The following is a 56468-nucleotide window of genomic DNA, read 5'->3' on the forward strand; positions in this document are numbered from 1 at the left end:
GGGCGGTTCGGTGGAGACGTCGGGTGATGGCGCCATCGGGCTGGTTGCCATCACGCAGACCACGCTGACCGCGGGCAACGTCGCCGTGACCACGCGTGGCGTGGGCAGCGAAGGCGCTACGGCGAGGAACGCCGCGCGACTTGTCATGAACGGTGGTTCCGTGACAACGACGGGCAATGACGCCGTGGGCCTCAGCACGGTGGGCTCGGGCGAACCTGACCAGGTGGGTGCCGTGAATGATCCGGATGCGGCGATCATTCCAGGCGCGTCCGTGGGCGGCGCCTCACTCGCGGCGACCGGGGTCACCGTCAACACAAGCGGTACGGGGTCGCATGGCGTTCGTGTGCGTGGCGACAGTGTGCTGTCGTTGGTCGACAGCACGGTCACGGCCAGCGGCGCCGGCGCCAACGCGGTGCAATACGAAGCGGCCGGCGGCGCGGGCACGCTGACCGCTGCGGGTTCGACCCTCGTCTCCCAGCAGGGCGCTGGCATTGCCATGAACGGGGGGACGATGAACGTGTCGATGACAACGTCATCATTGCATGGCAGCGGGGCGTTGTTCAACGTCACGGGTGGCGGCACGCTGAACCTGAATGCTGACGCCGGCTCCACGCTGACCGGTGCGGCGCTGACCGAGGCAGGCAGTACGTCGAATCTCGTCCTGCGGGACAGCACGTGGAACCTCACCGGCGACTCGCGGCTCACGACGCTCAACAACGACCCAAGCCAGATCCTGTTCTCCGCACCGGTGGGCGGGGTGTTCAAGACGCTGACCGTCGGCCAGTACAGCGGCGACGGCGTCATCGGGCTCAACACCTATCTGGGTGGCGATGGCTCGCCATCGGACAAGCTGGTGATCGACGGCGGGACCGCCTCCGGCACGTCCAGGCTACGGGTGACGAATGCGGGGGGGCCGGGGCTGGTCACGAGCGCGAGCGGCATCCAGCTCGTCGATACGATCAACGGCGGCACGACGCAGGCCGGTGCGTTCTCGATCGACGGCCGCGCGGTGGCCGGCCCTTATGAATACCGGTTGTTCCGGGGCAGCATCGACGGCACCGCGCCGCAAGCCTGGTACCTGCGCTCCGAGCAGGACCCGCCTCCGCCGCCGCCCGACCCCGCGCCGGGCCCCGCTCCGAGCCCGGCGCCGGACCCTGTGCCCGATGTGCCCAGGCCGGTACGTCCGCTGTATCGGCCAGAGGTGGGCGCGTATCTTGCCAATCAACGCCTGTCGGGCCAGATGTTCGTGCATAGCCTGCATGATCGCCGCGGCGAGCCGCAGTATGCGGAGGGGGTGGGCCTCGTGGGGCAAGGCAAGCCGGGTGCGGGCTGGCTGCGCATGGTGGGCAAGTGGGAAGGCGGGCGTAGCAAGGATGGCGTGTTCAAGACCAGCACCGATTCGTTCCTGCTGCAAGGCGGCGCGGAGTTGGCGACGTGGCAGGCGGGCGGCGTGGCGAGCCGCCTGCATGCGGGCGTGATGGGCAGCTACGGCTACGCCAGCAGCGATGCCGAGGCGCAAGCCAACAGTGCACACGCGAAAGGCAAGGTCGAGGGCTGGAGCCTCGGGATCTACGGCACCTGGTACCAGGACGACGAGAAGAAGCACGGCGCCTATGCCGACGCATGGTTCCAGTACGGCTGGTTCAGCAACCGCGTGGAAGGCGACCAGTTGCCCACGGTGAAGTACAGCGCGAACGGGCTGGCGGTGTCTGGCGAGGTCGGCTATGCCATGCCGCTGCGCGGCGGCTGGGTCGTCGAACCGCAGGCGCAGTTGATCTACGTCGACTACAACGAGAGCGACATCGACGAGCCGAACGGCACCCGCGTGCGTGGCGCCAGTGCGAGCGGCATCCTGACGCGGCTGGGCGTGCGAACGCACCGCACGTTCGTGCGCGAAGACGGTCGCAAGCTGCAACCCTATGTCACGCTCAACTGGTGGTACTCGGACACCGAGAGCCACATCGCCTTCAACCAGGTGCAACTGGGTTCGATGTACCCGCGCAACCGCTTCGAAGCCAAGGTGGGCATGAACCTGGCGCTGAACAAGTCGTGGTCGGGCTGGACCAGCGTGTCCGGCGCATGGGGCCAGCAGGATTACTACCAATACGCGGTGCGTGTGGGCGTGCGATACGCGTGGTGACCGGCACGGCCTGCCGGATGAGGGGTCAGCGCAACACCCGGACCGCAGACTTGCGTTTGCCGCGTCAGCACGGTACAAACGAACGCAACCATCACGACACGGGGTTGGACATGGCCACTCAGGAAAGCGCGCTGACGTTTGCGCTGCTCGCCGTGCCCGCGCGCGCGGCCATCTGCCGCGCCTTGCTCGAGGCCGGCGATGACGGCCTGCCGGCCGACCAGCTCGCCCAGCTTGCCGGGCTCACCCTCCATCGCGCGGCCCATCACTTCAGCGAGATGGTGCAGGCCGAGGTGCTCGTCCTCGTCATTCGCGACCGCCGGGTCGGCTATGTGCTCAAGGCGCGCCGCGAGGTGCGCGAGGCGCTGGGCTACCTCGACAGCAGCGGACTCGACTAAGCCGGGGGCCGGGCGGCCGCGATCCGGGCGATGTTGTTGCGCGCGGCTTGCTCGGCATCGGCAAAGGCGGGCGTCAGGAACAGCCGCTCGCGCTGCGCCAGCGTAGTGAGGAAGCCCACGCGGCGTGCCATGAAGGCCGCGTGCAGCGCCGCGCCGGCCAGCCCGGTGCGCCGGGCCAGCAGCGCGCGGTTCTCCTCGAACACGGCTTGCGTATAGGCGTCGAACGCCTCGGCGGGGGCCGCCAGCCGGTACAGGTCCAGATCGAGCACCGTGGCCGCGTCGGGCGCCGTCGGCGTGTGCGCGCGGGTGTCCAGCACGATCTGCATGGCCTGGCGCAGCACGTCGTCGTCCACCTCATCCACCATGGTTTCGATCAACGCCGCCGAGGCGGCCTCGTTGTGCTCGCAGCCGGGCACGTACACGGCGTCATGAAACAGCACCGCCAGCGCCTGCGCCGGGTTCAGCGCGAGGCCCCGGGCGTGCGCCACCTCGAACATCTCGAGCACATGGGTGCGGTCGTGGTAGCGGCGATAGGGCGCCTCATAGAGCGCCAGCGCCTGGAGCACGGTCTGGCGCGGCAGGAAGTCCAGGCGGGCCAGCGCGGCCGGCCAGTCCGGCGCGAAGCGGGGCATCTCGCCCGCGTCGGTCCGCACCGGCTCGGTGAAGACTTCCGCCGTGCGCACCCACAGGATCGAGCGGTCGCGCATGGACTCGTAGACCACCACGGGCGCCAGGTCGGCCTCGAAGCGGCCCAGGCCGGTCACACGGTAGGCGCCGCCCTTGTAGTGGCGGTAAGGCATGCCCGGCACGAGGTCCGGGTCGTTCGGCATCGGTATCGACTTCGGAATGGGATTCGCCAAGATATAGACTCCACGGTTGCGGCGGATCATAAGTCATAGGGTAAACCCTTGCGTAGGGAAACCCCGTATTCAGCGCCTGTCTTGAAAACGACAACCCTCGTCCCTATAATTAGCACTCCCCGGGGGTGAGTGCTAACAGAGCCCTTGCGGTACCCGAAAACCGTTGGCCGTCGCCTTCAGACGGCCATTTGTGAATCAAAACTCACTTTTTGTACCTAGGAGTCCGTATGAACCTGCGTCCTCTGCACGACCGTGTGATCGTGAAGCGTCTGGACAATGAAACCAAGACCGCATCCGGCATCGTGATTCCCGACAATGCTGCCGAGAAGCCCGATCAAGGCGAAGTCCTCGCCATCGGCCCCGGCAAGAAGGATGACAAGGGCAACAACATTGCCCTCGACGTCAAGGTGGGTGACCGCGTGCTGTTCGGCAAGTATGCCGGCCAAGGCGTGAAGGTGGATGGCCAGGAACTGCTGGTCATGCGCGAAGAAGACATCATGGCCGTGGTCAACAAGTAATCCACGCGTCACTCGTACAGATCAGGAGAAACAGAACATGGCAGCAAAAGACGTAGTGTTCGGCGACGCCGCCCGTGCCAAGATGGTCGAAGGCGTGAACATTCTCGCCAACGCAGTGAAGGTGACCCTGGGCCCGAAGGGTCGCAACGTGGTGCTGGAGCGCAGCTTCGGCGGCCCGACCGTGACCAAGGACGGCGTGTCCGTGGCCAAGGAAATCGAACTGAAGGACAAGCTCCAGAACATGGGCGCGCAGATGGTCAAGGAAGTGGCTTCCAAGACCAGCGACAACGCCGGTGACGGTACCACCACCGCTACCGTGCTGGCCCAGTCGATCGTCCGCGAAGGCATGAAGTTCGTTGCCGCCGGCATGAACCCGATGGACCTGAAGCGCGGCATCGACAAGGCTGTCGGCGCTGCCGTGGAAGAGCTGAAGAAGCTGTCCAAGCCCACCACCACCAGCAAGGAAATCGCCCAGGTTGGCGCGATCTCGGCCAACAGCGACGCCTCGATCGGCGAGCGCATTGCCGAAGCCATGGACAAGGTTGGCAAGGAAGGCGTGATCACCGTGGAAGACGGCAAGTCGCTGGCCGACGAGCTGGAAGTCGTGGAAGGCATGCAGTTCGACCGCGGCTACCTGTCGCCGTACTTCATCAACAACCCGGAAAAGCAGGTTGTTGCCCTGGACAGCCCGTTCGTCCTGCTGTTCGACAAGAAGGTGTCGAACATCCGTGACCTGCTGCCGGTGCTGGAGCAAGTGGCCAAGGCTGGCCGTCCGCTGCTGATCATCGCCGAAGACGTCGAGGGCGAAGCCCTGGCAACGCTGGTGGTGAACAACATCCGTGGCATCCTGAAGACCGCTGCCGTGAAGGCCCCGGGCTTCGGCGACCGCCGCAAGGCCATGCTGGAAGACATCGCCATCCTGACCGGCGGTACCGTGATCGCCGAGGAAATCGGCCTGACGCTGGAAAAGGCGACCCTGAACGACCTGGGCCAAGCCAAGCGCATCGAGATCGGCAAGGAAAACACGATCATCATCGACGGCGCCGGCGACGGCTCGGCCATCGAAGGCCGTGTGAAGCAGATCCGCGCCCAGATCGAAGAAGCCACTTCGGACTACGACCGTGAAAAGCTGCAAGAGCGCGTGGCCAAGCTGGCCGGCGGTGTTGCCGTGATCAAGGTTGGCGCTGCCACCGAAGTCGAAATGAAGGAAAAGAAGGCACGCGTGGAAGACGCGCTGCACGCCACCCGCGCTGCCGTGGAAGAAGGCATCGTCCCCGGCGGTGGTGTGGCCCTGCTGCGCGCCCGCGCTGCGATCTCGGGTCTGCAAGGCGAGAACGCCGACCAGAACGCCGGTATCAAGATCGTGCTGCGCGCCATGGAAGAACCGCTGCGCCAGATCGTGCTGAACGCTGGTGAAGAGGCTTCGGTCGTGGTGGCCAAGGTGATCGAAGGCAACGGTAACTACGGTTACAACGCTGCCTCGGGCGAGTACGGCGACCTGGTGCAAATGGGCGTGCTGGACCCGACCAAGGTGACCCGCACCGCGCTGCAAAACGCCGCTTCGGTTGCTTCGCTGATGCTGACCACGGACTGCGCCGTGGCTGAATCGCCGAAGGAAGAGTCGGCTCCGGCCATGCCGGGCGGCATGGGCGGCATGGGCGGCATGGACGGCATGATGTAAATCACGCCGGACCAGACGAGGCCTTCGGGTCTCGTCGACGTCTGACAAAAACCCCCGCGGGCGCAAGCTCGCGGGGGTTTTTGTTTGGGGGCGGAGGGGGCGGGGGTCTAGATCTCCACCACCCGCCCCCAATCAAACACCGGGTTCTCCGGGTTGCCCGTTCGTCTCGATATATACCCGCGCGGGTTGCAGACTACGCGGGACTGGTCGATCCAGTAGTCGAAGCTGGTGTGGGTGTGGCCGTGGATCCAGAGGTCGGCTTGGGCCACGAGGTCGGGGCGGCGGGAGAGGAAGCCGGCGGAGACGATGTCGTGGGCGTAGCGGGGGTCCAGGCTGCCGAGGTCGGGGCCGTGGTGGGTGACGACCACGGTCTTGCCGTCGAAGGGTTCGGCCAGGGTGTCCGTCAGCCAGGCGGTGGCGGCGCGGTGGCGGGCCAGGGCGTCGGCGGGGGTGTAGGGGCGATGCTGGCCGGCCTCGTCGGTGGTTTCGATCAGCCGGTGGTCCACCACCACGCGGGCGCAGGCCTGCATGGCGTCGTCGATGCGGTCGGTGCCGTAGAGGCAGTAGTCGGTCCACCAGGTGGTGCCGATCACGCGCACCGGGCGGCCGTCGCCATCGGCGTACTCGGCCACGGCGCCGTTGAGCAGCGCCACGTTGGGCGCCGCCTCCGCCGCTTCGGCCATCAGGCGGTCCACGGTGTCGAAGTTGTTCTCGTAGTACTCATGGTTGCCGGGCACGTAGACCACCGGCACATCGAAGGTGCGGGCGGCCCAGTCGATGCCGTCGCGGCCGTTGGCGATGTCGCCGGCCAGGATCACGAGGTCCGCCGCGCACGCGGGGATCGCGTCGGTCTGGTTGTGCTCCAGGTGGATGTCGCTGAGGATGCGCAACTTCATGGGGGCTCCCGGACTCGCCATGTTGGTGTGCGATCGATTCTTCAAAAAAAAGACAGCCTGGTCAAGACCAGGCTGCAAAAGAGGAGCCAGGGGGGCCTCGGCGCTGCTCATGGGGGGCAGCGCGAGGGGCTGGCCGTGCCCGGAGGCCCGGCCGTGCCACTGGCTCCTTTCCTGGCTAGTGGGCCAGGCGCGGGGGGACGTAGCCGCCGTAGTACGGCCCGACGCCGCCGCCGCTGTTCGTGACCTTGAAGTTGGGGATGAAGTAGCCCTCGATGTACTTGCCGCTGCCGCCCACCGAGGCGGTGATATGGAACGCCGCGAATGCGGTGATCGGGCCGAGCGAGCCCGGGTTGAGCGACGAGGTGACCGGCAGCAGGTAGTCCTGGTTGACCCCCACATAGTTGTAGTTCGAGGTCTTGGTACCGTCCTGCATCCAGATCTTGTCGCCGATGGCCACCGGCGACGGGTTGCCGCTCTGGAGCAGGTCGCGTGTGGCGGTGGCGCTGTTGTCGGTGGACTTGAACGTAGTCCACTGGCCCGATTCGCACGGCCCGTAGTGGTAGGCGGACCCGATGCGGAACAGGTAGGGCTTCTTGGTCGCCGGATCGAGCTTGGGCTGGTTGGTGGCGCTGTCCCAGAAGTTGTTGTACAGGCACTGGCTCAGGGCCACCGGGAACAGCCCGCCGTTGCCGATGATGCCCGGCGCTGCGATCACCGCCACCGCGGTGGCGGTGGTGCTTGCCGCGGCGCCATCGAAGACCTGCGCCAGCAGGGTCGGCACGGGCCCGCCGTTGCTGCCCGCCCCCCGGCTGATGGTCACCTGCACTGCGGGCACGTCATTGGACGTCGGCGTGATGTCCTGCGGCTGGAGCCCGGCCGGCGTGCCGGTCAGGTTCCAGTAGCCGGCCTGCACCGTGCCGCTGGTCAGCGTGACGCCGGCGGCCTTGTTCAGGCTGATGGCGTTCGTGCCCTTGGTGACGCCCGCGGTCCAGGCGGGCTTGGGATTGGCCGGGAACAGCCCGGCCGCCCCGGCCAGCGCGGCGGCATCGGCGGCGTTCTGCAACTCGTTGCGTACGATGGCCAGATGGGCGACATCCACCGCCAGCGCGCCCACTGACAGCACCGAGATCAGCATGAACGGCATCATGATGCCGATGGCGCCGCGCTGGCGGTGCCGACGGGTCAGTCGGGCTGGCGGGTCCTGCCGCAGGGTTTCCTGGCGCATGGCACACCTCCTGTCTCTAGATTTGGGCTACTCGCATAGCATGGTGGTGAGCGCGTTGATCGTCAGCGGCCCGGTGAAGGGCCGGATCAGCGGGCCGAGCAGCAGGCCGTTGAACGTGTACGACACCTGCACGGTCAGCGCGGTCCCGGTCGACGCGCACGGCGAGACGGTCAGCGGGAAGGTGCAGGTGGCGGCGGCGCCATAGGTGACCAGCTTGTTGGTGCAGTAGTTGAGCGCCACCTGCTTGATCTGGGTGTTGGTCATCGCCGGGGACTTCAGCACCACGCCGGCGCGGGCCGCCTCGCGGCTGGCGTTGGTGACCACGGACTTGTCATAAAGCGCGGTGCCGAACTCGATCACGCCGAACACGATGAACAGCAGCAGCGGAAAGATCAGCGCGAATTCCACGGCGGCGGCGCCGGCGTGGCGCGGGCCGCCCGGCTGGCGGTGCCGGGGGGGAAGGGGGCGAGGGGGACGAAGGGCGGGTCGACGCATGGCGGGCTCCGGCGGGGTCAGTTGTTGGTCACGCTGCGCAGGGCGGTGACCACCTGGATGGCGGCCGGCCCGAGCAGCACCACAAACAGCGACGGGAAGATGCAGAAGATCAGCGGGAACAGGATCTTGGTGCCGATCTTGGCCGCGCGTTCCTCGGCCAGCGAGTGGCGCTTGGTGCGCAGCATGTCCGAATGCACGCGCAGCGAATCCGCCACGCTGGTGCCGAAGCGGTCCGCCTGGATCAGCATCGCCACCAGCATGCTCACATCCTCCACGCCGGTACGTGCCGACAGGTTGCGCAGCGCCTTGTCGCGCGGCAGGCCGGCGCGCAGCTCCAGCGTCAGCAATTCGTATTCCTCGGCCATGGCGGGGCGGGCGGTGCGCATCTCCGCCACCACGCGCAGGATCGCGGCATCCAGGCTCAGGCCGGCTTCCACGCAGACCATGATCAGGTCCAGGCTGTCCGGGAAGGCCTCGAAGATGTCGCGCTGGCGGCGGCCCACCTTCCAGCGCAGCGCGAAGTTGGGCAGGTAGAAGCCCGCCACCGCCATCGCGAACAGTCCCGTCATGAATTCCTGCTGCCGCGCGGCTTCCACCTCGCCGACCAGCGCTACCCAGAGCGCCATCGGCAGGCCGAACGCGAGCACGGTCTTGATGCCGAAGTAGAGCGGAATCGCCTCGGCCGAGCGCCATCCGGCATGGATGAAGCGCGTGCGCAGCGCGGAGTTCTCCCAGCCCTCCTTCGGCAGCGAGAGCTGCGCCAGCGGCCGGGCCAGCCGCTCCATCCGGCGCATCCATTCGCGGCGGCCGTCGGGGATCGGCGCGCCGCCGGGCGCCTCGCGCTCGATCTGGCCGAGCCGGCGTGCCACGGGGTTCGGGCGCATCACGATCATCGCGACCCAGACCGCGCCGAAGACGATGGCGAAAGTGACGCCCAACAGGAGGATGGTTGTGGTTGGCATGGTTGTCCGGGAATCTTCCCGCCTCGGTAATTGGGGTGCCTGAATGCCCGCCCTAGACGTGGATCCGTACGATCTGGCGCATCCACAGGATGCCCACGCAGGTCATGGCGACGGCGTACCAGAGCATCTGGAGGCCGGTCGGGTCGGTCCACAGCGTGGCCATCATCTCGGGATTGATCTGGAACACAATGCCCCCGACCACCACCGGCAGCAGCGTCAGGATCCAGCCACCGAGCCGGCCCTCGGCCGACAGCACGCGCACCTTGTCCAGCAGTTGCAGCCGCTTGCGGATCAGGCCGGCCACGTTGTCGAGGATCTCGGCCAGGTTGCCGCCGGACTCGCGCTGGATCAGTACCGCGATGACCAGGTAGCGCAGGTCTTCGATCGGTACCCGGTCGGTCAGGCCGGCCAGCGCGTCGTGCAGCGGAATGCCGTAGTTGATCTCGCTGAATACCAGTCCCAGTTCGGTGCCGATGGGCGCCGGCAGCTCGTGGCCGGCCATGTCCAGCGCGCTGGGCAGCGAGTGGCCGGCGCGCAGCGCGCGGCTGATCAAGTCGGCGGCCTCGGGCAGCTGCGCTTCCAGCGTCGCGAGCCGCCGGGCCCGCTTGCGCAGCACGTACAGCAGCGGCAGCGTGCTGGCCGCGCCGGCCATCAGCAGCACGGCATACCACGGCGCGTTCAGCGTCGTCAGCACCATGCCGGCGAGGCTGGGCGCGGCCAGCGTGAGGGCCAGGAAGCGTCCCACGGACATATTCATGCCCGATTGCAGCATGAGGTGATCCAGCGCCTGCATGCGCGGCAGGCGCCGCAGCAGCCGGGCCAGGGCCGGCGACTGGCTCATCACGCGCTGCTTGAGGATGCCGGCGTCCTGCCCGTGGCCGGCGCTGTTGAGCAGCGCCGCCTCCACGCGATGGCTGAAGCGCCGCGCGTGCTGGCTGTGATAGGTGTTCCACCACAGGTAGGCGCCGACCCCGCCCAGCACGATGGCCAGGAACACCGACAGCGCGAAGGCGATCATCATCGGATTCATGGCGCGCTCCTAGACTTCGTGCTGCACGGCGGGGTCGAACAGCGACTCCGGCAGATGGATGCCGAAGGCCTGGAGCCGCTCGCAGAACTTTGGCCGCACGCCCGTGGCGCAGAAGTGCCCGCGGATGCGGCCGTCGCGCTCCACGCCCTGGCGGCGGAAGGTGAAGATCTCCTGCATGTTGACGACCTCGCCCTCCATGCCGGTGATCTCCTGCACGCTGACGAGCTTGCGGCGCCCGTCGGTGAGGCGCGAGACCTGCACCACCACCGACAGCGCCGAGGTGACCTGCTGGCGCATGGTGCGCGTGGGCAGCGCCAGGCCGGCCATGCTGATCATGTTCTCGAGCCGCGTCAGTGCATCGCGCGGCGTGTTGGCGTGGATGGTGGCCAGCGAGCCCTCGTGGCCGGTGTTCATCGCGTGGAGCATGTCCAGCGCCTCGGCGCCGCGCACTTCGCCCAGGATGATCCGGTCCGGCCGCATCCGCAGCGCGTTCTTGACCAGCGCGCGCTGGGTGATCTCGCCACGGCCCTCGATATTGGCAGGGCGCGTCTCCAGGCGCAGCACGTGCTGCTGGCGCAGCTGGAGTTCCGCCGCGTCCTCGATCGTCACCACGCGCTCGTCGGCCGGAATGAAGCCTGAGAGGATGTTCAGCAGCGTGGTCTTGCCGCTGCCGGTGCCGCCCGAGATCAGGATGTTGAGCTTGGCGCGCACCATGGCGTCGAGCAGCTGGGCCATCTCGTCGGTCAGCGTGCTCAGGCCGATCAGGTCCTTGACCTGCAACGGGTTCACAGAGAACCGGCGAATCGAGAGCAGCGGGCCGTCGATGGCCGAGGGCGGGATGATGGCGTTGATGCGCGAGCCGTCCGGCAGGCGCGCGTCGACCATCGGGCTCGATTCGTCGATGCGGCGACCCATGCGCGACACCATCTTGTCGATCACGCGCAGCAGGTGGGCGTCGTCGAGGAAGGTCACGTCGGTCAGCTCGAGCTTGCCGCGCCGCTCCACGTAGACGTGGCGCGCGGTGTTGACGAGGATGTCGGAGATGGTGGGGTCGGCCAGCAGCGGCTCAAGCGGCCCGTAGCCGAGCATCTCGTCCTGGACGTCCGAGACCAGGCGGCGCCGCTCCGACTCGTTCACCGGATGGTTGCCTTCCTCGATGATCCGCTCCACCAGCTGCGCCAGCTCGCGCCGGACCTGTTCGGGCGGCATGTGCTGGAGGCGGCTGAGTTCCACACGATCGACCAATGTCTGGTGGATCTCCAGCGCCAGTTGCTGGTAGGCGGGCGTCACCGCGCCCGAGCCGGCCGTGCCGCTGGGGGCGTGGCTACTGCCGTTGACACCATGGACGGCGGCGCCGTTGGCGCGCGCCACGCGCTCGGGCAGGGCTTCGCCGGCCTGGCGGAAGAGTTGTTCTCGCAGTGACATCTCGGACTCCTGGTGTCGCCGTGGCGGTGCCGGTCAGGCGCGCGCCGGGGCATGGACCTGATTGTTCTGGCCGAACAGCTTGCGCAACAGGTTGTCGCGGCGCGGCTGGGTGTCGGGGTAGAGCTGCCGGGCCATGTCGGCCAGCGCGCGGGCGATGGCGCTGTTCGGTGCCAGTTGCGTCACCGGCACGCCCTGCTCGCTCGCGTCCCGGACCGGGCTGGCATCGTGCGGCAGCACATGGCTCACGCGCACGCCGAAGGCGTCTTCCAGCGTGCGCTGGGCGATGCTGGCGTGCCGGTCGTCGCCGTTGAGCACCAGGCGCACGCGGTCGGTGTGGTAGCTCAGCGACTGGCAGAGGTCGAACAACCGGCGGCCCGCACGCAGGTGGGCCAGGCTGCGGCGCATCACCGCGTAGATCAGGTTGCTGTGGTCCAGCACCACGAGGGTGGCGGGGTTGATGTCCTGGCCGATGTCGAAGACCACCGCGTCGTACTGCTGGCGCGCCACGGCCATGATGCGTTCCAGGTGCGCGGCCTTGATCTCGCCTGCCTTGATCGGGTCGCCGGCGGCGGGCACCACGTCGAAGCCGGGGCAGACGTGGGTCACGCAGGCTTCCAGCAGCGCGGCGTCGAGCCGGTCCACCTGGCGGCAGACGTCGGACAGCGTGGCGGGCGGGGTCTGGTCGGTCATCAGGAAGGCGGCGTCGCCGTACTGCTGGCTCAGGTCCACCAGCAGCACGCGCTTCTTGTGCCGGGTAGCCACCACGTGGGCGAAGTTGGCCGCCACGAAGGTGGTGCCGCTGCCGCCCTTGCAGGCCGCGAACGCCAGCACCTGGCCTTCGGCCCGACCGTTGCTGAGTGCGTGGCTGGTGCAGCGCTGGAGCTCGTCGCGGAACTCCTGGGCCTCGGGTGGCCACGGCAGCACGCCCTGCACGCCTGCGCGCATGGCTCGCATCAACAGGTCGGCGGACGGGCGCGCCGTCAACAGCATGCACAGTGTTTCCGGATGCTCGGTGGTGATGCGGCGCAGCTGGACGATGTCGTCCGCGCCGACCTCGGGCGCGTCCACGATCAGCAGGTCGGTGCCGAGCGTGAGCGCGGGGTCGGCCAGCGCGGCGGCCGGCGTGGCCCGCACACGCTGTACCACGTGGTTGGCGCTCTGGGCGATCAGGCCCGCCACGTAGTGCAGGTGCGCATCGTCGGCGGATACAACGGCGATCTTTGCCATGGCTTCTCTCCTGGAGACAGCGTGCGGCGGCCGCGTGGCCTACCGTCCCATATTGTTGAGACCGCCGGAGGCGCCCACGCCGATCGTGAAGGCGTTGGCGTCGGACTGCGGCGTGCGGAACTGGGTGCCGTAGCGGTCCATCGCCGCCGTGGCGGCGCGGCCGTCGATGCCCGTCACGGGGTCGGTGTTGTTCGAGGCATCGGGGTTCAGGATCTGCATCGCCCGCAGCGTGCGCACCGAATCGCCGAATTGCTTGTCATACATCGGCGTGGTGGCCATGCAGCCCGAGAGACCCGCGACGGTGCCGAGCAGGGCGGCGAGCGCGGCGGGGCGGAGGAAGTTGGTCGTCATGATGTGCTCCTGGTTCGGGTCTGCGCTTATTCGCCGGCGGCGCCTGCGGCGGTGGGGGCGGGCACGCTGGTGGTGGGCGCGGCGGAAGGGGCCGTCATCGGGGCCGCAGCAGGGGCCGCAGCCGGGGCGGGCATCGCGGCCGGGGCCGGGCGGGCGGGGTGGCCTTCCATGTTGCCGTTCAGGTAGACCTCGCCCGGGGTGGTCGGCCCGAAGGTGTCGGTCGGCAGCGGGTAGTTGGCCGGCAGCGGCTTCACCAGGCGCGGCGTGACCACGAACACCAGCTCGGTGCGGTCCTGCTGGAAGTTGGTGCTGCGCATCAGCGTGCCCACCACCGGCAGTTCACCCACGCCCGGCAGCGCCTTGAGGCTGCCCGTGATGTTGTTCTTGATCAGTCCGCCGATGGCGAAGCTCTGACCGTCGTAGACCTGCAGCGTGGTGGAGGCCCGCCGCGTGTTGATCAGCGGCAGGATCGACGTGCCCGACACGTTCGGCGCGGTCAGCGCTACCCCGGTCGGCGAGAGTTCGGACACTTCGGGCGCCACCTTGAGGTTGATGCGGCCGTTCTCCATCACCGTCGGCGTGAACTTCAGCCCGACACCGAAGGTTTCCTCCTGCAGGATGATGGTGGTGCCCGTGCCGCCAAAGCTCTGCGGCACCGGGATGAACACCTTGCCGCCGGCCAGGAAGCTCGCCTCCTGCCCGCTGATCGCCATCAGGTTCGGCTCGGCCAGGATCTTGACCAGCCCGTCACCCTTCTGCGCATCGAGCGCGAACTTGAGCGGCAGGTTGTTGGCCTTGCTGAAGGAGAGCAGGTCCGGGGCCCCGGAGAGGAAGTTGGCCAGCAGCCCGAAGCTCCAGCTGCCGAACGCGGCGTTCAGGTTCGCGGCGGAGCCCATCTGGTCGATCAGGCTCTTGGAGACCTCGGCCACCTTCACTTCGAGCATGACCTGCTGGGGCGCTTCCACCACCAGCATGTTGATGATGCGCGGGCTGCGCATCGGCATGCCGGTGTTGGCGGGATTGTTGGACATGGTCCCGTTCTGCTGCTGGCCCTGGGCCGCGCCCTGCGGATTCTGCGCCGGGCCGCGCGTCTGGCGCATGACGAAGGCGTTGGCGATGTCCAGCACTTTCTGCGCCTGCACCGAGTCCAGCACCGTGCCGCTCAGCACGAGGCTGTCTGCGGCGGACGAGACCCGCACGCGGCGTGCGTCGGGCATCAGGTCGCGCAGCGTGGCCTGCAGCCCGCCGGGATCGGCGCCGACCACCAGGTCGATCACGCTGCACGAGCCGCTGCGGCCCTGCACGATCATATTGGTGGTGCCCACTTCCTGGCCCAGCACGTAGAGCGTCTGCGGGGAGACCAGCATGGCCTGCGCCACGTTGGGGTTGCCGAGGGAGCGGGCCTTGACCGCCTCCGGCATCTCGATCATCGTCGATTTGCCGACCGGCACCTGTACCTCGCGCCGTTCGCGCATGGCGCCGACGCAGTTCGGTCCGCGTGCCGGCGCGGCGTCGCGGGGCGCGGCCGCCTCGGCGGCGACCCCGCCCTGGACGTTGCCCTGCATATTGCCAACCGCCGCGAGGCGAACCGGCCGGGTGGGGCCGGCGGCGTTGGCCGTGGCCATCGCCGCCTCCATGCCAGCCTGCCCCCGGGCAGGCGTACCCCAAAGCATGCCCAGAGCCGTCAACGCGAGCACGGTGGCCTGCAGTTGCGGTGCGATACGGCGCGCTGCGCCTTGATGCGTGGTGATGCGATCCATGATGTTCCCCCGGTGGGTTCGCGCAGTCATTGCGGGCAGTTACCGCGTGGGCCTGCCTTTCTCAGACGCGTGAGCCGTGGTTCAAAAGCATTCCTGATTGCGCTGGTTGCCGCTGATGACGCCGATGCAGGTGCCGGAGAAGGCTTTCTCCGCCACGTGCCGCACCACCTGTACTGTCCTGGTCACGGGGGCGGCCGCCGCGATCACGGGTTCCTTGAGGAGGGAATGCTTGGTGGCGCCGGCGGTCTCGGCCGGGCGCGGGTCCATCTGGTTGCGCAGCACCAGCGAGAGCGAGCCCACGCTGCGTGCCAGGTCGAGTTTCTCGGCCTCGTCGGGCGACACTTCCAGCGTGACCGCGTTGACCACCTTCGGCTTGGTCTCGTCGCGGTTCACCTCCTGGGCCACGGCCAGCACCAGGATCTTCTCGAGCACGATCTTCGAGATCGACTGGTCGGTGCGTTCGGCGCTGGCCTTGCTGTCCTGCTTGTCTTTCTGGGTGTTGACGATGATGTCGACGAAGCTGCCGGGCAGGGCGAAGCCGGCCACGCCGACCACGTCGTTCACACGCACGGTGATGGCGCGCTTGCCGTCGGCGATGACCGCCGAGAGGCCGCCCTTGGTGCCCATCGGCGTCAGCTTGGACTCCAGCACCGGCTCGCCGCGCGAGAGGCTGGCCTTGGTGACGCGGCCGGCGAGCGAGGTGGCGTCCTGGACCACGCCGGGCGGCAGGCTGGCCGCGGGCCAGTCCACCAGCTTCACGGCCTCGGGGGTGATCTGCTGGCCCAGGCTGATGTCGGCGGCGGCCACGGCCACCTTGGTGATGCCGTTGCTGCCTTGCTGCAGCAGCCAGCGGGACGCGAGCATGACGGCGCTGAGCCCCGCGATGGTGGCGATCAGCAGCATGAACAGGATGCGCAGGTTCTTCATTTTCGGCTCCCTTGCTCAGAAGAAGATGGTGCGATGTGCCAGGGTGCGCGGGCACGTGGCGGGAATGGCGGGGCGCCCGGCGTGCCTGGTGGCGCGTTGGCGTCCGGTCCGGCGGGCCGGGTCCTGGCCGCTGGCGGCTGTCATGTGGTGGTCTGGGCGCGACCCGGAGCCGTGGCGGTGTGCCGAGGCGCAGGGCCTGGCGTCTCTGTGTGGCGCATGCATGCGGCTGCTGTGGTGCATGGCGATTCCCCCGTTCCTGGTCCCTGTTGTCACAGCATCGGGACCTTCTCGTTAGTGGCGCGCAAGCCGGAGGCGCGCCGTCTCCGTGTTGTTCAGAACAGCTCCCACTTCACCAGCAGCGTGGCCGTGGCGATGGCCACGCCGTACGGCAGCCGGACGGGCTTGCGTGCGGCGATCCGGCGTGCCGCGGCGATGCGGCGCAGCAGCAGGGCGGCGATGGCCAGCGCACCGCCGGCCAGGAAGCCGACCACGGCCACATGCGCGGCGCCCGCCACGCCCATAAAGGCCCCCACGGCCCCCATCAGCTTCACGTCGCCGGCGCCCATGCCGCCCATCAGGTAGACCGCGAGCAGCATGACCGCGCCGGTGGCGGCCCCGCCGACCCAGACCACGGCGCCGTCCGCCGGGCCGTGGGTGGCAACCTGCGCCATCAGGGCCAGCGTCAGTCCGGCGGCCACGAGCCAGTTCGGGATGCGGCGCGAGCGGGCATCGCTCACGGCAGCGACGATCACCATGGCGACGAGGCTCAGATTGGCGGCTGCGGCAACGGAGAACATGGCGGCCTTCCCGTGGATCGGTGCGATCGATGCGATCGGCATGTCAGGAATCTGGCCGGACCGGGGCCCATGGCGCGGAGCCCGGTCCGGGGGTGCCGGAAGTCGTTCAGGCCGCGGCGAGCGCGGTGGCGATCGAATTCCAGATGGTGCCGACGGCGGTCTTCACGGTGGTGCCATAGGTCACCATCACGAGGGCCACGAAGGCCAGCAGCAGGGCGTACTCCACACCGGCTGCGCCGTCTTCTTCACGAACGAAACGCTTGATGCCATCGAACATGGTGGACATGTCTTTCTCCTTCACTTCACGGTTGGTGGGGAAAAAAGCGCCCGCTGGAGATCGGGCACAAGGTTTCGGCCGAACTTCCGACCGAGGCCAAACCGAAAGAGCCGCACTGTCGTGACATCTTTCCGATTCCACCTGGCTCAGGCTCGCGCACGCCCGGCAAGGCCGGTCTAGCGCTTGTCACCCGATGCATGGCCACTCCCTGCGGCATGCATCCTGGGCGGGTGCCGCGTACCGGTCCGAACCTCTCCAGGGACCGAAACGCGCCTGAAAGTGCTGCAAGACTGCGAGGCTTCGCGGCGTGCCGCTGGGCCGGACCGACCATGCAGCTGGCCGGTCGCTTTTTCCTCCCTGGGCGCTGACTCGCGTCACCGCCTTCCCCGTTCCCACTTGTTCTCTGGACCGCCTGGCGCCTGTCTTTGCGGGTTGGCCTGGCATTCCGTGGTTGCGGTACATTCGCGACGAACGTGCCACGGACGCTAAGACGTTGATTTGTATAGGGGTGGGGGTTGGACCATGCGTCGTTTGCGAGACGATGTAACCAAATGTTTCTAAATGGTTACGAGTCGGCTCATGCACCCGGTTGCGGGTTTTCGCTGGAAATAGGCAGTGCAATTCCTATATGAGCGGGCAAATGTGCAGACAACCCGGCGTCCACGCGTTTTTTCCCCGGGGAAAGACGTAGAGGCCAAAATGGCCAAAAACGTTACATCCATGGAGCGCCGATTACTGCATAGACGACGGGACTCATCCGTATGGACTGGCGGTGTGGGGGACACACCTAACTGAAACGCGGTACACCGGAACCGCCGGTGATGCGTTTGGACCGCCCCGGAGCGGGCGATAGCAAGGGCCTGCGGATCGGTCGTTTGGGCGAGGCCAATTGCAGAAGAATTGTCTCCGCCACGTGGCCTCATCCTCGTGACCTAAGGGTGGACCGAAATTCGCCAAAAATGGCCTGCGGGCCAGAACGTTTCAAAGTTGAAACTGGACCCTCAAATCAACGATTCTCGTTTCGATCTTGGGGTAATGCAGAGGACACATCGTATTGCGGTGGGCCTGGCACTGTTACAGCTTGGAAACAGACACCGTCAATGATTTGCAAGCGTTACACGGCCTGCTGGCTTGCTGGGGGCGTGGTATCTTTCGCAGGTTTTGCACCACGATGGTGAAGATCATGCCAGGCGCCTCCCCGACAACCCCCTCCGATTCCCTCGCTTCCCAACCGAACCAGGCCGCCAACCCGCGCTGGCGCGTGCTCGCGGTGTTTTCGCTTGGGTTTCTGGTCTCATATATCTTCCGGGGCGTGAATCTCGGCTTCGCGCCGTTCCTGACGCGCGAGCTAGGCCTGTCGGCGGCCGATCTGGGGCTGCTCACCAGTTTCTATTTCCTCGGCTTTGCCTGCGCGCAACTGCCGGCCGGCATCCTGCTCGACCGCTACGGCCCGCGCCGTACCGAGGCCGCCTTGCTGCTGCTCGCCGTCGCCGGGTCGCTGGTGTTCGCCTTCGCCCCGGGCATGGCCGGCCTGGCCGCCGGGCGGGCGATGATCGGCGTGGGGGTGTCGGTCTGCCTCGGCGCGGCCATCCAGGCGCTCTCGATGTGGTTCCCGCTGTCACGCATGCCGTTGCTGAACGGGCTGGTGATGGCGATCGGCGGGCTGGGCGCGGTGGTGGTCGGCAGCCCGCTGTCCTGGCTGCTGGCCTGGACGGACTGGCGCACCATTAGCGTCGGGCTGGCGGCGCTGTCGTTCGCCATGGCCGTGCTGCTCTGGTTCGGCGTGCCGGACGCCCGGCGCCCGGGCAAGGAAACCTTCGCCGAGCAACTGCGCGGCACGCGGCTGATCCTGGTCAGCGAGAAGTTCTGGCGGGTGGTGCCGCTGACGCTGCTGAACCAGGGCATCTTCCTGGCCGTGCAGACGCTCTGGGTCAGCGCGTTCATGCGCGATGTGCAGGGGCTGGCGCCGTCCGAGGGCGCGCGGCTGGTGTCGGTGATCGGCTTCGCCATGATGGCCGGCTGCGTCGGCGCGGGCTGGGCGGCCCGGCACCTGGAGCGGCGAGGGGTTAGCCTCTACGCGTTCGCCGGCTTCGGGATGATCGGCTTCATTGTCGTGCAGCTACTGCTGATGGCGCGGCTGCCGTTCGTGCCGCTCGCCGTGCTGTGGGCGGCCTACGGGGTGTTCGGCTCCAGCGGGATCCTGACCTACGCACTGCTGGCGCGACGCTTCCCCGACGCGCTGATCGGGCGGGCGACGACAGCCATGACGTTGACTGTTTTCCTCGCGACCTTTGTGTTTCAGGTGGGGATTGGGTTTGTGCTCGATTTCTGGCCGTCATCCGGGGGGCGTTATCCGGTTGTGGCGCATTGGGTGGTTTGGGGTGGGTTGGTGGGGCTGCAGGTTGTGGCGGCGGGGTGGTATTTGATGGAGAAGCGGGGAGGGAAGGTTTGAGGTGGTGGTGTTGGGTTTTGAGCCCAAAAGCCAACACCCCAAACCTCAGAGCACCATCGGCCGATCGTCCAACTCATTCCAATTAAACCCATCCCCCGAAGGAAAATGCTCCATCAGCAGCGCATGGATCTCCCCCACCGCATCCAGCACTGGCCGTACCGACAGCGACTCCCGTAGCCCCACCGTCAGCCCGGCGCAAACCTTCTCCCACACCCGCGCGCTAACGCACGCGTCAATCCCCCGGTCCGCGAGGATTTCCACCGCATGATCGGCGAGGTTGATATAGAGCAGCACGCCCGTGTGGTCCTCGGTGTTCCACACCTCCAGTGCGCCGAACAGCGCACGGGCGCGTTCGCGTGGCGTGGTGCCGCGCCAGGCCAGTTCCCACGGCATGCTGGCCTCGATGACCACGCGGACTTCCCCGCGATGATGCTGTTCGCCGGCGTGCACGGCCACCTGCAACTGGTGCTGGGCCTCGGCGGGGAACGCCTTGCGCGCCGCCGATGATGTCGAGCCGAGGTGCCGTAGCGCCCGCTTGAGAGACTTCTCCCTGATTGCTTTCATCAGCCAGCCTCCCGATTACCAGTTACCCGAGGCGCCGCCGCCGTCGAAGCCGCCGCCGCCTCCGCCGCTGAATCCACCGCCACCACCGCCACCACCGCCGCCGCCGCCGAAGCCGCCACCACCTCCACCCCAGCGGCGCCCGACCTCATACCCGCCCAGCCCGCCCAATCCACCAGCCGTGGTGGTCGGCCAGCCGCGCCGGCCGGTCACGATCTGCGGGCCGCGTCCGCGCCGCAGGATCGCTGAAAGAAAGAAAAATACGACGATGGCGAGCGGGAACAGCACGGGCAGCCAGTCGTTGAGGGCAGAGGTCGCTGCATTGCCGGCTTTCCGCTCGGGCCCAGGCAACGCCTCCTTGTCGATGGCGGACTGGATGGCCGAGATGCCCGCCGCGAGGCCGCCGTAGAAATCGTTCTGGCGGAAATGCGGGGCCATCACGTCGCGCAGGATGCGTGAGGACACCGCGTCGGTGAGCGACCCCTGCACGCCGCGCCCGGTCTCGATGCGCATCTTGCGCAAGCCGGGCGGGTTGTCCTTGGCGATCAGCAGGATCACCCCGTCGTCGATGCTCTGGCGCCCCGCCTTCCACGCGTCCGCCACGCGGATGCTGTACTGGTCGATGGTCTCGGGCTCGGTCGTCGGCACCATCAGCACGAAGATCTGGCTGCCGCGCTGTTGCTCGTACTCGGCCAGCACGTTTTCCAGCGCGGCGCGCTGTTGCGGGGCCAGCGTGCCGGTCAGGTCGGTCACGCGCTGGGTGAGCGGCGGCACCGCGACAAAGCCGTCTGCCGCCCGGGCGGGATGGGCGGCGAACATCGCCGCAAGGCATAGCCAGATGCCGAAAAAGCGGAGCAGGGCGGCGCGCATGATGGCGATGCGCCGCGTCAGAACTTGACGGCCGGCGGCGTGGAGATGGCCTTCTCGTTCTCCACCGTGAACGACGGCTTGACCGGATAGCCGAACACCTTGGCCGTGAGATTGGTCGGGAAGCTGCGCGCCAGCACGTTGTACGACTGCACCGCCGCGATATAGCGCTGCCGCGCCACGGTGATGCGGTTTTCGGTGCCTTCGAGCTGCGATTGCAGGTCGCGGAACGCGGCGTCGGCCTTCAGTTGGGGATAGTTCTCGGAGATCGCCAGCAGGCGCGACAGCGCGCTGGTCAGCTGCCCCTGTGCCTGCTGGAAGCGGGCGAAGGCCTCGGGATCGTTGAGTGTCTCCGGCGTCACCTGAATGCTGGTGGCCTGGGCGCGGGCCTTGGTCACGGCCTCGAGCGTCTCGCGCTCATGGCTGGCGTAGCCCTTGACCGTGGCGACCAGGTTCGGGATCAGGTCCGCACGGCGCTGGTACTGGTTGACGACTTCGCCCCATGCCGCCTTGACGGCCTCGTCCTTCGACTGGAAATCGTTGTAGCCGCAGGCGCTGAGCAGGCTGGCCAGCAGGGCCATGGCGAGCCAGCGGCCAAGGGCGGCGGGCGAGGGCAGGACGAACAGGGATGGGAGGGCAGCGCGCATCGATGACTCCTGGAATGGCCGGGATCGGCAAAATCCAAGTGTAGCGCACGGCATTGGGGCGCCGCCCTGAGTGTGAAGGAAGAGTAAGGGGAGAGCGAGGCGCGCCGGGCGCGCCTCTTGGGTCACTCGACAGCCGCTTAGCCGGCCTGGAAGGCGCGGGCGGCCGCTTCCACGGTAGTGGCGATGATCGCGTCGTCGTGCTTGGCCGAGACAAAGCCGGCTTCGAACGCCGATGGCGCCAGGTACACGCCCTCGTTCAGCATGGCGTGGAAGAAGCGGTTGAAGCGCCCGACGTCGGCCTTGGTTACCTCGGCGAAGCTGGTCGGCACCGTCTGGGTGAAATAGAGGCCGAACATGCCGCCGATGGCGTCCGCGGCGAACGGCACGTTGGCGGCACGGGCAGCGGCGGTCAGGCCATCAGTCAGCTTGCGCGTCTGCGCGGCCAGCTGGTCGTGGAAGCCCGGCGCCTGGATCAGCTTCAGCGTGGTCAGGCCGGCGGCCACGGCCAGCGGGTTGCCGGACAGCGTGCCGGCCTGGTAGACACCGCCCAGCGGCGCCAGCTTGGCCATGATGTCGCGCCGGCCGCCGAACGCTGCCGCCGGCATGCCGCCGCCAATCACCTTGCCCAGGCAGGTCATGTCCGGTTTGATGCCGTAGTGGGCCTGCGCGCCGCCCAGCGCCACGCGGAAGCCGGTCATCACTTCGTCGAAGATCAGCACGGCGCCGTGCTCGCTGCACAGGTTGCGCATGGACTGGAGGAAAGCGGCCGTGGCGCGCACCAGGTTCATGTTGCCGGCTATCGGCTCCACGATCACGGCGGCGATCTCGCCCTTGTGGCGCGCGAAGGCTTCCTCGAGCTGGGTGACGTTGTTGTACTCGAGCACCATGGTGTGGCGCGTCACGTCGGCGGGCACGCCGGCCGAGGACGGCGCGTTCTGGGTGGTGTCCGCGAAGGTCAGCAGGCCCGAGCCGGCCTTGACCAGCAGGCTGTCCGCGTGGCCGTGGTAGCAGCCCTCGAACTTGATGATCAGGTCGCGCCCGGTGAAGCCGCGCGCCAGCCGCAGCGCGCTCATGGTGGCCTCCGTGCCGGACGACACCAGCCGCACCTGCTCGATCGACGGCACCAGCTTGCAGATTTCCTCGGCCATCTCGATCTCGCCCTCGGTGGGCGCGCCAAAGGAGAAGCTGCCGGCGGCGGTGTCCTGCACGGCCTTGACCACGGCCGGATGGGCATGGCCGAGGATCATCGGCCCCCAGGAGCCGATGTAGTCGATATAGCGCTGGCCGTCCGCATCCCACATATAGGCGCCCTCGGCGCGGGTGATGAAGCGCGGCGTGCCGCCCACGGAGCGGAAAGCGCGCACGGGCGAGTTCACGCCACCGGGAATGGTCTGCTGGGCGCGGTCGAAAAGCTGCTGGTTACGGGACATGGCAGGAGTTGTAATCCGATACAGGATGAAAATGGGCTTGCCGGGGGCCGGAGCCGGGCGGCTAGCGGTCAGATGCCGGAAAAGCAGGCAATCTGGGCGAAATACGCGCCGTTTGAACGGCATCTGCACGCTAACATGCGCGAACGCGACGATATTGGCAGGATTGCGCCGCCCCATGGGTGGCGCCGGCGGCGCGGTTTATGTACCATCTGCGCTGGAATTTTAATGGAGAGTGGCAAGAGCCTGCATATGGAATACAAGACTTGGATGTGCCTGATCTGCGGTTGGATCTACGACGAGGCCACCGGTTCGCCGGAAGACGGCATCGCGCCGGGCACCAAATGGGAAGACGTGCCGATCAACTGGACCTGTCCGGAGTGCGGCGCGCGCAAGGAAGACTTCGAGATGGTGGCGATCTGACGCCTGGCCGTCATCCACCCCGAAAACCCCGACGCGTCGCGCCAAAGCGACAGATCGGCGGGCCGCGCCGGACGAACCGGATTGACGGCCCCACCGCGAGTCGTCACACTTTGCGGCAAAACTAGCACTATCAGAGCAATAACACAGCAATACGTCGGGCGGACGCACGGGTCGCGCCGCCGGCGCCGGTCGGATTGACCGGGCTTTTTTTGATTGGGAATTTGGAAATCGGGGGCCGCCGGCGCGCCAAGCGCTGCCGTGCGGGTGTTCTCAAGTGAATACCGGCGCCTGCATTCGTGCGGGCAGCTGGTCGCGGGAACAGTATGCGGGTCGCTCAAACAGAAGAAAACACGTCCGTCGATGGGGTCAACACCGGCGACGCCGGTGCCGTCAAGGCAGCCGCGGCATTGCGCCGCAAGATCCTTGTGATCGACGATTCCAGCACCATCCGCCGGACGGCGGAGATCTTCCTGTCGCAGGCAGGCTATCAGGTCATGCTCGCCGAGGATGGCTTCGAGGCGCTCGCCAAGGTCGGCGACATGCACCCGGACGTCATCTTCTGCGACATCCTGATGCCCCGGCTGGACGGCTACCAAACCTGTTCCCTGATCAAGAAAAGCCCGAGGTTCCACGCGATCCCGGTGATCATGCTGTCGTCCCGCGACGGCGTGTTCGACCGTTCGCGCGGCAAGCTCGTCGGCGCGCACGACCATCTCGCCAAGCCCTTTTCCCGTGAAGCCCTGATGCAGGCCGTAGAGACCTGCCTTGGCGGCTGTGCGCAGGAAGAGGGTGCGGTCGTGGCGGCCTGACCCTGAACGCCGCCACGCAAAAGCATCCAGGAAACACACCAATGACCATCAGCAAAATCCTTATCGTCGACGATTCCCCCACCGAAGCGCTGTTCATGTCCGACTTGCTCGGCAAGAAGGGTTTCAAGGTCTCGGTGGCCGGCAACAGCGACCAGGCCATGGCCCGGCTCGAGGCGGAAGCCTTCGACCTGATCCTGATGGATGTGGTCATGCCCGGCCAGAACGGCTACCAGACCACCCGCGCCATCAAGCGCGACGACCGCTTCAAGGACATTCCCGTGATCATGTGCACCAGCAAGGGCCTCGACACGGACCGCATCTGGGGGATGCGCCAGGGCGCATCGGACTACATCGTCAAGCCGGTGGACAGCGACGAGCTGCTGTCGAAGATCGCCGCGCTGGCGCACTGAGCCGCACCGAACTGCCTGCCGGGCCGATGGGGCCCGGGGTTTGCCGTCACGCCGCCCGCTGCGACGCGGGCAGGGGTGACGCTGTGTCCGCCATCTGCCAGGCGGTCTCTTATCCACCGGTATGCCGACCATGAACGCGCCGCGCCAAGACATCCGTGCCCGCCAGACCCGCTTGCAGGACTATCAGGCCATGCTGGCCCGTCGCCTGCGCGACGCGCGCAACCTGCCCGCCGTGGACAGCTACCTCGGCGTGCTGGTGGGCCAGCGCCACTGGCTGCTGCCGCTGCCCGATACCGGCGAGGTGCTGGAGATGCGCCAGCCGGCCGGCGTGCCGCTGACCCAGCCGTGGTACCGCGGACTGGTCAACGCGCGGGGCAACCTGCTCGGGGTGATCGATTTCGGCCTGTTCTGCGGCGAGGGGCACACGCCCGTGCAGCCGGGCAGCAAGATCGTGGTGCTGTCGCGCCACGTGGAGCGCGCGTGCGGGATCATCGCCACGCGGGTGGTGGGGCTGCGCCATGCCGGCGACCTCTCGCTGCCGCACGGCGACGCCCCGGCGGGGCACGCGGATCTCGCCGCCGAATGGCACGGCCCGCGCTTCGCGGACCGCGACGGGCGCGACTGGCAGGTGCTGGACATCCGCCAGTTGCTGGACGCCCCGGCGTTCCTCCAGGTGGGCCGCGTGGTGGCCTGAGCCGATGGTCGAAAGCCGATAGCTGACAGTCGATAGCGGAACATCAAGACGCAGTACCAACGAATCAAAAAACAAACGGACAGAGGGTTGCTATGGGTATCAAGAAGATGAGCCTGGGACGCCGGACGGCTGCCGCGGGAGCCGCCGCCGAAGCCGTGGCGCCGCGCCGGTCGGTGTTCGCCAAGGGCAGCGCTGGCGCTGACAAGGGCGGCCTGGGCCGTACCCCGGTGGAGCAACTGTCCGGCTGGCTGTCGCGCATGCCGTTCGCGTCGCAGCAGCGTACGCTGACGGTGGGCGTGGTGGTGTCGCTGGTGGCACTGCTGGCCTCGGTGTATCTCGATAACCGCCAGGCCACCAACGGCGCGGCGCAGATCGAAATCGCCGGTAACATGCTGATGCACTCGCAGCGTCTGGGCAAGGCGGTGCCGGTGGCACTGCTGGGCAACGCACAGGCCTTCACGCAGCTGCGCCAGTCCAAGGAACAGCTCACGGCCGACCTGCTGGCGCTCCAGAACGGCAGCGACGAGAAGCACGTCAGCGCCACCACGGGCACGGCGATTCCGCTGCTCGAGACCGCCATGAACTCGTGGAAGCGCTCCGAGAAGAGCGCCGGCGACGTGCTGGCCCAGCAGCCGATTCTGACCACCATCGGCCAGACGCTCCAGATCTTCAACGCCTCGAACCCCGAACTGCTCGAGGCCGCCGAACAGGTGGCCGCGATCAAGCTCCAGGCCGGCTCCAACGCCCGCGAGGTGGCCGCCTCCGCGCAGCTCGTGATGCTGACCCAGCGCCTGGGTAAGAACCTGAACGAGTTCCTCTCCGGCGAAGGCGTCAACCCCGAGACCGCGTTCCTGCTCGGCAAGGACACCAACACCTTCCGCGAAACGCTGGACGGCCTGATGAACGGCTCGGACGCCCTGCGCCTGACCGCCGCCACCGACGCCGAGACGCGCAGCTACCTCCAGCAGCTCTCGCAGCGCTTCGAGGCCGTGCAGAAGACCACGCAGACGATTCTCCAGAACCTGCCGGGCCTGATTGCCGCCAAGCGCGCCCAGCAGCAGATCTTCAACGACAACGAGGCCCTGCGCGGCGAGCTGTCCACGCTCCAGACCGCCTACTCGGACGGCGCCCGCTACCGCCCCTGGACCCTCGGCGCAACCATCGTGTCCGCGCTGTCCACGCTGATCTTCCTGGCCGGGCTGGCCGCGCTCTACCTGCGCGACTCGCGCGTCCGGGCGCTGGAAGCCGAGGCGCGCGAACGCGAGGCCGAAGCCCGCCGCCTCGACGAAAAGCGTAACAACGACGCCACCCAGAAGGCCATTCTGCAGCTGATGAACGAGCTGCAGGACATCGCTGACGGTGACTTGACGCGTCAGGCCACCGTGACCGAGGACATCACCGGCGCCATCGCCGACTCGGTGAACTACACCGTGGAAGAACTGAAGGAACTGGTCGGCCGGGTGCAGCAGACCGCCGTGGACGTGCAGCAGGCCTCGAGCCAGGTGCAGGAAACCTCGGTGCAGCTGGCTGCCACGACCGAAGAGCAATCGCGCCAGATCCGCCAGACCGGCGAGTCGGTGGTGGAGATGGCAGACCGCATCACGCAGGTGTCGCGCGGCGCGGCGGAGTCCGCCAACGTGGCCCGCGCCTCGCTGGCCGCTGCGGAGCAGGGCCAGCAGGCTGTGGAAAACGCGATTACCGGCATGAACGGCATCCGCGACCAGATTCAGGAAACGTCGAAGCGGATCAAGCGGCTGGGCGAGTCGTCGCAGGAGATTGGCGAAATCGTCGAGCTGATCTCGGACATTACCGAGCAGACCAACGTGCTGGCACTGAACGCCGCCATCCAGGCGGCTTCGGCCGGCGAGGCAGGCCGCGGCTTCTCGGTGGTGGCGGAAGAAGTGCAGCGTCTGGCCGAACGTTCCGGCGAGGCCACCAAGCAGATCGGCGCGCTGATCCGCACGATTCAGACCGATACCCAGGACGCCGTGCACGCCATGGAGCGCAGCACGCAGGGCGTGGTGGAAGGGGCGCGGCTGTCCGATAACGCCGGTGCCGCACTGGTCGAGATTGGCCGCGTGTCGCGCCAGCTGGCCGAGCTGATCGAGCAGATCTCGCAGACCACCTCGCACGAGGCCGGGCTGGCCACCAACGTGGCGCGCCACATCGACGGCATTCTCCAGGTGACCGCCCAGACCACGTCCGGTACGCGCCAGACCGCCACCTCGGTGCGCCAGCTGACGGCACTGACCGAAGAACTGCGTAACTCGGTGTCGCGGTTCAAGATCGCCTGACTTGCATAAAACCTGCATCGAGGCCCGCGCGCGGGCGCAACGGATTGTGTCATGTCATTGAATTTTTCCGTATCGAGCGACGTGGCTGACCCGGCCGCGCCGCAACCGCCGGTGCAGGGCGAGGCGGCCACGCCGGCCGCCGTGCCGCAGCGCGACCTGTCGGTGCTGGCCTGGCTCGCGCCGAGCCTGCGTACCGCGCTGGACGATGCCGCCGCCGAGCTTGGCCACTATGTGGACGAGATCCAGCAGGCCCCCGAGGCGCTGGGCGCGCGCGACACCACGTCGCTGCGCCTGGCCGGCCAGCAGCTGCACCAGGCTGCCGGGGCGGTACACATCGTCGGCCTGCGTGGCGTGGATGCGCACTGCCAGGCCATGCGCCGCCTGCTGGAAGCCATCGACGCCGGTACCGTCGCCGCCAGCCCGGAGACGCTCGGCGTGTTCCGGCGCGGCGTGCAGGCCCTGGCCGAGTATGTCGATGACCTGATGGCCGGCGATCCCGAGGATCCGCTGCGCCTGTTCCAGCCCTACGCCGACGCCCTTGTCCTGATGAAGGAGGAGCGCGTCCATCCGGCCGACCTGTGGCTGGAGGAATTGCAGATGCTGCCCGGCATCGTGCTGCCCACGCGCTCCACGTCGTCGGTCACGCGCGCGCGCCAGCGCTTCGAGGCCGCGCTGCTCAAGGCGCTGCGCCTGCCCACGCCCTGCACGGACGGCGCGCTGCTGCGCGAAGCCTACCTGCCGCTGCAAACGGCGCTGGACGATGTTCGGAACCACGAACAGAACGCGCGCCGCACCACCGATACCCCGGACCGGGGCATCTGGCTGACGCTGTCGATGGTGTTCCGCGCGCTGGCGCACGGGCTGCTGCCGTCCGACCTGCTCGCCAAGCGCTTCGCCGCGCGCGCCCACCTGCTGCTGCGCCAGTACCTGCAAGGGCAGGTGCGCGTGCCGCAGGCGCTGCTCAACGATGCCGTGTTCCTGCTGGTCAGCACCGGCCTGACGCCCGATGGCCCTGAGGACACCACGCCGCCGGCGGTACAGGCCGCCGTGCAGGTGCTGCGCGCCGACATCGCGCGCGGCCTGCAGGCTTTCCGCGTCGATCCGGCCCACGCCGTGGCGCGTGCCGACTATCGCCGGCGCTACTACGGCTGGCTCGATCCGATCGACACGCGCAACCTCCAGAACGCCGCCGCCGCGATCGAGCGCGCGGCTGCCGACGATCAGGCCGGATGGGAACTCGCGCTGGCTTCGCTGGCCGAGGCCGCGCAGCCGCTGGCCCAGCCCGCGCTCCAGCACTGCCTGAGCGCCGCTGTTGCCCATTCCGCTGCCCATGCCGGGCAGCGCAACGTGCCCGGCGAGACTGGCGCCGCCCTGGGGCCAACCGGCGTGGCGCTGTTCCTCGCGCGCGCGCTGGCCATGCCGTGGCGCGTGCATGGGCAGTCCGGCCATGCGTCCGCCGCCGAATTCGCCGCCCGCTGCGACCAGCTCGCCGCCTGCCTGGCCGACCCCGCCGCCACCGCGCCTGACTGGCTCGCCACGATGGTCGAGACCGCCAACGCCCAGGCGCTGCGCGCCGAGGCCGTGACCCGGCTGCGCGCCCAGCTCGACAGCGGCGAGTCCTGGCTCGATACCTTCGACCGCAACGCGGCCAAGCCCGATGCCGTCAACACGCTCGGCGATGCCGCGCAGGCGTTTGGCGGGCTGCTGGCCACGCTGGAGCGTTTGATCGGTAGCGCCGCGATGCCGGAAGGCATCGACGAAGCCGCCACCGCCGCACTGGCCGCCACGCGCGCCGTGCTGGCGCGGCTGGACGTGCTGCGTGGCATCGACACCCAGCCGGCCCGCGTGGCCCAGTTGTCCGAGATTGCCGCCGAACTCGGCGCGGTGCATGCCTTTGCCGACATCCTCGAATTCGGCCGCCGTCAGGCCGATGCCACCGACGACGGCGCCCTCGCGCCGCGCCGGAACGACGAGGTGCCCGCCACCGCGCTGGCCGCCGCGCGCCACGCTGCGATGGACGCCATCCGCGTAGCCGCCGGCGCCGATTCGCCCGAGATCCAGCGCCTGCGCGCCGCCTTGCAGGCTGTGAGCGACCAGGCCGCCATCGACGACGATGCCGCGCTGCGCCGCCAGGTCACCGACGCCACCACGCAGCTGCACGCGTGGCTGGCCGGCAGCGACTCCGCCGCCGAACGCATGATCGTGGCGCTGGCCGACCCGATGCCCGCCGCCGGGCTGGCCTCGTCCGCCGCGCCGTCCGCCCCGATGCCCAGCGACGCCGCCGGGGTCGACGCCGAACTGCTCGAGATCTTCCTGTCCGAAGCCGAGGAAGTGCTCGGCAACATCGCCGCCGACTTGCCCGGCGGGCTCGACGCGCTGCGCGACGCCGACGTGCTGAGCCGCACACGCCGCGCCTTCCACACGCTCAAGGGTTCCAGCCGCATGGTCGGCCTGAACCGCTACGGCGAGGCCGCGTGGGCTATCGAACAGGTGATGAACCTGTGGATTGCCGAGGCACGCGAGCCGATGCCCGCGCTGCTGGCGCTGCTGCACCACGCGCACGATCTGCTGCGCGAATGGGCCGTCGCCCTGCAGGCCGACGCCGGCACCCAGCGCGACATCGCCGCGCTTGTGGCGGAAGCTCAGGCCGTGCGCGAGCCCGGTCAGGCCGATCTGTCTGCCGATGCGCCCGCCGCCGCGCCGGAAGATGCCATCGATTCGCTCGATGCCCTGCTGGCCCACGCCCAGGCCAACGCGCCCGGGCAGGCCGCCCCGGCGCAGCCGGTCGCCCCTGAGCAGCCGGCGGCCGAGGCCGAGGACAGCAATGTGCTGCCGTTCCGCCTCTCGGGCGGGCTGGCCAGCGACGACGACCACTACAAGGTGATTGGCCCGGTGCGCATCGGGCTGGCGCTCTACAACGTCTACCTGCAGGAGGCCGACGATCTGGTGCGCCAGTTCGCCACCGACCTGTCCGAGTGGAAGCACGAGAACCATCCGTGCCCGAGCGAGCTGGCGCTGCGCGTGGCGCATACGCTGCAGGGCAGCGCCTCCACGGTGGGGCTGGAGCCGGTGCGCGACATCGCCGAGGCCCTCGAACAACTGCTGTTGCTGCTGGGCCGCCACCCCGTGGTGATGCATCCGGGCGACTTCCGCCTGCTCGAGCAGGCCGTGGAGCGGCTGCGCGCGATGCTGCACCAGTTCGCCGCCGGGGTCTGGCCCGATGCCGACCCGGCGCTGTGCCGTGACCTGAACGATTTCGGCGAACGCGCGCTGATGCGCCCGCGCGCCACCGTGACGGGCGAGCAGGCGCAGGCGGACCAGGAAGGCTCGGTCGCGCAGCTATTCGGCAATACCCAGATCCTGCAGGCCACGCCGCTGTCGCCGCTGCCGCCCGTTACCGAACCGGCCGCGCCGACCCCGGCACTGCCGGCCGTGACCGATGCGCCGGCCAAGCTGACGCCGATCACCTCGCTGCCGCCGGTGGCCCCGCCGACGCTAACGCCCATCAGCCCGGTCACTCCGGTGCACGATGCCGTGGTCATCGCCATGCCGACGGCGCCGCGTCATGAGCAGGTGGCTGTCGCCCATGTCTCCGCGCAGTCGCCGGAGGTGCCGCAGTCGGACGAATCGCTCGACGCGTCGTCGCTGGACGCCGATCTGGTCGACATCTTCCTGGAGGAGGCGCACGGCAGCCTGCCCGAACTCGGCAAGCTGGTGCGCACCTGGGAAGCCACGCCCGAGGAGACGCAGCAGGGCGGGCTGGTGCTGCGCGCGCTGCACACGCTCAAGGGCAGCGCCCGCATGGCCGGCGCGATGGCGCTGGGGCAGGCGGCGCATGAAATGGAAACGCTGCTGGAAGCCTCCGTGCGCGGCCAGCGCGTGACGCCGGACCTGTTCGGCAAGCTCTACGCCTGGTACGACCGGATCCTCGCGCACGTGGACGCGCTCCAGAACGGCCGCCTGCTGCCGGTGGACGATGCCGATGTGGTGAACGGGCTGGTCGAGCCGGACGCAGTGCCCGCTGCCTCGGCCAATGCGCCGGCTGCCATCACGGCATCGATCGACACCCCGGGCACCGCACTGGCCACGGCCGCTCCGCAACTGCCGGCCACTGCTACCAAGGCCCCGGAGGCCGACCGCCAGCGCGCGCTGGTGCGCGTGCAGGCCCGGGCGCTGGACACGCTGATCAACGACGCCGGCGAAGTCGGCGCCACGCGCGCCCGGCTGGACAGCGAGCTGGAAGCGCTGCGCGCCTACCTCGGCGAACTGAACGACAACGTGGGGCGTCTGCGCACCCAGTTGCGCGAGATCGAAATCCAGGCCGAGACGCAGATGGCGTCGCGGATTGCCGATACGCAGCAGAGCCCGGACTTCGATCCGCTCGAGTTCGACCGCTTCACGCGGTTCCAGGAACTGACGCGGATGATGGCCGAGTCCGTGAACGACGTGGCCACGGTGGAGCAGAACCTGCAGCGCGGCTTCGACCGCGCCTCGGGTGACCTCGCCGCACAGGCCCGGCTCACGCGCGGCCTGCAACGCGGGCTGATGCAGGCCCGCATGGTGCAGTTCGATGCACTGGCCGAGCGCCTGTACCGCGTGGCGCGCCAGTCGGCCACCGAAACCGGCAAGGAAGTGCGCCTGCTGATCAAGGGCGGCACGGTGGAGATCGACCGCTCGGTGCTGGACCGCATGGCTGGCCCGATCGAGCACTTGATCCGCAATGCCGTGGTGCACGGCATCGAGCCGGCGGACGCACGCCGCGCAGTGGGCAAGTCCACCACGGGCGCGCTGACGCTGGAAGTGCAGCAGGAAGGCAACGAGGTGGTGCTGACCTTCTTCGACGACGGTGGCGGGCTGGACCTCGGGCGTATCCGCGAGCGGGCCATCAGCCGCCAGTTGCTGACGCACGAGGAAGACGCCAGCGACGCGCGCCTGACCGAGATGATTTTCACGCCGGGCTTCTCGACGGCGGACGAGGTGTCCGAGCTGGCCGGGCGCGGCGTGGGCATGGACGTAGTCCGGGCCGAAACCGTGGCGCTGGGCGGCCGGATCACGCTCTCCACCGAGGCGGGCCGGGGCACCAGCTTCACGGTGCACCTGCCGCTGACCACGGCCATCACGCAGGTGCTGCTGGTCTCGCTGGGCGGCCGCCTGTATGCGATGCCGAGCGGCATGATCGACCAGGTCCACCAGCTGCGCGAAAAGCCGCTGCTGGAGGCCTACAACGCCGGCCGCTTCGGCGCGACGACGGGTCCGGGCGCCGGTGTGGAAGCGCCGTTCTACTATTTCGGCACGCTGCTCGAAGAGAGCGCGGCGATTGCCTCGGGCCGGAAGTATTCGCCCGTGGTGGTGGTGCGCTCGGGCGCGGACCGCGTGGCGGTGCATGTGGACGAGGTGATCGGCAACCGCGAAGTGGTGGTGAAGCACATCGGCCCCCACCTCGCGCGTCTGGAAGGCATTGCCGGCGCCACCACGCTCGGCGACGGCGAGATCGTGCTGATCTACAACCCGGTGGTGCTGGCGCAGCGGTTCGTGCGCGAGCGCGGCGAGGTGACGCCGACGGCGCTTCTGGCATCGACCGACAACACCGGCGCGGTGGCCGAGTTCGTCGGGGCAGGGGATGCCCGGCCGGTCTCGGGCCTGATGACGCTGCCTACCGTGATGGTGGTCGACGATTCGCTCACGGTGCGCAAGGCCAGCCAGCGGCTGCTGACGCGCGCGGGCTACCAGGTGGTGCTGGCGCGCGATGGCGTGGATGCGCTGCGGCAGTTGCAGGAGGTGATGCCGGACGCGATGCTCGTGGATATCGAGATGCCGAACATGGACGGCTTCGACCTCACGCGCAACGTCCGCGCCGATAGCCGCACCACGCACATGCCGGTGGTGATGATTACGTCACGTACGGCCGAGAAGCACCGCCGCTACGCGGCCGAGATCGGCGTGAACGTCTATCTGGGCAAGCCGTTCAATGAGGATGAACTGCTGCGTACGCTGCGCCAGCTGATCGGCGAGAAGGCCGGCAACGCTGCCGGCTCGGTGGCTCAGATGCTGGGCGACGCCTGAGGGCTTGACGCGCCGGCCCGCTCCCCCGACCCCTCTCCCGCAAGCGGGAGAGGGGAGACAACAGTTGGCGTTTCAGATGCTCCCGGTGTTCTCCCCTCTCCCTCCGGGAGAGGGGCGGGGGAGAGGGACGGCGTTGGCCGAAGCCAATAGCGTCAAGCCTTGCGATTCACCATCGTCGCCGGCACCGACAGCGTCAGCGCCGCGCCCGCCACCAGGCAGATCGCCAGCAGATACATGCCCGAGTCGGTGCTCTGGGTCAGGTCCTTGAGCCAGCCCACCGCGTAGGGGCTGATAAAGCCGGCCAGGTTGCCAAGCGAGTTGATCAGGGCGATACCAGCCGCCGCGCCCGTGCCGGCCAGGAAGGCCGTGGGCAGGCTCCAGAACAGCGGCAGCGTGGTCAGGATGCCGATGGTGGCCAGCGTCAGCGCCACCATGGCCAGCGTGGTGTCGCCATGCCACTGCACCGACAGCACCAGCCCCACCGCCCCGGCCAGCGCCGGCAGCGCGATATGCCAGCGCCGCTCGCCCCGCTTGTCGGCGCTATACGCCACCAGGATCATGCCGATCACCGCGCAGCCGTAGGGAATCGCCGTCAGCAGGCCGATGTCCAGCGCGCCCTTCACGCCGGTCTGCTTGATGATCGTCGGCAGCCAGAAACTCACGCCGTAGAGGCCCATCACGAAGCAGAAGTAGATCGCGCTCATCAGCCAGACGCGCGGGCTGGACAGCACCTTGCGGATCGGCGGGTCTTCCTTGTGCTGCTCCTCGTTGGCGATATTGCGCTCGAGCAGCGCCTTCTCGTCCTCGGTCAGCCACTTGGCGTGGCGGATGCGGTCATCGAGGTAGGCGAGCACCCACAGGCCGACCAGGATCGACGGAATGCCTTCGAGCAGGAACATCCACTGCCAGCCGGACCAGCCGTTGTGGCCATCGAACGCCTGCATGACCCAGCCGGACAGCGGCCCGCCGATCACGCCCGAGAGCGCGATAGCCGTCATGAAGAACGTAGTGGTGCGCCCGCGCCGCTCCGCCGGGTACCAGTAGGTCAGGTACAGGATGATGCCGGGGAAGAATCCCGCTTCGGCCACGCCAAGCAGGAAACGCAGCACGTAGAACATCGTCGGCGTGGTCACGAACATCATCGACGCCGAGATCAAGCCCCAGGTGATCATGATCCGGGCGATCCAGATGCGCGCGCCCACGCGATGCAGGATTACGTTGCTGGGGACCTCGAACAGGAAGTAGCCGATGAAGAAGATGCCGGCACCCAGCCCGTAGATGGTCTCGCTGAACTTGAGGTCGTTGAGCATCTGGAGCTTGGCGAAGCCCACGTTCACGCGGTCCAGGTAGGCCACCACGTAGCACAGCAACAGGAAGGGCACGAGGCGCCAGCTCACCTTGCGGTAGGTGGCGTCTTCGAAACCGGCGTCGCGCACGCCGGGGTTCACTGCGGTCGTTGTCATGAATGTCTCCTCATTGGGTTCTTATAAGACGTTGCCGCGGGTTGTGAAGGGGGCGGGCGCTACACGCAGCGCCCGCCGTCCACTTCGATACAGGTGCCGGTGATGAACGCCGCCTCGTCCGAGGCGAGGTAGAGGCAGGCATTGGCCACGTCCTGCGGGGTGGACATGCGCCCCATGGGGATCGTGGCGAGGAATTTGGCGCGGTTCTCGGGGGTGTCCGGCAGGCCCATGAACTGTTCGAGCAGGCCGGTGGCTCCGATCACCGGGTTGACGCAGTTCACGCGGATGTTGTCCGGGCCGAGTTCGGCCGCCATGGCCTTGCTGGCCGTGATGACGGCGCCCTTGCTGCCGTTGTACCAGACCAGCCCTGGGCGGGGCCGGATGCCGGCGGTGGAAGCCACGTTGACGAAGTTGCCGCCGCCGCGCTGGCGGAAGTGGGGGATGAAGTGCCGGGCCGACCAGTAGATGCTCTTGACGTTGACCGCGTAGACGCGGTCGAACTCGTCCTCGGTGATCTCCAGGATCGGCTTGTTGCGATGGGTGGTGCCGGCGTTGTTGACCACGATGTTCACGTCGCCGAAGGCGGCCAGCGTGGCGTCGCGCATGGCGGCCACGTCGTCGCCCTGGGCCACGTCGGCGCGGACGGCGCGGGCGTTGCCACCGGTCTCGCCATATTGTTCGCGGATCGCGGCGGCGACGCGCTCGGCCGCCTCCAGGTTCAGGTCGGCCACCATCACGGCGGCGCCTTCGCGCGCGAACGTATGGGCGATGCCTTCGCCGAAGCCCGAGCCACCGCCCGTGACCACGGCCACCTTGCCAGCCAGTCTTGCCATGTTGCTGTCTCCTATATCGATAGGCCCGTCGCGGTCTTGGCGCCGCTGGCGGGCATGCTGCTAGTTAACTAGTGCGAGAACGGCCCCCGTCCGCGCAGGGCGTTGGCCACCATCATCACGGCCAGCAGGAAGGGCAGGGCCACGTAGAGGCACCAGTGGACGCGGTCGCCCACGGTGTCGCCCCATTTGCGCTTGAACACCTGCAGGCGGGGCATGCCGGACGGGTTGGTGGCACGCTTGTTCCGGACATGCCAGGCCATCCAGAAAAAGAAGATGGCGAACGCGATCGACAGAAAATTGATGTTACCCATGTTGAATGGCGATGGTTTTCAGAGTGGTGAATCCGTACAGGGCCTCGAAGCCCTTCTCGCGGCCGTAGCCCGACTGGCCGGTGCCGCCGAACGGCAGCTCCACGCCGCCGCCGGCGCCGTAGTTGTTGATGAAGACCTGGCCGGCGCGCAGCTTGCGGGCCAGCCGCAGCTGGCGGGCGCCGTCGCGCGTCCACAGGCCGGCCACCAGCCCGTAGGCGGTGCCGTTGGCGAGGCGCAGCGCTTCTTCCTCGCTATCGAAGGGCATCGCCGCCAGCAGCGGGCCGAAGACTTCCTCCTGGGCCAGCCGGTGCGTGGGCGGCACGTCGCGGAACAGCATCGGCACCTGGTAGTAGCCAGACTCCGGGGCCTCGCCGACGATCTGGCCCTGCGCCATCACCGCAATACCGGCGTGCTGGGCATCGGAAACGAAGTCCCAGACGCGTTGCTGCTGCTTGCGGCTGATCAGCGGGCCGCATTCGAGGTCGAGTTGGGACGGCCCCACGCGCAGCGACTCGAACACGCCCGAGAGCCGGTCCAGCAGGGTCTCGTAGACAGAGCGCTCCACCAGCAGCCGGCTGCCGGCCGAGCAGGTCTGGCCGGCGTTCTGGACGATGCCGTTGACGATGACGGGCAGTAGCACGTCCAGGTCGGCATCGGCAAACACGATCTGCGGGGACTTGCCGCCCAGTTCCAGCGTCACCGGCACATGGTTTTCGGCCGCCAGCTGGGCGACGATCTTGCCGGTCTCGGGCGAGCCCGTGAAGGAGATATGGTTGATGCCCGGATGGCGGGCCAGCGCGGCGCCGGCCTCGTGGCCATAGCCAGTGACGATATTGAGCGCGCCTTCCGGCAGGCCGGCCTCGGCAGCCAGTTCGGCCACGCGCAGCAGGGACAGGCAGGCATCCTCCGCAGGCTTGACCACGCAGGCGTTGCCGGTGGCCAGGGCCGCGCCGACGCTGCGGCCGAAGATCTGGAGCGGGTAGTTCCAGGGGATGATGTGGCCCGTCACGCCGTGCGGCTCGCGCACGGTCAGCACCGTGTAGCCGGGCTGGTAGGGGATGGTCTGGCCGTGCAGCTTGTCCGCCGCGCCGGCGTAGAACTCGAAATAGCGGGCCACGGCGCGGGCGTCCGCGCGGGCCTGGCGCAGCGGCTTGCCGGTGTCGCGGGCCTCCAGCGCGGCCAGTTCGTCCTCGTGGTCCATCAGCTTGACGGCCACGCGGTTCAACAGGCGGACACGCTCTGCAGGTGCCATGGCACCCCAGGCGCCCTCGGCGGCCTGGCGGGCGGCCAGCACGGCCACGCTGATGTCCGTGCTGTTGCCACGGGCAATCTCGGCGAACGGCTCGCCGTTGGAGGGATCGAAAACCTTGATGCGCAGGCCGGAATCGGGGGCGATCAGGCGGTTGGCGACGAAGTGCTGGGCGTGCATGCTTATCTCCGTGCTCGGGTATGGAGCGACTGCTGAATCGGGAATGCCGCATTATCGCGCACCGTGCGCGCCGCGCAAGGCACTTGGTACTTCGGGCGCGGCACGGCTGCAGTGCTTGTCAGCGTGGGGTCAGGAGCGAACCGCTATAATGCCCGCCATCCCACAACACTGGCATTCGGAGAACTCGCATGAGCTTCAACCTCGTCTCCCCGGGCAAGGACCTTCCCAACGATTTCAACGTCATCATCGAGATTTCGGCTCAGAGCGATCCGGTGAAGTACGAGGCCGACAAGGAAACCGGCCTGCTGTTCGTCGACCGTTTCATCGGCACGGGCATGCGCTACCCGGCCAACTACGGCTTCATTCCGAAAACGCTGTCCGGTGACGGCGACCCGGTGGACGTGCTGGTGCTGACGCCGTTCCCGATCCTGGCCGGCGCGGTGGTGCGCTGCCGTGCGCTCGGCATGCTGAAGATGACCGACGAGTCCGGCGTGGACGCCAAGCTGGTGGCCGTGCCCGTGGACAAGCTGAGCCCGGCTACCGCCTTCATGAAGGGCCTGTCCGACGTGCCGCAAAACACGCTCGACCAGATCAAGCACTTCTTTGAGCACTACAAGGCACTTGAGGCCGGCAAGTGGGTCAAGGTGGACGGCTGGGCCGGCATCGAAGAAGCCCACAAGGAAATCACCGACGGCGTGGCGAACTTCAAGAAGTAAGCTGGTTCGCACCAGATCGATGATCGATAAAAAACCCGCCAGTTGGCGGGTTTTTTATTCGCCCCGGGCAAAGGGGCTGTGATCGTTCAACTCGTCGAGATAGGCGTCGATGCCCTGGCGCTCGCGGGCCAGGAAGCGCTCCACTGCATCGGCGAAGGACGGGTGCGCCAGCCAGTGCGCGGACCGCGTGGCCACCGGCAGGAAGCCGCGCGCCATCTTGTGCTCGCCCTGCGCGCCGCCTTCGAAGGTGCGCAGGCCCTCGGCGATGCAGAATTCGAGCGGCTGGTAGTACGCAGTCTCGAAGTGGAGGCACGGGTGGTGCTCCAGCGCGCCCCAGTAGCGGCCATAGAGCGTGCTGACGCGTGGATCGGTATCGAACACGACCAGCGAACTGGCGATGTCGCGGCCGTCACGGGTGGCTACCACCAGCAGCAGGTTCTCGGGCATGGTCTCGCCGATGCGCCGGAAAAAGTCCAGATTCAGGTAGGGCGACGAATGGTGCTCGCGGTAGGTCTGGCGATAGCAGCGGTTGAAGAACTTCCACGCCTCATCGTCGATCTCCGCCCCGCGCAGCTGCCGGAAGGTGATGCCTGCCTCCGCCACGCGCCGGCGCTCCGCGCGGATATTCTTGCGCTTCTTCTGCGAAAGCGTGGCCAAAAAGGCGCCAAAGTCGGCGTAGCCGGGGTTGGTCCAGTGGAACTGCACGCCATGCCGCATCATCATGCCGGCTTCGTCCATCAAATCGGCCTCATGGTCGGACGGAAACAGCACGTGCAGCGAGGACATGCCCGATTCCTCGGCCAACGCCAGCGCAAAGCGCAGCAGCAGGCGGCGGGCGATGTCGTCCTCGGCCAGCAGCCGGGCGCCGCGCACCGGCGTGAACGGAATGGCGGACAGCCACTTGGGGTAGTAGGGCACGTCGTGCTGGCGATAGGCGTCGGCCCAGGCCCAGTCGAACACATACTCGCCGTAGGAATGCGATTTCGCGTAGAGCGGCATCGCAGCGGCCAGCCGGTCGCGGCCCGTGCCGTGGCCGGCTTGCACCCCGTCTTGTACCCAGAGCGTCAGGAAGCGCGGCGACCAGCCGGTGTCGTCGGTGGCGCTGCCGCTGGTGTGCATCGCGTGCAGGAAGGCGTGGCGCAGGAAGGGCGTGGCGTCGGGCTGGGCGGCCACGAGGGCGTCCCAGTCGGCGGCTGGCACCTCGGCCAGGTCCAGGACGATCTCCGTCCGGTAGTTGGCCACCGGGGTGTCCGGCTGTGCACTCACCGGCTGACACGATTCCGACTGCATTCCGCCCGATCCCACTCAAGAATTGAAGATTATTTGATCCGTCTGACGTCCGTCAGGTGCCGGACGAGTCTACCGGAAGACGTGCGGCGGCGCAGCCATGGGCCGCAGGTGGCGTGCACGACGGTTGCGCGGTGCGCATCGTAGAATGACAGGCATCACGCCGATTGCCGCGCCGGCATGCGGGCGTCCCGAATCCGAAGGCCAGACATGACTCATCCGTTCTTCAACCTGTATTCCCACGGCTTTGCGCGCGTGGCCGTGGGCGTGCCCGAGTGCCGCGTGGCGGATCCGGCCTATAACGCCGACCAGACCCTGGAGCTGGCCCGCCAGGCCGTGCAAGGCGGCGCGGCGCTGGTCGCGTTCCCGGAACTGGGCCTGTCGGCCTACACCTGCGACGACCTGTTCCATCAGCGCGCGCTGCTGCGCGAGTGCGAACTGGCGCTCCAGCGCATCGTGGAAGCCTCGGTGTCGCTGCCGGCCGCGCTGGTGGTCGGGATGCCGCTGGTGGTGGAACATCAGCTATTCAACTGCGCCGTGGTGGTGGCCAACGGCGCCATCCAGGGCGTGGTGCCAAAGAGTTACCTGCCGAACTATTGGGAATTCTACGAGGCGCGCCAGTTCAGCGCGGCGGACTGCGCCCCCACCGAGGGCCGTATCTCGCTGCTCGGTGCCACGGTGCCATTCGGCGCGGGGCTGCTGTTCGAGATCGAGAACATCCCGTTCTTCCGTTTCCATGTGGAAATCTGCGAGGACGTCTGGGTGCCGGTGCCGCCGTCGTCGTTCGCCGCGCTGGCCGGGGCCACCGTGCTGGTGAACCTGTCGGCGTCGAATATCGTCATCGGCAAGTCCGGCTACCGGCACCAGCTGGTGTCGCAGCAGTCGGCACGCTGCCTGGCGGCCTACCTGTACACCTCGGCGGGCAAGGGGGAGTCCTCCACCGACCTGGCCTGGGACGGCCAGGCGCTGATCTACGAGAACGGGGAACTTCTGGGCGAATCGGAGCGGTTTTCGGACCGTTCCCACCTGTTGACGGCCGATGTGGACCTGGAGCGGCTCTCGCGCGAGCGCATGCACCAGACCACCTTCGGCCATTCGGTGCGCCGTCATCGCGAGGAAGTCGAGAAATTCGAGATCGTCTCCTTCCGCGTGGACGTGCCCACGACGCAGAACCTGCCGCTCGCGCGCAAGGTAGAGCGCTTCCCCTATGTGCCGGCCGATCCGCGCCGCCGCGACGAGCGCTGCATGGAGGTCTACAACATCCAGGTGCAGGCGCTGGTGCAGCGGCTGTCGTCGAGCAAGATTTCGAAGGTGGTTATCGGCGTCTCGGGTGGGCTGGATTCCACCCATGCCCTGCTGGTCTGCGCCGCCGCGATGGACCGCCTGGGCCTGCCGCGCGCCAATATCCTCGGCTACACCATGCCGGGCTTCGCCACCAGCGACCGCACGCTCGATCAGGCGCGGCAACTGATGGCCTGGATTGGCTGCACGGCGCGCGAGATCGATATTCGTCCCAGTTGCATGGCGATGCTGAAAGATCTCGACCATCCCTACGCGAAAGGCGAGCCGGTCTACGACGTGACCTTCGAGAACGTGCAGGCCGGCGAGCGCACCAACCACCTGTTCCGGCTGGCCAACCACAATCACGCCATCGTGATTGGCACCGGCGACCTCAGCGAGCTGGCGCTCGGCTGGTGTACCTATGGGGTGGGTGACCATATGTCCCACTACAACGTCAACGCCAGCGTGCCGAAGACGCTGATCAGCCATCTGGTGCGCTGGGTGGCCGAAACGGGCCAGGTGGCGGAGGGCGGGGAAGCGGTGCTGACGGCCGTGCTCGACACCGATATCAGCCCCGAACTGGTGCCCGGCGGCACAGCTGCGGACGGCCAGGACAAGGCGCCGGGCCAGAAGACCGAGCAGGTCATCGGGCCGTATGAATTGCAGGATTTCAACCTCTACTACACGCTGCGCTTCGGGTTTTCGCCCAGCAAGGTGGCCTTCCTGGCGCTCAGCGCCTGGGGCGACGTGGCGCGCGGCGAATGGCCGAACGGGCCGCATGTTGCGCGTAACGCCTACGAACTTGCCGAGATCAAGCGCGTTCTGGGGATTTTCGTCGACCGATTCTTCCGCACCAGCCAGTTCAAGCGGTCCTGCGTGCCGAATGCCCCGAAAGTGGGCTCGGGCGGGTCGCTTTCGCCGCGTGGCGACTGGCGCGCCCCGAGCGACGGGGAGTCGGCGGTCTGGGTGCGTGATCTGGCCCGGATTCCGGACTGATCGAACCGGGGCGAAGGGGCCAAGTGTGCCCATACCCGCAATCCCGAGGCGGGTTTCGGGCTAGAATCTGTCATCTTCCGACAAACACAAATAGAGGCCAGCCATGAAGCAGATTACCGCCATCATCAAACCGTTCAAGCTCGACGAAGTGCGCGAGGCGCTGGCGGATGTGGGCGTGACCGGCCTCACCGTGACTGAGGTAAAGGGCTTCGGCCGCCAGAAGGGCCACACCGAGCTGTATCGTGGCGCCGAGTACGTGGTCGATTTCCTGCCGAAGATCAAGATCGAAGTGGTCGTGGCCGAGAACCAGCTCGACACCGTGCTCGATTCGATCGTGAAGGCTGCCCACACGGGCAAGATCGGTGACGGCAAGATCTTTGTGACCGAGATCGAGCGCGTGATCCGTATCCGCACCGGTGAGCAGGACGAAGCCGCAGTCTGATTGGGACTCATCGTCCAGACGCAAAAAAGCCGGCCCAGCGCCGGCTTTTTTTCGTTTCTGAGGGTTCTGCTAGCTTGGCAGTTTCCAGCCAAGCTGTACGGACAGCAGGCGCATGGCGATCGTGACAAGCGCCCCGGTCAGCAGCGCCGCCTCCTGGTCGGCGCGTAGCCAAGTCAGGCCGACATAGACCCAGCAGCCCACAAACGAGCAGGTGGCGTAGGGCGAGCGGTCGCGCAGGATCATCGGCACTTCATTGCAGAGCACGTCGCGGACCACGCCGCCGAACACTGCCGAGATGATGCCCATCATCACCGCCACGGTCGGCGTCATCTGCGCCACCAGCGCCAGCGAGGTGCCCGTGACGGAGAACAGCCCCAGGCCGATGGCATCGGCGACCAGCATCGCCCGGTTCGAGGCCACCGTGCTCACCACGCGAAATACGATCGCCGCGCCGATCGACATCGCGAAGATCAGTAGCACGTAGTACTCGTGCTCGACCCAGTAGAACGGGCGCCGGTCCAGCAGGACGTCGCGCACGGTGCCGCCGCCGAACGCGGTGGCGAACGCGACGATGAACGTGCCGACGGCATCGAGCCGCTGCTTGCGCGCATCCACCACGCCCGAAATCGCAAACGCGAGCACGCCGACCACCTCCATCGCATGGAGGATCAGCGGCAGCCGCCCCATCAACAGATCGAACGGCAGGTGCATCGACATCAGGCGCGGGGCTGACGCAGCAAGACCATTAGGGCGCCGGCCCCGCCCAGCGACTCGCGGGCCTGGACGAAGGCGATGACTTCCTCCTTCTGCACCAGCCAGCTGCGCACCTTGCCCTTGAGGACGGGCAGCTTGTCCGGCGAGCCGATGCCCTTGCCGTGGATCACGCGCACGCAACGCACGCCGTTGCGCACCGAGCGGCGCAGGAATTCGGCCAGTGCCTCGCGCGCCTCGTCGCTGCGCAGGCCGTGCAGGTCCACTTTGTCTTGCGGTACCCACTCGCCACGGCGGAGCTTGCGGACCACGTCGATGCCGATACCGGGGCGCCGGAACGACATGGTTTCGTCGATATCGAGCAGATTCTCGACATCGAATTCGTCGGACAACGAGGCTTCCAGCACGGCTTTGTCGTTAAGCTGGGTCTGGATGGCGACGGGCGGGGGACGCTTGGGCGGATGCGCCACGTGGTTACGGTCACGCAGGGCGCTGACCTGGCCGACATTGCTGCGGAAGACGTTGGCTTCCTCGTCGGCGCGGCGGGCGGCGGCTTCGGCGGCCACGCGCTCGGCCTCGCGGCGTTCGGCGTCAGCCTTGAGATTGTCACGCACCGCGGCCAGATCGTGCAGGCCGAAGCGCTTGGAAGGGGATTTTGCGCCGTGCGACATGGAAAGATTCTCCGGGGGCTCGGCGTCGATTATAAGGGGATTGCGAGGGGGAGCGGCCTCCGCGCCGTCCATGGCGGAGGGGGTGGAGGCCGTGGCGCTTACTGCAGTGCCTCTACGAAGCGCTGGGCGTCCAGCGCGGCCATGCAGCCCGTGCCGGCGCTGGTGATGGCCTGGCGGTAGATGTGGTCCTGCACGTCGCCGGCGGCGAACACGCCCGGGATGTTGGTGGCCGTGGCATCGCCGGACAGGCCGCTCTTGGTCACGATGTAGCCGTTCTTCATGTCCAGCTGGCCCACGAAGAGGTCGGTGTTCGGCTTGTGGCCAATCGCCACGAACACGCCGGCCAGCTTCAGGTCCTCGGTCTTGGCGGTGTCCTTGGTGCTGCGGATGCGCAGGCCGGTCACGCCCGACTCATCGCCCAGCACTTCATCGAGCGTATGGTCGTAGCGCAGTTCCACGCGGCCTTCCTTGACGCGCTGGAGCAGGCGGTCCACCAGGATCGGTTCGGCCTTGAACTTGTCGCGGCGGTGGATCAGGGTGACCTTGCTGGCGATATGCGACAGGTACAGCGCCTCTTCCACGGCCGTGTTGCCGCCGCCGACCACGGCGACTTCCTGGTTCTTATAGAAGAAACCGTCGCAGGTGGCGCAGGCGGACACGCCGCGGCCCATGAACGACTCTTCCGACGGCAGGCCCAGGTACTGCGCCGAGGCGCCCGTGGCGATGATCAGCGCGTCGCAGGTGTACTCGCCCGAGTCCCCGATCAGGCGGATCGGCTTCTCGGTCAGCTTGGCCGTGTGGATGTGATCGAAGATGATTTCGGTGTTGAAGCGCTCGGCATGGGCCAGGAAACGCTGCATCAGGTCCGGGCCCTGCACGCCATTGGCGTCGGCGGGCCAGTTTTCCACGTCGGTGGTGGTCATCAGCTGGCCGCCCTGGGCCAGGCCGGTAATCAGCACGGGCTGGAGGTTGGCGCGGGCGGCGTAGACGGCGGCGGTGTAGCCGGCCGGACCCGACCCGAGAATCAGCACTTTTGCGTGTTTTGCGGACATGTTGCGTTCCTGTGGCCGGCGTACGCGCGTGTTGCGTTCGCGCCGGTGTAACTCGAAACCGCCATTATAAGTGGGCTGGCGTTTGCCGACTGTTGCAAATTCCAATGGGGCCGATAGCGCGCGCAAGGTTAAAATGGCCGCCATCGTCCACCCCGAGCGATCTGAAGCGATCATCCGAACCCAAGGCATGGCCCGCGCTACCACCACTACCCGGACCGACCCGTCGGCACTCCCCTCGCGAATCGCCAAGCTGCTGGGCGAGGTGCGCTGGTTCCTGCTGCTGGCCGTTACGCTCGGCTTCGTGTGCGTGCTGGCCAGCTACAGCAAGGCGGACCCCGGCTGGTCTCACGCCAGCCAGGTGGCCGATATCCACAATCTGGGCGGCCGCGTGGGCGCCTGGGTGGCGGACGTGCTGTTCTTCATCTTCGGCTTCTCCGCCTACTGGTGGAGCGTGCTGCTGATGCGCCGCTGCTGGCGCGGCTGGCGCACCCTGACCGCCGAACTCCCCGAGCGCGTGCCGGATCCGCAGCACAGCGTGGCGATCAGCTGGATCGGCTTTGGCCTGACGCTGGTATCGAGCATGGGCCTCGAGGCCATCCGCATGTACCCGCTGCGCGCCGCGCTGCCGCGCGCCCCGGGTGGCGTGCTGGGCGACCTGCTCGGCGGCTGGCTGCAACTGGCGCTGGGCTTTTCCGGCGCCACGCTGCTGTTGCTGCTGATGTTCGCCATCGGGCTGTCGCTGTTCTTCCATTTCTCCTGGCTCTCCGTGGCCGAACACGTCGGCGGCTTCGTCGAAACGCTGTTCCTCGGCTTCAAGGCCCGCCGCGAGAAGAAGCAGGACCGCATCATCGGTGCCGCGGCCAAGGTGGAACGGACCGAGACCGTGGAAGTGCAGCGCGTGCGCCAGGAGGAAGCCACCCCGGTGCAGATCGTGCGCCCGCAGGCCGTGCCCAAGCACGAACGGGTGGAGCGCGAGAAGCAGCAGCCGCTGTTCGCCGATATCCAGGACTCCGACCTGCCGCCGCTGTCGCTGCTCGACGCCGTGCCGGCCCATCAGGAGACGGTGAGCGCCGAAACGCTCGAATTCACGTCGCGGCTGATCGAGAAGAAGCTCAAGGACTTCGGCGTCGAAGTCAAGGTCGTGGCCGCCTACCCGGGGCCGGTCATCACCCGCTATGAGATCGAGCCGGCTACCGGCGTCAAGGGCAGTCAGATCGTCAATCTGGCGCGCGACCTGGCGCGTTCGCTGTCGCTGGTGTCGATCCGCGTGGTGGAAACCATCCCGGGCAAGAACTACATGGGGCTGGAGCTGCCGAACCCCAAGCGCCAGACCGTTCGCCTGACTGAAATTCTCGGTTCCCACGTCTACAACGAAAGCGCGTCCAGCCTGACCATGGCGCTGGGCAAGGACATCGCCGGCAAGCCGATGGTGGCCGACCTCGCCAAGATGCCGCACTGCATGGTGGCCGGCACGACTGGCTCGGGCAAGTCGGTGGGCATCAACGCGATGATCCTGTCGCTGCTCTACAAGGCCAAGCCCGAGGCCGTGCGCCTGATCCTGATCGACCCGAAGATGCTGGAAATGAGCGTCTACGAGGGCATTCCGCACCTGCTCTGCCCGGTGGTCACGGACATGCGCCAGGCCGGCAACGCGCTGAACTGGGCCGTGGGCGAGATGGAGCGGCGCTACAAGCTCATGAGCAAGCTGGGCGTGCGCAACCTGGCCGGCTACAACAAGAAGATCGATGAGGCGGCGGCGCGCGAGGAAAAGGTGCCGAATCCGTTCAGCCTGACGCCGGACGCCCCCGAGCCGCTCGAGAAGCTGCCGACCATCGTCATCGTCATCGACGAACTGGCCGACCTGATGATGGTGGTGGGCAAGAAGGTCGAGGAACTGATCGCCCGTATCGCCCAGAAGGCCCGCGCGGCCGGCCTGCATTTGGTGCTGGCCACCCAGCGGCCGTCCGTGGATGTGATTACCGGCCTGATCAAGGCCAATGTGCCGACGCGGATCGCGTTCCAGGTCAGCAGCAAGATCGACTCGCGCACCATCCTCGACCAGCAGGGCGCCGAGGCGCTGCTGGGCATGGGCGACATGCTCTACCTCGCGCCGGGCACCGGGTTTCCGGTGCGCGTGCACGGCGCCTTCGTCTCCGATGAGGAAGTGCACCGCGTGGTGGAGCAGCTCAAGGCGTCCGGCGAGGCCAACTATATCGAGGGCATTCTCGAAGGCGGGCTGGTCGATGGCGACGGCGCGGGCGACAGCCTGGGCGGCGGCGCTGGCATTGGCGGCGGGGGCGGCGAGGCCGATCCGCTGTACGATCAGGCCGTCGAGGTGGTGGTCAAGAATCGCCGGGCGTCGATCTCGCTGGTGCAGCGCCACTTGCGCATCGGCTACAACCGCGCCGCGCGGCTGCTCGAGGATATGGAGAAGGCCGGACTGGTCTCGGCCATGTCGGGCAACGGCAACCGCGACATCCTGGTGCCGGCCGGCGCCGGGGCCGGTGCGCGCGACGACGACTGAACGCGTCCGGGGCGGCAAAGGGCGGCGAGGGGTGGCCGGCGTCAAATGTGACGCGTAACATACCGTTACCCCGGTCACAGGAATCCGGCGCCCCGCGCCCGGCTCTAACCGGGCATCCACTACTCAGGAAAGGCTGACTCCATGCGACATCGCATTCTTGCGTCCACCTGCGCCGCGCTTGTGCTGCTGACGGCTGCCGCATCGGCCGCCCAGGCCGCCGCGACAGACCAGCTGCAGAGTTTTGTGACCAGCGTGAAGACCGCGCGTGGCGAATTCACCCAGAAACAGCTCAAGGGGCAGGGCGGCGAAGGCAAGGCCGGCGGCACGTCCAGCGGCACCTTCGCGTTCTCGCGCCCCGGCAAGTTCACGTGGCGCTACACCAAGCCCTACGAGCAACTGCTCCAGGCCGATGGCCAGACGCTGTTCATCTACGATAAAGACCTGAACCAGGTGACCGAGCGCAAGCTGGACAACGCGCTGGGCTCGAGCCCGGCCGCCATCCTGTTCGGGAGCAACGACCTGAGCAAGAATTTCGATGTGAAGAACGGCGCCACGCGCGACGGCGTGGAATGGCTGGAGCTGACGCCAAAGTCGAAAGACACCCAGTTCGAGAAGATCCAGATCGGCTTCAAGGCCGGCAACCTGGAGGCGATGGAGTTGCGCGATGCCTTCGGCAATACCACGCTGCTGACCTTCTCGGCGATGCAGAAGAATCCGTCGCTGCCGGCGGACACGTTCCGCTTCACGGTGCCGAAGGGCGCCGACGTGATGAAGCAATGAGGCCCACCATGCCCGCCGATTTTTCGCCGTCGTTCTCGCTGTCCATCGTGACCCCCCGCCTGCTGGCCGGGGCCGCCGTCCTGCTGCTGGCCGCCTGCGCCCAGGCGCCGGCCAATCGGTTCGACGTGGATGCCTTCCTGCGTGCATCGGATACGGCCATGCCCGAAGTGCTCGGCAATCCGGACTTCCTCAAGGCCACGCGCGTGCCGCACTCGCAGTGCGCCACGCTGCTCCAATCGGCGCACAGCGGGGTGCTGGAAGACCTGCCGGCCAGCAATGCGGCGCGTGGGCCGGCATGGCTGCTCCATCCGGCCGATGCGCCGGACAAGGTATGGCTGGTGGTGGGAGTGGCCGGTGGCGAGCGGACCTGCCATGGCCCGCTGCCTGCGGATGCCATGAAGACGCTGGCCGACCGGGCCAAGGGCTGAGGGCTGACGCCCGCGGCGCTACGCCTGCGCCTCGCGCGCGTAGCGCTGGCGCGGCACCGGCAGCTTCTGCAGTTTCTCGCGCCGGATCCTGATCGCTTCCTCGTCGCCGCGCTTGATCGCGGCGCGCAACTTCAACACGGCTTTCCGATATTGCTTCTTCTTGCGGATGCGGGTCGTGATGGCCATGGCAGTGGCTTCCTCCTGGCGAGCCGGCCGTCGGGCCGGCGGGGTTGGAAAAGCTGGGCAAGCCTGGGTAGACCTAGGTAAGCGTCAAGGCGAGCCCCATGGTATCAGAGGAGGAAGCGGCGGTTGTCGTTGGGCGGATACTGGCTTTCCACCTTCTTGAACCGCAGCTTGGTGCTGCTGTTGAGCTTGCGCCCTGCCATCTTGCGCTGCAACTGCCGGTGCACGGCGCGGATATGGCCGACCGAGCCCTGGGCATAGGGCTGGCCATCGGTGGCGCCGGGCAGGCCGCCGCCGGCAGCAAGTGCTGCATTGTGCGCTTCCGCCGATTTCTTGATCAGCACGTCCAGCGCCTGGCGCGCGCGCACGGCCGCGTGCAGCGGACCATCGGCCGGATTGGCCTTGGCCCGCACCGCGTCCTGCGGCAGCCGCACGTTGCCGGCCACGCGGCGCAGCGCCGCGCGCAGTTCGGCGCCATCGAACTGGCCTTCCTGGACGATCCACACCGCGTCATGGCGCAGCCAGCCTTCCACATCGGCCAGCCGGCGCAGCAGCGCGGGCATCAGCATCCGACCGCCGAAGCGGCGCGAGCGCCGGATCGCGGACAGTCCGATGCGGCGTACCTGCGGGTTCTCATGGTCGACCAGATCCTCGATCAGGCGGTCGGCCTCCTCCTGCGATCCGATCATTTCGGAAAACTGCCCTGCCAACGAGATTTCTTCCACGCCGCTGAGCTTGTTCTTGCTCGCGAGGCGGGACATCTTGAACAACAGCATGCGGTAACGCAGCATAGGGATCCTCGAACTTGTAACCGATGAATCTGCCACGCCCGGTCGGGTGATACGCGGGCCATTGGATGTTATCGGCAAGGTTGAAGGGATTCTTTAGGCCATCGGGCGATGGTCTACACTGTCACGTTCCGCGCCGCGGCCAGGCCGCGCGCGCCCAGATCCAAGAGGTAGAACCATCGTGGCGGATTCGCTGTTTTCCGACCCCCCTGAACGTTCCCGGCAGCCGCTGGCGGAACGCCTGCGCCCGCGCACCATCGACGAAGTCATCGGCCAGCAGCATCTGCTGGGGGCTGGCAAGCCGCTGCGCGTGGCGTTCGCGTCCGGCGAGCCGCATTCGATGATTCTGTGGGGTCCGCCCGGCGTGGGCAAGACCACGCTGGCGCGGCTGATGGCCAGCGCGTTCGATGCCGAGTTCATCGCGCTGTCGGCCGTGCTGTCGGGCGTCAAGGACATCCGCGAGGCGGTGGAGCGCGCCGAGCAGTACCGCGCCCACGGCCGCCGCACGCTGGTGTTTGTCGACGAAGTGCACCGCTTCAACAAGAGCCAGCAGGATGCCTTTCTGCCGCACGTGGAAAGCGGCCTGTTCACGTTCATCGGCGCCACCACGGAAAACCCATCGTTCGAGGTCAACGGCGCGCTGCTGTCCCGGGCGGCCGTCTACGTGCTCAAGAGTCTGGACGACGCCGAACTGAAGCAGCTCGTGCTGCGCGCCAGCGAGGAACTGGGCGGGCTGACCTGGGAGGACGAGGCGCTCCAGCTGATCGTCGGCTCGGCCGACGGCGACGGGCGCAAGCTGCTGAACAATATCGAGATCGTCGCGCGCGCGGCCCGCAACGCGGGGCAGGACCGCATCGACACGCCGCTGCTGGGCAGCGCGCTGGCCGAGAACCTGCGCCGCTTCGACAAGGGCGGTGATGCGTTCTACGACCAGATCAGCGCGCTCCACAAGTCCGTGCGCGGGTCCGATCCGGACGGCACGCTGTACTGGTTCTGCCGCATGCTCGATGGCGGCGCCGATCCGCGCTACCTCGCGCGGCGCATCGTGCGGATGGCCTGGGAGGACATCGGGCTGGCCGATCCACGTGCTGCGCGCATCACATTAGATGCGGCTGAGACCTACGAGCGGCTCGGCTCGCCCGAGGGCGAACTGGCGCTGGCCCAGGCGCTGCTGTACCTCGCCGTCGCCCCGAAATCGAATGCCGGCTACAACGCCTACAACGCCGCGCGGGCCTTCGTGGCCAAGGACAAGTCGCGCCAGGTGCCGGTGCACCTGCGCAACGCGCCGACCAAGCTGATGAAGGAACTCGGTTACGGCCACGCCTACCGCTACGCGCACGACGAGCCCGAGGCCTACGCCGCCGGCGAGCACTACCTGCCCGACGACCTCCGCCGCCAGGACTGGTACCAGCCCACACCACGTGGCCTGGAAGGCAAGATCAGCGACAAACTGCGCCATCTGCGCGACCTCGACGCGGCCTGGCATCGCGAACATCGGCCGGACAAGGGCGGTGAGAAAGAGTGAGACGACTCTGAAAATGCCGAACAAGGCTGGAAAAGGGCGCTGACTCCGTCGCGGCAGGGGGTGCCGGTGCAGTAAAATGGCGCCCATCGCCGGCATGTCGCCGGCACTGCACATCCATCGCTCCCGCAACATGCTCGACATCCAGCTGCTCCGCAAAGACATCGACGCCGTGGCCCAACGGCTGGCCACGCGCGGTTTTCAACTCGACGTGGCGACGTTCCAGGCCCTCGAGGCCGAACGCAAGCAACTGCAAACGCAGACCGAAGACCTGCAGGCGCGCCGCAACAGCTTGTCGAAGCAGATCGGCATGCTCAAGGGCAAGGGCGAAGACGCCTCCGGCCCGATGGCCGAGGTCGCCGGCATTGGCGACACGCTGAAGGCGTCGGCCCAGCGCCTGGCCGAGATCCAGGAACAGATCCACGACGCGATCATGTCGGTCCCGAACCTGCCGGACGCGAGCGTGCCGGTGGGCAGCGACGAGACCGGCAATGTCGAGGTACGCCGCGTCGGCACGCCGCGCACGTTCGACTTCGAGGTCAAGGACCACGTGGACGTGGGCGCGAAGCTCGGCCTCGACTTCGAGACCGCCACGCGCGTGACCGGCTCGCGCTTCTCCTTCCTGCGTGGCGGCCTGGCGCGCATGCACCGCGCGCTGGTGCAGCTGATGGTGGACACCCACACGCTCGAGCACGGCTACACCGAGATGTACGTGCCGTACATCGTCAATGCCGCGTCGATGCGTGGCACGGGCCAACTGCCCAAGTTCGAGGACGACCTGTTCAAGGTGCCGCGCAAGGTCGGCGGCGAGGATGGCCAGGACACCATCGAGAACTTCTACCTGATCCCGACCGCCGAAGTGCCGCTGACCAATATGGTCCGCGACGCCATCGTGGCCGGCGACAAGCTGCCGCTGCGCTACGTCGCCCACACGCCGTGCTTCCGCTCGGAAGCAGGCTCGTACGGCAAGGACACGCGCGGCATGATCCGCCAGCATCAGTTCGACAAGGTGGAGATGGTGCAGGTGGTGCCGCCCGAGCAGTCGATGGACGCGCTCGAGCAGATGACCGGCCATGCCGAGGCCATCCTCAAGAAGCTGGAACTGCCGTTCCGCACCGTGGTGCTCTGCACGGGCGACATGGGCTTCGGCAGCACCAAGACCTATGACATCGAGGTGTGGATTCCGGCGCAGAACACCTACCGCGAGATCAGCTCGTGCTCGAGCATGGGCGACTTCCAGGCGCGCCGCATGCAGGCCCGCTTCCGCGCGGGGCAGGGCAAGCCGGAACTCGTGCACACGCTGAACGGCTCGGGCCTGGCCGTGGGCCGCACGCTGGTGGCGATTCTCGAGAACTACCAGAATGCCGATGGTTCGCTGACCGTGCCGAAGGCGCTGCAGCCGTATATGGGCGGCATCACAACGCTGCAACCGGAGGCGTAAAAATTATTGCGCAAGCCGCTTGCAAAGGCGGGCGCAACATCGCTATAATCTTGGTTTCGCCGCAAGGTCGACCAAGTTACCGGAGAGGTGGCAGAGTGGTCGAATGTACCTGACTCGAAATCAGGCGTACCGGCGACGGTACCGTGGGTTCGAATCCCACCCTCTCCGCCAAATAAGAAGCTGCCCGGTTCGCTGGGTAAGCAACAAATAGCAGTAACACTCAGACCGACGCACTGTGCAAGCAGGCGTCGGTTTTGTTTTTCTACACGTCCCCTCCCGCGTTCCCTCTACACATCCCAATACGGCGGACTGCCGATCGCTTCGCGCAGGTGCTCCACCAGCGCACGCAGCTTGGCGGACGCGCGTCGGCCTCCCGCGTGGGCGACGTAGATCGATTCGGCTGCCGTCTGCACGCCGATGTCCACGCTCCGCAACGCGCCCGATTTCAATGCAGCGCCGGCCAGGAAGGTCGGCAATAGCGCGATGCCGAGGCCGGCCAGCGCCGCGTCCAGCATCATGTCGCCGTTGTTGACCCGCAGGCGGGCGCGGGCGCGTAGCGAAGTCATTTCGCCGTCCTGCAGGAACGACCAGTCCGCGATGCCCCGATTCGTATAGAAGATGCCGTGATGGCGCTGCAATGCCTCGGGCGAGTCTGGCGCGCCGCATTGGTCGAGGTAGGCCGGCGATGCCACGAGCAGCCGGCGGCTCGGCGCCAGGGGCCACGCCACCAGCCGCGAATCGCCGACGGCGCCGTGGCGGATCACCGCGTCGTAGCCTTCCGATGACGCATCCACGCGACGGTCGTCCAGATCTAGTGAGAGATCGATGTCGGGATGCCGGGCCAGGAAGGGGTAGAGCGCCGGCCCCAGGTGCAGGCGTCCGAACGTGACTGGCGCGGCGATCCGCAGCGGGCCGGACAGCGTGCCGCGCCGCTCGGTCATCTCCGCTGCGGCGTCCTCCACTTCCCGCAGGATCCGGGTGGCGCGTTCCAGGAACGCGGCGCCGTCTTCGGTCAGGCTCACCCGCCGCGTGGTGCGGTGAAGCAGGCGCGCGCCCAGCACCTGCTCCATCTCCGCCAGCCGCTCGCTGACTACCGATTTCGACAGGTGCAGCCGGCGCGCCGCCTCTGTGATCGACCCAGACTCGGCCACCGCCACGAAACTCGCCACCCCTTCCAGTTTGAACATTGTTCGGTTTTTCCGAAAAGCAGAATCGTGATTAGCAATATACCGCTATCTAATCCCAGCGCCCATACTGGGTTCAGACGCGGCGCACCTGGGTGTGGCGAACCGAAATCGATAGATCAAATCAACGAATCAACTCAACGGAAACCGGAGCACATCATGGAACGACTGAACGGCAAGGTGGCGATCATCACGGGTGCAAGCAGCGGCATTGGCCTGGCCACGGCGGAGTTGTTTGCGAAGGAGGGCGCGAAGCTCGTGGTTGGCGCGCGGCGGCAGGCGGAACTGGACGCCCTCGTGGCCCGCATCCGCGCCGCCGGTGGCGAGGCGGTTGCACTGGCGGGCGACGTCCGGGACGAAAACTATGCCCGCGCCCTGGTGGATCTGGCGGTCGAGCAGTACGGCAAGTTGGACATCGCCTTCAACAACGCGGGCACGTTGGGCGAAGGCGGCCCGAGCACCGGGGTGTCGGAAGCCGGCTGGAACGACACGCTGGCGATCAACCTCACCGGCGCGTTCCTCGGCGCCAAGCACCAGATCGCGCAGATGGCGAAGCAGGGCGGGGGATCGGTGATCTTCACGTCGACGTTCGTCGGCTACTCGTTCGCGTTCCCGGGCGTGGCCGCCTATGCCGCGAGCAAGGCCGGCCTGATCGGCCTGACGCAGGCGCTGGCGTCCGAGTACGGGCCGCAAGGCGTGCGGGTCAACGCCATCCTGCCGGGCGCGGTGGACACCGAAATGTATCGTGACATGAACAATACGACCGAATCGCAGGCGTTCATCACCGGACTCCACGCTCTCAAGCGCGTGGCCAAGCCGGAAGAACTGGCGCGGTCGGTGCTGTACCTGGCGTCTGACGACGCGGCGTTCGTGACCGGCACGGCGTCCCTGGTGGACGGCGGCGCCTCCATCACGCGCACGTAACTCAGACCTGAGTCAGTGGTCCCCGGCTGAAGCGGCGCTCGGCGCCACCGCGCCCGGCAGCCGCGACACCAGCAGCTGGTCGATCTTGTGGTGATCGATATCCAGCACTTCGAAGCGGTAGCCCGCCACGGTGATCGACTCGGACTTCTTCGGAATCCGCTTCAGCGAGTAGATCACCAGGCCGGCCGCCGTATCGACGTAGTCCTCGCCGGGCAGCGAATCAAGCTCGAGCGCCTTCTTGAGGTCCACCAGCGGCGTCACGCCGTCCACCAGCCATGACGTCTCGTCGCGCCGCACGATCTGCTCGTCCTCGGCCGAATACAGGATGTCCCCCATTAGCGCGCCGACGATGTCGTCGAGCGTGACGATGCCCACCACGAGCCCGTACTCGTTCATCACCACCGCAAAGCTCTCGTGCATCTCGCGGAACCGCGTCAGGGACTCGGACAGCGTCAGCGTGTCCGGAATCACCAGCACGTTCTTGTCGTGATGCCGGCCGATGTTGCCGAGCACCGTGGCGCTCTCGTCGGCCAGCAGCCGTTGCAGGATGTCCTTCGAGTCGATGTAGCCCAGCACGTCGTCCAGGTCGTGACCGCAGACCGGGTATTGCGCGTGCGGCTGGCTGACCAGCTTGCGGCGCACGCTGTCGGCGGTCTCGTCCAGCGTCAGGAAGATCACGTCGTCACGCGGGGTCATGATCGCCGTGATGCCCTTCGAGTCGAGTTCGAACACGTTTTCGATCAGGTGCAGCTCGTGCTTGTGGAGCACGCCGGCCTCGGCGCCGGCATCGACCATCGCGGCGATGTCCTCGGTGGTGATCTGGTCCACCGGCTTGGTCGGGATGCCGAGCAGCTTCAGCATCGCGTCCGCCGCCGCGTTGAAGATCCACACCACCGGCTTCAGCACGCGCAGCAGCGTGAGAATCGGCTCAATGACCACCACCGCGCAGCGCTCGGGGAAGGTCATGGCGATGCGCTTCGGAATCAGGTCCGCGAACTGGATGAACAGCAGCGTCACCACCAGGAAGGAGCCGATATTGGCCACGCGCAGCGCGTGGGTGGCGCTCATATAGGGGGTCAGCGCGGCGAAGACGAGGTCGGAGACGTGTTTCTCGCCCAGGATACCGGCGAGGATGGCCACGCTGTTCACGCCGATCTGCACGATGGTGAAGAAGTTGCCGGGCTCTTCCTTGAGCCGCAGCACCTTGGTGGCGCGGCGGTCGCCGCGCTCGGCCAGGACCTGGAGCTTGGTGCGCCGGGCGGCCGTCAGCGCGATCTCCGAAATCGAGAAGAACGCGCTTATCAGGACGAGGAGAATCAGGGTCAGGACGAACATGGGGGTTTCACGCGCCTGTCGGGGCGGGTTGATGATGGTGTACGCCGCGCAGGTCTGTCAATGCGGCGTTTCTGAGGGCGGCGCGGCTCATTTCTCGGGCGCGTCGAACTGCACGCGCGGGGCTTCGAGCCGGTGGGGCAGGGTGGCCGCCAGCTCGGCGGCGGCGGCCGTGAACTGGGTGCGCATGTCGTCCACGAGGCTGGAGGCACCCCGGTGGCTCGCGCGCAGCAGCTGGATCTCGAAAGGCAGCATCGGCTCGATATCGTGCAGTGCCACATTGTCCGGATTGGCGCTCAGGGCCGTGTACTGGTCGAGCACGGTCAGGCCGAGCCCCGCATCGACGAGTGCCAGCGCCAGCGAGTAGGTCTGCACCTCCAGCGTGGAATGCGGCTCCAGGGCGTGGCGCGCCAGCGTCTGCCGCACCAGCAGGCCCAGCGAGGTGTCGTCGTCGTAGCCGACGAAGGGGCGGTCCATCAGCTTGTGCATCGACACCGCCCCGCGCCGCCCCCCGGCCGGCAGCGGCAGCGTGCGCGGCACAGCCAGCAGCATCCGGC

At 67.5% G+C, this 56468-nt stretch carries 50 protein-coding genes and 1 tRNA gene (2 of these 51 cut by a window edge); 21 read left to right on the top strand and 30 right to left on the bottom strand.

The window, feature by feature from the left end:
* Positions 1 to 2140 carry the 3' portion of an autotransporter family protein gene (locus BM115_RS20290; RefSeq protein ID WP_177219977.1) on the top strand. The gene continues 797 nt to the left of window position 1, outside the view, so the window shows 2140 of its 2937 coding nt (coding positions 798-2937); the start codon falls outside the window, past its left edge; the stop codon is at positions 2138 to 2140.
* A 110-nt stretch (positions 2141 to 2250) separates the two neighbouring features.
* Positions 2251 to 2535 carry a winged helix-turn-helix domain-containing protein gene (locus tag BM115_RS20295; RefSeq protein ID WP_092298249.1) on the top strand — a complete coding sequence of 95 codons (285 nt, stop codon included), beginning with the start codon at positions 2251 to 2253 and terminating at the stop codon, positions 2533 to 2535.
* Here the strand turns inward: BM115_RS20295 and BM115_RS20300 are convergent.
* Positions 2532 to 3365 carry a DUF1653 domain-containing protein gene (locus BM115_RS20300; RefSeq protein WP_255370928.1) on the bottom strand — a complete coding sequence of 278 codons (834 nt, stop codon included), beginning with the start codon at positions 3363 to 3365 and terminating at the stop codon, positions 2532 to 2534. The two genes, BM115_RS20295 and BM115_RS20300, sit on opposite strands and share 4 nt — an antisense overlap.
* A 257-nt stretch (positions 3366 to 3622) precedes the next feature.
* On the opposite strand from BM115_RS20300, the gene groES reads away from it, so the two are divergent.
* Positions 3623 to 3913: a co-chaperone GroES gene (groES, locus tag BM115_RS20305; protein ID WP_008644494.1), complete on the top strand. Its 291-nt coding sequence runs from the start codon at positions 3623 to 3625 to the stop codon at positions 3911 to 3913.
* Between the two features lie 37 nt (positions 3914 to 3950).
* On the top strand, positions 3951 to 5594 hold the full coding sequence (gene groL / locus BM115_RS20310; protein WP_092298252.1) for a chaperonin GroEL: 1644 nt from the start codon (positions 3951 to 3953) through the stop codon (positions 5592 to 5594).
* Between the two features lie 107 nt (positions 5595 to 5701).
* Here the strand turns inward: groL and BM115_RS20315 are convergent, their stop codons facing one another.
* The 12 genes from BM115_RS20315 to BM115_RS20370 all read right to left on the bottom strand — a co-directional run bounded on the left by BM115_RS20315 (position 5702) and on the right by BM115_RS20370 (position 16975).
* A complete protein-coding gene (locus BM115_RS20315) occupies positions 5702 to 6490 on the bottom strand; it encodes a metallophosphoesterase (protein WP_092298255.1) in 789 nt (262 codons plus the stop codon).
* A gap of 175 nt (positions 6491 to 6665) precedes the next feature.
* Positions 6666 to 7715, bottom strand: coding sequence for a TadG family pilus assembly protein (locus BM115_RS20320; RefSeq protein ID WP_255370924.1), 1050 nt, complete (start codon positions 7713 to 7715; stop codon positions 6666 to 6668).
* A gap of 27 nt (positions 7716 to 7742) precedes the next feature.
* Positions 7743 to 8210: a TadE family protein gene (locus BM115_RS20325; protein ID WP_092298258.1), complete on the bottom strand. Its 468-nt coding sequence runs from the start codon at positions 8208 to 8210 to the stop codon at positions 7743 to 7745.
* A gap of 17 nt (positions 8211 to 8227) precedes the next feature.
* Positions 8228 to 9172 (bottom strand): type II secretion system F family protein, encoded by a 945-nt coding sequence (locus BM115_RS20330; RefSeq protein WP_092298261.1) that lies wholly within the window; start codon positions 9170 to 9172, stop codon positions 8228 to 8230.
* Between the two features lie 52 nt (positions 9173 to 9224).
* Positions 9225 to 10202, bottom strand: coding sequence for a type II secretion system F family protein (locus tag BM115_RS20335; RefSeq protein WP_092298264.1), 978 nt, complete (start codon positions 10200 to 10202; stop codon positions 9225 to 9227).
* 9 nt (positions 10203 to 10211) lie between these two features.
* The gene (locus BM115_RS20340) at positions 10212 to 11627 is read right to left on the bottom strand and encodes a CpaF family protein (protein WP_092298267.1); all 1416 of its coding nucleotides are present in this window, start codon (positions 11625 to 11627) and stop codon (positions 10212 to 10214) included.
* Positions 11628 to 11660: 33 nt separating this feature from the next.
* Entirely contained in the window at positions 11661 to 12854 is a 1194-nt protein-coding gene (locus BM115_RS20345) for an AAA family ATPase (RefSeq protein WP_092298270.1), read from the bottom strand.
* A gap of 39 nt (positions 12855 to 12893) precedes the next feature.
* A complete protein-coding gene (locus BM115_RS20350; protein WP_092298273.1) occupies positions 12894 to 13205 on the bottom strand; it encodes a hypothetical protein in 312 nt (103 codons plus the stop codon).
* Positions 13206 to 13231: 26 nt separating this feature from the next.
* A complete protein-coding gene (locus tag BM115_RS20355; RefSeq protein WP_092298276.1) occupies positions 13232 to 14965 on the bottom strand; it encodes a type II and III secretion system protein family protein in 1734 nt (577 codons plus the stop codon).
* Positions 14966 to 15046: 81 nt separating this feature from the next.
* Positions 15047 to 15892 carry a Flp pilus assembly protein CpaB gene (gene cpaB, locus BM115_RS20360; protein WP_092298279.1) on the bottom strand — a complete coding sequence of 282 codons (846 nt, stop codon included), beginning with the start codon at positions 15890 to 15892 and terminating at the stop codon, positions 15047 to 15049.
* Positions 15893 to 16224: 332 nt separating this feature from the next.
* Entirely contained in the window at positions 16225 to 16731 is a 507-nt protein-coding gene (locus BM115_RS20365) for an A24 family peptidase (protein WP_369823511.1), read from the bottom strand.
* A 64-nt stretch (positions 16732 to 16795) separates the two neighbouring features.
* The gene (locus tag BM115_RS20370) at positions 16796 to 16975 is read right to left on the bottom strand and encodes a Flp family type IVb pilin (protein WP_369823509.1); all 180 of its coding nucleotides are present in this window, start codon (positions 16973 to 16975) and stop codon (positions 16796 to 16798) included.
* 1174 nt (positions 16976 to 18149) lie between these two features.
* Between BM115_RS20370 and BM115_RS20375 the strand changes: the two genes are divergently transcribed.
* Complete coding sequence (locus BM115_RS20375) at positions 18150 to 19418, top strand: MFS transporter (RefSeq protein WP_092298460.1); 1269 nt, start codon at positions 18150 to 18152, stop codon at positions 19416 to 19418.
* Positions 19419 to 19463: 45 nt separating this feature from the next.
* Here BM115_RS20375 and BM115_RS20380 read toward each other — a convergent pair whose 3' ends face one another.
* From BM115_RS20380 to hemL, 4 genes are all read right to left on the bottom strand, one after another.
* Complete coding sequence (locus BM115_RS20380; RefSeq protein ID WP_092298282.1) at positions 19464 to 19982, bottom strand: TPM domain-containing protein; 519 nt, start codon at positions 19980 to 19982, stop codon at positions 19464 to 19466.
* A gap of 15 nt (positions 19983 to 19997) precedes the next feature.
* Complete coding sequence (locus BM115_RS27350; RefSeq protein ID WP_092298285.1) at positions 19998 to 20849, bottom strand: TPM domain-containing protein; 852 nt, start codon at positions 20847 to 20849, stop codon at positions 19998 to 20000.
* Between the two features lie 17 nt (positions 20850 to 20866).
* Positions 20867 to 21493, bottom strand: coding sequence for a LemA family protein (locus BM115_RS20390; protein ID WP_092298288.1), 627 nt, complete (start codon positions 21491 to 21493; stop codon positions 20867 to 20869).
* 137 nt (positions 21494 to 21630) lie between these two features.
* A complete protein-coding gene (gene hemL, locus BM115_RS20395) occupies positions 21631 to 22923 on the bottom strand; it encodes a glutamate-1-semialdehyde 2,1-aminomutase (RefSeq protein WP_092298291.1) in 1293 nt (430 codons plus the stop codon).
* A gap of 249 nt (positions 22924 to 23172) precedes the next feature.
* Between hemL and BM115_RS20400 the strand changes: the two genes are divergently transcribed.
* From BM115_RS20400 to BM115_RS20425, 6 genes are all read left to right on the top strand, one after another.
* On the top strand, positions 23173 to 23343 hold the full coding sequence (locus BM115_RS20400; protein WP_092298462.1) for a rubredoxin: 171 nt from the start codon (positions 23173 to 23175) through the stop codon (positions 23341 to 23343).
* 323 nt (positions 23344 to 23666) lie between these two features.
* Positions 23667 to 24152 carry a response regulator gene (locus BM115_RS20405; protein WP_092298294.1) on the top strand — a complete coding sequence of 162 codons (486 nt, stop codon included), beginning with the start codon at positions 23667 to 23669 and terminating at the stop codon, positions 24150 to 24152.
* 41 nt (positions 24153 to 24193) lie between these two features.
* The gene (locus tag BM115_RS20410) at positions 24194 to 24562 is read left to right on the top strand and encodes a response regulator (protein WP_092298297.1); all 369 of its coding nucleotides are present in this window, start codon (positions 24194 to 24196) and stop codon (positions 24560 to 24562) included.
* 130 nt (positions 24563 to 24692) lie between these two features.
* Positions 24693 to 25256, top strand: coding sequence for a chemotaxis protein CheW (locus BM115_RS20415; protein ID WP_092298465.1), 564 nt, complete (start codon positions 24693 to 24695; stop codon positions 25254 to 25256).
* Positions 25257 to 25348: 92 nt separating this feature from the next.
* A complete protein-coding gene (locus BM115_RS20420; protein WP_092298300.1) occupies positions 25349 to 27550 on the top strand; it encodes a methyl-accepting chemotaxis protein in 2202 nt (733 codons plus the stop codon).
* A 51-nt stretch (positions 27551 to 27601) separates the two neighbouring features.
* On the top strand, positions 27602 to 33613 hold the full coding sequence (locus BM115_RS20425; protein WP_092298303.1) for an Hpt domain-containing protein: 6012 nt from the start codon (positions 27602 to 27604) through the stop codon (positions 33611 to 33613).
* A 152-nt stretch (positions 33614 to 33765) separates the two neighbouring features.
* On the opposite strand, the gene BM115_RS20430 is transcribed toward BM115_RS20425, so the two are convergent.
* From BM115_RS20430 to BM115_RS20445, 4 genes are all read right to left on the bottom strand, one after another.
* Positions 33766 to 35076 (bottom strand): MFS transporter, encoded by a 1311-nt coding sequence (locus tag BM115_RS20430; protein WP_092298306.1) that lies wholly within the window; start codon positions 35074 to 35076, stop codon positions 33766 to 33768.
* A gap of 59 nt (positions 35077 to 35135) precedes the next feature.
* Positions 35136 to 35909 (bottom strand): SDR family oxidoreductase, encoded by a 774-nt coding sequence (locus BM115_RS20435; protein WP_092298309.1) that lies wholly within the window; start codon positions 35907 to 35909, stop codon positions 35136 to 35138.
* 68 nt (positions 35910 to 35977) lie between these two features.
* Complete coding sequence (locus tag BM115_RS20440; RefSeq protein ID WP_092298312.1) at positions 35978 to 36220, bottom strand: hypothetical protein; 243 nt, start codon at positions 36218 to 36220, stop codon at positions 35978 to 35980.
* Positions 36213 to 37649, bottom strand: a complete 1437-nt coding sequence (locus BM115_RS20445) for an aldehyde dehydrogenase family protein (protein ID WP_092298315.1) — start codon at positions 37647 to 37649, stop codon at positions 36213 to 36215. The genes BM115_RS20440 and BM115_RS20445 overlap by 8 nt, the downstream gene beginning before the upstream one ends.
* A gap of 188 nt (positions 37650 to 37837) precedes the next feature.
* On the opposite strand from BM115_RS20445, the gene ppa reads away from it, so the two are divergent.
* Complete coding sequence (gene ppa / locus BM115_RS20450) at positions 37838 to 38365, top strand: inorganic diphosphatase (RefSeq protein ID WP_092298318.1); 528 nt, start codon at positions 37838 to 37840, stop codon at positions 38363 to 38365.
* A gap of 54 nt (positions 38366 to 38419) precedes the next feature.
* On the opposite strand, the gene BM115_RS20455 is transcribed toward ppa, so the two are convergent.
* Positions 38420 to 39655: a GNAT family N-acetyltransferase gene (locus BM115_RS20455; protein WP_092298321.1), complete on the bottom strand. Its 1236-nt coding sequence runs from the start codon at positions 39653 to 39655 to the stop codon at positions 38420 to 38422.
* A 207-nt stretch (positions 39656 to 39862) separates the two neighbouring features.
* Here BM115_RS20455 and BM115_RS20460 point away from each other — a divergent pair, with 207 nt between their 5' ends.
* Positions 39863 to 41929: an NAD(+) synthase gene (locus BM115_RS20460; RefSeq protein WP_092298324.1), complete on the top strand. Its 2067-nt coding sequence runs from the start codon at positions 39863 to 39865 to the stop codon at positions 41927 to 41929.
* Positions 41930 to 42032: 103 nt separating this feature from the next.
* Positions 42033 to 42371 carry a P-II family nitrogen regulator gene (glnK, locus tag BM115_RS20465; protein WP_061957551.1) on the top strand — a complete coding sequence of 113 codons (339 nt, stop codon included), beginning with the start codon at positions 42033 to 42035 and terminating at the stop codon, positions 42369 to 42371.
* A 69-nt stretch (positions 42372 to 42440) separates the two neighbouring features.
* Here the strand turns inward: glnK and BM115_RS20470 are convergent, their stop codons facing one another.
* The 3 genes from BM115_RS20470 to trxB form a co-directional block, all read right to left on the bottom strand.
* Positions 42441 to 43082 carry a trimeric intracellular cation channel family protein gene (locus BM115_RS20470; RefSeq protein ID WP_177219978.1) on the bottom strand — a complete coding sequence of 214 codons (642 nt, stop codon included), beginning with the start codon at positions 43080 to 43082 and terminating at the stop codon, positions 42441 to 42443.
* Positions 43083 to 43087: 5 nt separating this feature from the next.
* The gene (locus tag BM115_RS20475; RefSeq protein WP_092298331.1) at positions 43088 to 43753 is read right to left on the bottom strand and encodes a Smr/MutS family protein; all 666 of its coding nucleotides are present in this window, start codon (positions 43751 to 43753) and stop codon (positions 43088 to 43090) included.
* Between the two features lie 98 nt (positions 43754 to 43851).
* Positions 43852 to 44805: a thioredoxin-disulfide reductase gene (trxB, locus tag BM115_RS20480; protein ID WP_092298334.1), complete on the bottom strand. Its 954-nt coding sequence runs from the start codon at positions 44803 to 44805 to the stop codon at positions 43852 to 43854.
* 187 nt (positions 44806 to 44992) lie between these two features.
* On the opposite strand from trxB, the gene BM115_RS20485 reads away from it, so the two are divergent.
* The 3 genes from BM115_RS20485 (at position 44993) to BM115_RS20495 (ending at position 48537) form a co-directional block, all read left to right on the top strand.
* Entirely contained in the window at positions 44993 to 47329 is a 2337-nt protein-coding gene (locus tag BM115_RS20485; protein ID WP_092298468.1) for a DNA translocase FtsK, read from the top strand.
* 141 nt (positions 47330 to 47470) lie between these two features.
* Positions 47471 to 48109 (top strand): outer membrane lipoprotein chaperone LolA, encoded by a 639-nt coding sequence (lolA, locus tag BM115_RS20490; protein WP_092298337.1) that lies wholly within the window; start codon positions 47471 to 47473, stop codon positions 48107 to 48109.
* Between the two features lie 8 nt (positions 48110 to 48117).
* The gene (locus tag BM115_RS20495; RefSeq protein ID WP_255370925.1) at positions 48118 to 48537 is read left to right on the top strand and encodes a hypothetical protein; all 420 of its coding nucleotides are present in this window, start codon (positions 48118 to 48120) and stop codon (positions 48535 to 48537) included.
* A gap of 18 nt (positions 48538 to 48555) precedes the next feature.
* Here the strand turns inward: BM115_RS20495 and BM115_RS27355 are convergent, their stop codons facing one another.
* Together BM115_RS27355 and BM115_RS20500 are read right to left on the bottom strand one after the other, a co-directional pair.
* A complete protein-coding gene (locus BM115_RS27355) occupies positions 48556 to 48723 on the bottom strand; it encodes a hypothetical protein (RefSeq protein WP_176860900.1) in 168 nt (55 codons plus the stop codon).
* A gap of 104 nt (positions 48724 to 48827) precedes the next feature.
* Entirely contained in the window at positions 48828 to 49511 is a 684-nt protein-coding gene (locus BM115_RS20500; RefSeq protein ID WP_092298340.1) for a hypothetical protein, read from the bottom strand.
* 178 nt (positions 49512 to 49689) lie between these two features.
* Here BM115_RS20500 and BM115_RS20505 point away from each other — a divergent pair, with 178 nt between their 5' ends.
* The 3 genes from BM115_RS20505 (at position 49690) to BM115_RS20515 (ending at position 52642) form a co-directional block, all read left to right on the top strand.
* The gene (locus BM115_RS20505) at positions 49690 to 51033 is read left to right on the top strand and encodes a replication-associated recombination protein A (RefSeq protein ID WP_092298343.1); all 1344 of its coding nucleotides are present in this window, start codon (positions 49690 to 49692) and stop codon (positions 51031 to 51033) included.
* Between the two features lie 130 nt (positions 51034 to 51163).
* Positions 51164 to 52471: a serine--tRNA ligase gene (gene serS / locus BM115_RS20510; RefSeq protein WP_092298474.1), complete on the top strand. Its 1308-nt coding sequence runs from the start codon at positions 51164 to 51166 to the stop codon at positions 52469 to 52471.
* 81 nt (positions 52472 to 52552) lie between these two features.
* Positions 52553 to 52642, top strand: a tRNA-Ser gene (locus BM115_RS20515).
* 116 nt (positions 52643 to 52758) lie between these two features.
* Here the strand turns inward: BM115_RS20515 and BM115_RS20520 are convergent.
* Complete coding sequence (locus BM115_RS20520; RefSeq protein ID WP_092298347.1) at positions 52759 to 53658, bottom strand: LysR family transcriptional regulator; 900 nt, start codon at positions 53656 to 53658, stop codon at positions 52759 to 52761.
* Between the two features lie 156 nt (positions 53659 to 53814).
* Between BM115_RS20520 and BM115_RS20525 the strand changes: the two genes are divergently transcribed.
* Complete coding sequence (locus BM115_RS20525; protein WP_092298350.1) at positions 53815 to 54579, top strand: SDR family oxidoreductase; 765 nt, start codon at positions 53815 to 53817, stop codon at positions 54577 to 54579.
* A gap of 12 nt (positions 54580 to 54591) precedes the next feature.
* Here BM115_RS20525 and BM115_RS20530 read toward each other — a convergent pair whose 3' ends face one another.
* Positions 54592 to 55914, bottom strand: a complete 1323-nt coding sequence (locus BM115_RS20530; protein WP_092298353.1) for a polyamine export protein PaeA — start codon at positions 55912 to 55914, stop codon at positions 54592 to 54594.
* Between the two features lie 87 nt (positions 55915 to 56001).
* Positions 56002 to 56468, bottom strand: partial view of a LysR family transcriptional regulator gene (locus BM115_RS20535; protein ID WP_092298356.1) — the end only. Its footprint extends 487 nt past the window's final position; 467 of the gene's 954 nt are visible here — the last part of the coding sequence; its start codon lies beyond the right edge, outside the window; its stop codon occupies positions 56002 to 56004.

Origin of the sequence: Cupriavidus sp. OV096, assembly GCF_900115455.1 — a bacterium.
Classification (GTDB): domain Bacteria; phylum Pseudomonadota; class Gammaproteobacteria; order Burkholderiales; family Burkholderiaceae; genus Cupriavidus.

What these genes read in the sequence shown, in the direction of transcription:
- BM115_RS20295 (WP_092298249.1), top strand. Translation starts at nt 2,251, where the DNA reads ATGGCCACTCAGGAAAGCGCGCTGACGTTTGCGCTGCTCGCCGTGCCC.
- BM115_RS20300 (WP_255370928.1), bottom strand. Translation starts at nt 3,365, where the DNA reads ATGCCGAACGACCCGGACCTCGTGCCGGGCATGCCTTACCGCCACTAC.
- groES (WP_008644494.1), top strand. Translation starts at nt 3,623, where the DNA reads ATGAACCTGCGTCCTCTGCACGACCGTGTGATCGTGAAGCGTCTGGAC.
- groL (WP_092298252.1), top strand. Translation starts at nt 3,951, where the DNA reads ATGGCAGCAAAAGACGTAGTGTTCGGCGACGCCGCCCGTGCCAAGATG.
- BM115_RS20315 (WP_092298255.1), bottom strand. Translation starts at nt 6,490, where the DNA reads ATGAAGTTGCGCATCCTCAGCGACATCCACCTGGAGCACAACCAGACC.
- BM115_RS20320 (WP_255370924.1), bottom strand. Translation starts at nt 7,715, where the DNA reads ATGCGCCAGGAAACCCTGCGGCAGGACCCGCCAGCCCGACTGACCCGT.
- BM115_RS20325 (WP_092298258.1), bottom strand. Translation starts at nt 8,210, where the DNA reads ATGCGTCGACCCGCCCTTCGTCCCCCTCGCCCCCTTCCCCCCCGGCAC.
- BM115_RS20330 (WP_092298261.1), bottom strand. Translation starts at nt 9,172, where the DNA reads ATGCCAACCACAACCATCCTCCTGTTGGGCGTCACTTTCGCCATCGTC.
- BM115_RS20335 (WP_092298264.1), bottom strand. Translation starts at nt 10,202, where the DNA reads ATGAATCCGATGATGATCGCCTTCGCGCTGTCGGTGTTCCTGGCCATC.
- BM115_RS20340 (WP_092298267.1), bottom strand. Translation starts at nt 11,627, where the DNA reads ATGTCACTGCGAGAACAACTCTTCCGCCAGGCCGGCGAAGCCCTGCCC.
- BM115_RS20345 (WP_092298270.1), bottom strand. Translation starts at nt 12,854, where the DNA reads ATGGCAAAGATCGCCGTTGTATCCGCCGACGATGCGCACCTGCACTAC.
- BM115_RS20350 (WP_092298273.1), bottom strand. Translation starts at nt 13,205, where the DNA reads ATGACGACCAACTTCCTCCGCCCCGCCGCGCTCGCCGCCCTGCTCGGC.
- BM115_RS20355 (WP_092298276.1), bottom strand. Translation starts at nt 14,965, where the DNA reads ATGGATCGCATCACCACGCATCAAGGCGCAGCGCGCCGTATCGCACCG.
- cpaB (WP_092298279.1), bottom strand. Translation starts at nt 15,892, where the DNA reads ATGAAGAACCTGCGCATCCTGTTCATGCTGCTGATCGCCACCATCGCG.
- BM115_RS20365 (WP_369823511.1), bottom strand. Translation starts at nt 16,731, where the DNA reads ATGCCGATCGCATCGATCGCACCGATCCACGGGAAGGCCGCCATGTTC.
- BM115_RS20370 (WP_369823509.1), bottom strand. Translation starts at nt 16,975, where the DNA reads ATGTCCACCATGTTCGATGGCATCAAGCGTTTCGTTCGTGAAGAAGAC.
- BM115_RS20375 (WP_092298460.1), top strand. Translation starts at nt 18,150, where the DNA reads ATGCCAGGCGCCTCCCCGACAACCCCCTCCGATTCCCTCGCTTCCCAA.
- BM115_RS20380 (WP_092298282.1), bottom strand. Translation starts at nt 19,982, where the DNA reads ATGAAAGCAATCAGGGAGAAGTCTCTCAAGCGGGCGCTACGGCACCTC.
- BM115_RS27350 (WP_092298285.1), bottom strand. Translation starts at nt 20,849, where the DNA reads ATGCGCGCCGCCCTGCTCCGCTTTTTCGGCATCTGGCTATGCCTTGCG.
- BM115_RS20390 (WP_092298288.1), bottom strand. Translation starts at nt 21,493, where the DNA reads ATGCGCGCTGCCCTCCCATCCCTGTTCGTCCTGCCCTCGCCCGCCGCC.
- hemL (WP_092298291.1), bottom strand. Translation starts at nt 22,923, where the DNA reads ATGTCCCGTAACCAGCAGCTTTTCGACCGCGCCCAGCAGACCATTCCC.
- BM115_RS20400 (WP_092298462.1), top strand. Translation starts at nt 23,173, where the DNA reads ATGGAATACAAGACTTGGATGTGCCTGATCTGCGGTTGGATCTACGAC.
- BM115_RS20405 (WP_092298294.1), top strand. Translation starts at nt 23,667, where the DNA reads ATGCGGGTCGCTCAAACAGAAGAAAACACGTCCGTCGATGGGGTCAAC.
- BM115_RS20410 (WP_092298297.1), top strand. Translation starts at nt 24,194, where the DNA reads ATGACCATCAGCAAAATCCTTATCGTCGACGATTCCCCCACCGAAGCG.
- BM115_RS20415 (WP_092298465.1), top strand. Translation starts at nt 24,693, where the DNA reads ATGAACGCGCCGCGCCAAGACATCCGTGCCCGCCAGACCCGCTTGCAG.
- BM115_RS20420 (WP_092298300.1), top strand. Translation starts at nt 25,349, where the DNA reads ATGGGTATCAAGAAGATGAGCCTGGGACGCCGGACGGCTGCCGCGGGA.
- BM115_RS20425 (WP_092298303.1), top strand. Translation starts at nt 27,602, where the DNA reads ATGTCATTGAATTTTTCCGTATCGAGCGACGTGGCTGACCCGGCCGCG.
- BM115_RS20430 (WP_092298306.1), bottom strand. Translation starts at nt 35,076, where the DNA reads ATGACAACGACCGCAGTGAACCCCGGCGTGCGCGACGCCGGTTTCGAA.
- BM115_RS20435 (WP_092298309.1), bottom strand. Translation starts at nt 35,909, where the DNA reads ATGGCAAGACTGGCTGGCAAGGTGGCCGTGGTCACGGGCGGTGGCTCG.
- BM115_RS20440 (WP_092298312.1), bottom strand. Translation starts at nt 36,220, where the DNA reads ATGGGTAACATCAATTTTCTGTCGATCGCGTTCGCCATCTTCTTTTTC.
- BM115_RS20445 (WP_092298315.1), bottom strand. Translation starts at nt 37,649, where the DNA reads ATGCACGCCCAGCACTTCGTCGCCAACCGCCTGATCGCCCCCGATTCC.
- ppa (WP_092298318.1), top strand. Translation starts at nt 37,838, where the DNA reads ATGAGCTTCAACCTCGTCTCCCCGGGCAAGGACCTTCCCAACGATTTC.
- BM115_RS20455 (WP_092298321.1), bottom strand. Translation starts at nt 39,655, where the DNA reads ATGCAGTCGGAATCGTGTCAGCCGGTGAGTGCACAGCCGGACACCCCG.
- BM115_RS20460 (WP_092298324.1), top strand. Translation starts at nt 39,863, where the DNA reads ATGACTCATCCGTTCTTCAACCTGTATTCCCACGGCTTTGCGCGCGTG.
- glnK (WP_061957551.1), top strand. Translation starts at nt 42,033, where the DNA reads ATGAAGCAGATTACCGCCATCATCAAACCGTTCAAGCTCGACGAAGTG.
- BM115_RS20470 (WP_177219978.1), bottom strand. Translation starts at nt 43,082, where the DNA reads ATGCACCTGCCGTTCGATCTGTTGATGGGGCGGCTGCCGCTGATCCTC.
- BM115_RS20475 (WP_092298331.1), bottom strand. Translation starts at nt 43,753, where the DNA reads ATGTCGCACGGCGCAAAATCCCCTTCCAAGCGCTTCGGCCTGCACGAT.
- trxB (WP_092298334.1), bottom strand. Translation starts at nt 44,805, where the DNA reads ATGTCCGCAAAACACGCAAAAGTGCTGATTCTCGGGTCGGGTCCGGCC.
- BM115_RS20485 (WP_092298468.1), top strand. Translation starts at nt 44,993, where the DNA reads ATGGCCCGCGCTACCACCACTACCCGGACCGACCCGTCGGCACTCCCC.
- lolA (WP_092298337.1), top strand. Translation starts at nt 47,471, where the DNA reads ATGCGACATCGCATTCTTGCGTCCACCTGCGCCGCGCTTGTGCTGCTG.
- BM115_RS20495 (WP_255370925.1), top strand. Translation starts at nt 48,118, where the DNA reads ATGCCCGCCGATTTTTCGCCGTCGTTCTCGCTGTCCATCGTGACCCCC.
- BM115_RS27355 (WP_176860900.1), bottom strand. Translation starts at nt 48,723, where the DNA reads ATGGCCATCACGACCCGCATCCGCAAGAAGAAGCAATATCGGAAAGCC.
- BM115_RS20500 (WP_092298340.1), bottom strand. Translation starts at nt 49,511, where the DNA reads ATGCTGCGTTACCGCATGCTGTTGTTCAAGATGTCCCGCCTCGCGAGC.
- serS (WP_092298474.1), top strand. Translation starts at nt 51,164, where the DNA reads ATGCTCGACATCCAGCTGCTCCGCAAAGACATCGACGCCGTGGCCCAA.
- BM115_RS20520 (WP_092298347.1), bottom strand. Translation starts at nt 53,658, where the DNA reads ATGTTCAAACTGGAAGGGGTGGCGAGTTTCGTGGCGGTGGCCGAGTCT.
- BM115_RS20525 (WP_092298350.1), top strand. Translation starts at nt 53,815, where the DNA reads ATGGAACGACTGAACGGCAAGGTGGCGATCATCACGGGTGCAAGCAGC.
- BM115_RS20530 (WP_092298353.1), bottom strand. Translation starts at nt 55,914, where the DNA reads ATGTTCGTCCTGACCCTGATTCTCCTCGTCCTGATAAGCGCGTTCTTC.